Origin of the sequence: Bradyrhizobium sp. BR13661, assembly GCF_029892425.1 — a bacterium.
In the GTDB taxonomy this organism is placed as follows: Bacteria; Pseudomonadota; Alphaproteobacteria; order Rhizobiales; family Xanthobacteraceae; genus Bradyrhizobium.
In genome coordinates this window covers 227,744-282,286 of record NZ_JARXWB010000005.1, presented here as the reverse complement: position 1 = coordinate 282,286, position 54,543 = coordinate 227,744, and the positions used below count along the sequence as shown (strand labels likewise).

The following is a 54,543-nucleotide window of genomic DNA, read 5'->3' as shown; positions in this document are numbered from 1 at the left end:
AGCCAAGCGGCTGCGCGAAGCGCAGTTCGCACGGCGTAACCCACCTCTTTGCTTTCCACGCGGATAGAGACGTGGTGGGTTACGCTGCGCTAACCCACCCTACAATCTGGGCAACGACGAGAGCGTACTACTCCGCCGGCACGATGCTCGGTGCCAGGATCACTTCGAGATGCTCGGGGCGGTCGCGGTTGACGTCGGCGAGATAGTCGTCGGCGACCTTGCGCAGGCGGCGGCTGAGTTCGGCGGAGACGCTGATGCTGTCGAGCTTGGTGTTCTCGTGCACGATGGCGAGGATGGCGTTGATGTGGTGCGTGAACAGCTCGGCTGGCACTCTTTCCAGATCCGGCGCGTGTTCGATGACGCGGCAGAGGCTCTCGGCGACCCCGGCGGCGGCCGGAAAGCCGAACGTCGCGGCGTCGCCCTTGATGTCGTGCGCGGCATGAAACAGTTCGTCGCGCCGTTCCTTGCTGAAGCCGTCGTTGCGGATGGCAACATAAGCAGTTGACAGCCGGTTGACCTCGGTCGTCATCCAGCTCTTGAACTCGCCGGACAGGCCTGCCAGCGCCTGCTCGGCGCGGCCGACCGGATCGTCCATGTCCTTTTCCTCGACCCGGCGCAGGACTTTACGCAGCGGATTGGGCTGCGTGATGACGTGATGCGTGGCGAAGGCCTTGACCTCGATATCCTTTGCGCTGTTCTTCGCCATGATGCCTGCCTTGTCGGGTCTGACGTTGCGCTAGATAGAGGAGCGGGCCTTGTCGAGCAGCGAAGGCTGCTGGAGCACCTCGTGCTTTTCGCCGACACGGCGCTCCGGGCCCATATAGGCGGAGTTGGTGTTGCGGCGACGGTCCGGGCCGAAATAGGTCTTGGTCTTGATGAAGGGCCGGGGACTGGCGACCACGTTGAGAATGCGCTGGTAGAGACCCTTGGCCGAGATCGGCTTGGCCAGGAATTCGGTGACGCCGGCATCGCGCGCGACGGTGACGCGGCGTTTCTCGGAATGGCCGGTCAGCATGATGATCGGCGCGTAAGGATTGCCCTTGGATTCCGGCTGCCGGATCATCTGCGCGAGTTCGAGCCCGTCGAAGATCGGCATTGCCCAGTCGGTGATGACGATATCAGGCACGTAATGGCTGTACATTTCCAGCGCCGTGGCGCCGTCCTCGGCCTCGTATACCTCGCGCGCGCCGAACGAATGCAGCAGCGTCCGCAGGATGCGGCGCATGTGCGGATTATCGTCGCAGACGAGGAAGCGCAGCTTGTTGAAGTCGATGCGGAACATGGCGCCCGGGCCGAAGCGGTCAATCTTCGTTAACCATATCGTGCCGAGGGTTAACGAAGGGTTGCCGCCAGGCGCCCGGGCAGTGGCTTAATTCCCGAATTGCTCGCGCAAAATGCGCTCTTCCAGGCTGTGGCCGGGGTCGAACAGCATGCGCATCGAGATGGTCTTGTCGGACAGGATTTCGACGCGCCGGACCCTGCGCACCTCTTCATGGTCGGCGACCGCCGCCACGGGGCGCTTGTCGTCTTCGAGCACCTCGATCACGACATAGGCGGTGTTGGGGAGCAGGGCGCCGCGCCAGCGCCGCGGCCGGAAGGCACTGATCGGCGTCAGTGCCAGCAGCGCCGCGTTGATCGGCAGGATAGGGCCCTGCGCCGACAGATTGTAGGCGGTCGAGCCTGCCGGCGTCGCCACGATGATGCCGTCGGCGATCAACTCCGGCATCCGCTCGCGCTCGTCGATCAGGATGCGCAGGCGAGCCGCCTGGGAGGTCTGCCGGAACAAATAGACCTCGTTGATGGCGTGGTGCAGATGGACGCGATCGTTGACGTCGGTCGCGCGCATCAGAAGCGGGTTGATCTCGGATTCATGCGCCGCCTCGAGCCGCGCGCGCAGGTCGTGCGTCGAGTATTCGTTCATCAGGAAGCCGACGGTGCCGCGGTGCATGCCGTAGATCGGCTTGCCCGAGCGCATATGCTGGTGCAGCGTCTGGAGCATCAGCCCGTCGCCGCCGAGCGCGACCACGACGTCGGCTTCGTCAGGATTGCAATTGCCATATTGCGCCGTGAGCTGATGGAAGGCGGCCTCTGCCTCGCTGCTCGGGCTGGCGACGAAGGCGATCCGGTCGTATCGCGTTGGCTTGGTCATGGCTTCCGGGCACTGGCTCAAGAAAGTTCCGCCGAGGTCGTCTATACGACCTGGGCCTGTATTGTCGAGGATGACGGGCTGGCAAGGCAAACGCGGGGGGCCATGCATGGTGGTTCTGGGCAAAAATCGGCCCCAAAAGCCGGCCCCAACCGTCCGGTCCCCCAAACTGTCGCAATTGGCGGCTAGAGCTGTGACCAACGAGTTGCGCGCGCGAGCGGGGCAGGGAGAACGATCATGGTCATGAGCTTGCCGGTGCTGCGCCGTGCGGGGCTGGTGCTGGCGGTCTCGACGTTCGCGGTCGCAGGCCTGGCGCGCGCAGACGATCCACCGCAGCCGCGCAACGAGACTGCCGCGCCGGCGGGACAGAAGGGCGGACGGGGCGGCAACGCGCAGAATTCGGCGCAGGCCTCGCCATCCGCCGCCGATCAGCACCGTTTGCCCGCAGACTCGACCACGAAGCAGACGCTCGATCTGCCCGGCCGAACGCTCAGCTTTGCCGCGACCGCCGGCTCCATCCGCGTGTTCGACGACAAGGGCGAGTCGCTCGCCGACATCGCCACGACGTCCTATGAGCTCGACGGCGCCGACCGCGCCACGCGTCCGGTGACATTCCTGTTCAATGGCGGGCCCGGCGCGTCCTCGGCATGGCTCCAGTTCGGTGCGGCAGGGCCATGGCGGCTGCCGCTCGACGGCGAGGGACTATCGCCGTCAGCCTCGCCCGAGGTGAAGCCGAACGCGGAAACCTGGCTCGACTTCACCGATCTCGTCTTCATCGATCCCGTCGGCACTGGTTACAGCCGTCTCATTGCGAGCGGCGAGGATGCCCGCAAGCGGTTCTATTCGGTCGACGGCGACGTCAATTCGATCGCGCTCGTCATTCGGCGCTGGCTCGAGAAGCACAACAGGCTGACCTCGCCGAAATATGTCGCGGGCGAAAGCTATGGCGGTATCCGTGGGCCGAAGGTCGTGCGGCAATTGCAGATCCAGCACGGCGTCGGCGTCAGGGGCCTGGTGCTGGTGTCGCCGCTTCTCGATTTCCGCGAGTTCACCGGCACGAGCCTCTTGCAATATGTCGCGACCTTGCCGAGTTACGTGGCGGTCGCGCGCGAAGCCAAGGGGCCGGTCAAGCGCGCTGATCTCGCCGACGTTGAGGCCTACGCACGCGGGGAATTCTTAGCCGATCTCGTCAAGGGTGAGGCGGACACGGAAGCTTCCAATCGTGTTGCCGACAAGGTCGCGGAGCTCACGGGCATCGATCAGGGGGTAAGCCGCAGGCTCGACGGCCGCTTCGACATCAGCGAATTCCGCCGCGAACTCGATCGCAGGAACGGCATGGTGACCGGACGCTACGACGGATCGGTTCGTGGTCTCGATCCCTATCCGGATTCAAGCGGCTCGCGCTTTGGCGACCCCTCGGGCGATGTGCTGCAGGCGCCGCTGACGAGTGCTGCCGTCGATGTGCTCACGCGAAAACTCAACTGGCGGCCGGATGGCTCCTACGAAGTCCTCAACGGAGCTGTCGAGCGCAGCTGGGATTTCGGCGGCGGCATCAACCCGCCGCAATCCCTGTCGGAGCTGCGTCAGATCCTCGCGACCGATGCCAAGCTGAACGTGCTGGTCGCGCACGGCCTGTTTGATCTCGCCACGCCCTATTTCGGTACGAAGCGGGCCCTCGATCAGTTGCCCGCTTTCGTGACGTCGCGCGTCAAGTTCGTCGTCTATCCCGGCGGGCACATGTTCTATTCGCGCGACGGTTCGCGGCAGGCGCTTCGGGGCGAGGTCGAGACGCTTATCCGGGAGTAGGCCGGCGTTTACGCGGCGGGTAGTGCCGCGCGATCTCGCGCGCGACGACGGTTGCCGGTTTGACGTTGGCGCCAGCGATCCAGATGTCGCTGATCCTGCCGCGCTTGTCGCGGGTGCGGCGCACCGGCTCGCCGTGGCTCGAATAACCGGCAGCCCACACAAGTTTGCCGGCGTCGCGGCCAGTGACCTCGATTTCGCCGGAATCCATGAACGGGTTGTTGAACTGGGGATTGGCGATGAGCACGCGGTTGCCCGCAGGCACGAAATCCGTCGCGCCCCAGATCGTCCACCAGCGACCGGTCCAGTCGCGCACGCGCCGGTCGGGTGCGCCGCGCGTCTTGAAGACGCGCAGGATCTGCATCGCGCCGTCCATCCAGAGCGGCGCTACGCCGTCGATGGAGTTACTCAGGATGCTGATCGCCAGCTCGCATTCGGGAATCGAGCAGGTTCGGGAGATATAGCCCTGGAAGCCGCCGCCATGGCCGAACCAGTCCCAGCCGTCGGTCTTGCCGGCGTTGACGCCGAGGCCGTAATAGGCCTCGAAGCTCTGCGGGACACGCCATTGATGTCGCGTCATCTCGCGGCGGCTCGCGACCGACAGCACGCTCTTTCTGGCATTGGGCGCGAGTTGCGCGAAGAAGCGCGCGGTATCCGCGGCGGTGGCGACGAAGCCCGCGGCTGACGCCATTGCGTGGGCCGGATTGTCGCCTGGGATCACGCAGCGCTCGCCGAACGGCAGCTTTCGCGTATGGCCGCGCGCAAACAGCGCGCCTTTCGGAAGCGGTGCATTCGGCTCGGTCTCGCGAAGGCCTGCAGGCTCGATGATCTCGCGCTTGATCCAGGCGGAATAGGGCTCCTTCGTGATCGCCTCGATGACGAGGCCCATCAGGGCAAAGCCGTGGTTCGAATATTTGAAACGCGTGCCTGGCTCGATCGCGGTCGGCAGCTTCAACTCGGCAAGCAGCTCATTGGCGTTGAGATAGGGGCGGCTGTCGATGAACTGGCCGGAATCGGCGCCGTCGCGCGTCAGGCCGGCGCTGTGCGAGAGCACCTGCGCGATCGTGGTCTCGGCGACGCGCGGATGCAGGCCGCTGACATATTGGCCGACGGGATCGTCGAGCCTGAGCTTGCGCTGCTCGCGCAGCTTCATGAAGCCGGCCGACGTGAAGCTCTTCGAGTGCGAGGCGATGCGGAAACGGTGGCGAGGTGTGAGCTTCTCGCCGGTGTCGAGATTGGCGAGCCCGAAGGCATGCTCGGCGACGACCTCGCCGCGATGGACGAATGCAACCAGGACGCCGGGCTGCTGGAAGGTTGTCTGCTGGAATTCAATCCAGGAGCCGATGTAGTCGATCGCGGATCGCAGCCACGTGTCCATTGCGCTACCAATTGCGAGGGGATGGGTGCGCGAAAGCTAGCCGAGAAAGCGGAACGGGCACAACCCCAGGGGGTGTGCCCGTTCGCGTCGCAGGAAGATGCGGTGTCTTTAGTAGACGAGTGTCGCGCCGGTCGGCTTGTCGAGCGCTGCGGCCAGCGAGCGATATTCGGAGCTCTCGGTGCCGGCGAGCATGGCGATCTTGTTCAGGTGGTATTGCGCCTGTTCGCGGTTGCCCTGCTCGAGCTGCCAGAGGCCGTAATACTGCCAGGTGCGGACGTGGTTCGGATCGTCCTTGAGCGCGATCTCGTAATAGGCCTTCGACGACTGGTAGTCGCCGAGCTTGCGATAGGAGTAGCCGATCAGGTTCGCGACATCCGCGACGTCGTCACGCTTGAGCTGCTTCAACTGGCCGATCGCGTCCGTGTAGTCGTGCTTGTCGTAGATCGTGGTATAGGCGGTGCGATAGGCCGCGAGGAATTTGGGATCGCTGACGGAGGAGCTTTTCTTCTTGCCCTTCTTGGTCGAGGTATCCGACTTCGGTGGCGAGGAGGGCTCGTCACTGCCCGCGGCATAGGCGCTGGTCAGAGCCGGCCCGGCCGCCAAGGTCATGGCGACAAGTCCCGGCACAAGAAGCGTTGAGAGTTTGCGCATCTAAGTTCTCCCGAATGGAACGTGGCGATCCTACACGATTGCCCAAAGACCGGAACACCCGGCCGGCAAAAACATTCCCGGCCGTCCCGGGGCGATTGCGTTGCCTGGCCAAGATAACAAACTTGTCATCCAGATGAACGGAAGCTGGCCATGCGCTTCAGAACGGGTTCAGCGCGCGTCATCTAGGCTCTCCCCATGATCGAAGAGTTGGCGAGAGGGCGCCGCCTCAAGATCCTTCCAAGAGGAGACCACCATGTTGAAGACCATTTCCGCCGCCTTGCTCGCAGCTTCCGTCATCGCCGCCCCGGCCTTCGCCGCTGAAGCGGGCAAGACCACCACGACCGCGCCTGTGATCAAGGCGGACCAGACTCAGAGCAAGATCTCGACCACCGCTGCCAAGCCCGACGCCGGCGTCAAGACCGATGCCAAGACGACCGATGCCAAGACTGATGCCAAGACCGATGCCAAGACTGATGCCAAGACTGCCGACGTCAAGTCGGGCGCCAAGGTCGACAGCAAGGCGAAGGCGATGAACGCGAACGCTGCGGTCACGCCCGCCGAGCACAAGACCGTGCGGACGCATCGTCATCACTACAAGCATCTGTCGGCCAAGAAGTCGCTGAAGACCAACTCGGACCTCACCACCAAGCCGGTGACCACCGAGAAGCGCAGCTAACCACTGACCCCAGCGAGGCGGCATCCCTGGCATTGCCCCGCCGCCTCGCGCGGAGTTCAGGTCCGGCCCGTTCGTCATGCTTCGCGCGAAAGCGCGAGGCGTCGGCGGCGGGCCGGTGCGCCGTGTGCAAAAAGCGACAAGGACCTCGAAAACAACCCCATGCACAGTAGACGACGACAGATAAATCAATGGGTTGACGGATACTCATTTGCGGATTTTACGAATCCGGTTGACTCGTCGGGCAAAACATCTCTAGACATGCATCATTGCAACCTTGGGGCTGGAACACTCCAGGTCGAGTGAGCGGCGAGCGCGAACTGTGAGGGGATTGGCGAAACGCGCGGCGAGGCCGGCATTGATCCTGGCGCTGCCCCTGATGCTTGCGGCCTGCTTTGGCGGTGACGGTGATCGCCCATCGCTGATGGACGGCGGGCAAGCCGGTGGGCCTCAGCCATTCCCCGATAATTTTCGCAGCGACGCGCTGGCCCTGATCCATGCCTATCTCAACAATCCGGTCGGTGTGCGCGACGCCAGCATGGCGGATCCGGTGTTGCGGGAGGTTGGTGGGCGGCAGTTCTATATCAGCTGCCTGCGCTTCACGCCGCGTGAGAGCGACGGCAGCTACAAGGCGGTTCGCGAGCGCGCCGTCGTCTACGTCAACGGCCGTGGCGACCGCGTCGTCGACCGTGCCAACGAGCTCTGCGCCGGTGCGGTTTACGCACCCTTTCCAGAACTGGAAAAGATGGCGCGGTAGCGCAAAGCCGACCTTCATCGCGGGCTGCTAGAACCAGAGCCGCCGGAGCCGCTGCATCACATTTTGGCGAGCTTTGAACGGGGCGGTTTTGCCTCGCGACAAATCGTTACGGCTGGTCTTGCGGGGCGACGAAATCTGTCGGCGCAAGCCGACGTGGCGGAACAAAATCGCGATGTTGCCGCCCCGTCACAGTAACGAACGATCAACGTTCCGGCATCGCCGCGAAGCAACCAAATTCACGCCACGTTGTTTCCTGAGGGTCGATTTGAAAGAACGGGGACGATCATGAAGACGATTTTGCTCGGTGCCGCAGCTCTGCTGGCGCTGGCCGCACCGGCGGCCGCAGCCGACATGCAGCCGCGCACCTACACCAAGGCTCCGGCCTACACGCCGCCGCAGCTGATCTACAACTGGACCGGCTTCTACATCGGCGGCCATGTCGGCGGTGGCTTCGCCGGCGACACCACCTTCCAGTCCAGCAACGCCCGCTTCCTGGGTGGCGTGCAGGGCGGCTTCGACTACCAGTTCGCGCCCAACTGGGTCGTGGGTATCGAGGCCCAATATTCCTGGCTGCCGACCAACAACAACGGTGTCACGTTCCCGCTGGGCACGCAGGTGACGTCGAACACTGACCAGCTCGGGTCGGTGACCGGCCGCATCGGCTACACCTGGGGCCCGACGCTGCTCTACGCCAAGGGCGGTTACGCCTGGCGCAATGGCGGCCTCGGCGTCAACGTCGCCGGCGTGCCGCAAGCCTTCACGACCACCGGCAACAGCAAGGACGGCTACACCGTCGGCGCCGGCCTCGAATACATGTTCGCGCCGAACTGGTCGGCCAAGGCCGAGTACCAGTATTATAATTTCGGCAGCACCACGATCACCGGCGGTCCGGCCGACGTGGTCGGTGTCCGCGGCCGGGATGACGAGCATACCGTCAAGGTCGGTGTGAACTATCGTTTCGGCTGGGGCGGTCCGGCCGCCTCGCGCTACTGAGCCGGGAGCGGGCAAGGCCACGATCTGACCAAGACCGCGATCTGACAAAGGCCGGCTTCCCGCCGGCCTTTTCGTTTGGCCGGCGTGTTTGGATTGCGTGAACCATCTGGCGCGTCATTTGCAAGCAAACAGTCTGGCGCACGCGTTCTCACGCGTGTCACGGGGATCGGGTAAAGCAAAAATAATTTTTGCGACTTACGGAACTCGCGCTCCGGTACGCGTATTAGGGGATTACCGGGCTGGTGGGATGGCGAACATGCGTATCTTGGCGACGGTGGTGGTGGTCTCGTGCTTTGCCGCGCTGCCTTGCTCTGCCCAAACAATCCTCAAATCCGAGCCTCTGATGTTGGCACCTTACGAGGTCGCCTTCGTCAAGGACCTGTCCTGCCCGTATGGCAAGGTGCTGAAGGTCACCGGAGCGATCCGCGGGCTGCACCGCCGCAAGGCCTGCGTGGCGCTCGCCGGTGAGCAGGCTTCGCTGGCGACCGCGACGCCCTGAGCCCTCCGACCTTCGGGCGGGATCTTACGAGTTGAGCTGAAGCTCCATCCTGGATTCCCGGTCAGCGTCCGCCTTGTTCTTGGCGGGGTCTTCGCCTTGGGCAGCTTGGCAGGCTTTGATCTCATAGTCATTGTCGAGCACCCGGCGCGGACCGTGCCGCTCCTCGTCGGTGCTGATGTCCACGACCAGGCCGCTCCTTTGCGCAAGCTTCCAGACATCGGCTTCATCAGGATAGGCCTTGCTGATCTGGCTGTCGTTGCAGAACAGGGCGTAGGGCATGTCTGCCGCTCCCGGAAAGCGCATTAACGACTTCACGGAGAAGGGGTTCCGGCGCGATCACGGGGCCGTGATCGAAGCCGAAAGACCGCGGGCCTTGAGTCCTTAACGAGTCCTGAATCCGCGAAAAAAGATACTTTGGGACTCGTTTGGCGGAATCAGCGGATGTTTCCGGCCATGACGACCGACCTTAAAACCTGCTGCGGGCACATGCTGTTGCCACTGACGCTGGGATTGCTCGGCGCCTGTGCGGCCAATCTCTGGCTGGTCTGGTCGTGGCTATAAGTCCTGGTGGTGAGGCGGCGGCCGCCTTACCTGTCTACTTCCGGACGGATTGAGGGGTCGCGGATTGCCGCGCGGAGCTTGGTCAACGTCGACGCACAATATTCCTCACGCTCGCGCTCGAACCGCTCCTGATGCCTCCTGAAATTGGCGATGCGCGCCTGCATCTCGCTGCGGAAATCGCTGCCGATCCGTGGCGAAGGCGCAGGCAAGGGCTGCGGCGGCACGACCACCGGCGGCGGATCGGCCTGCGCCTGTTCAAAGGCCACGGTCAAGGCCCGGACGGAGACGATCTCCGCGGCCAGTACCGGAGGTGCTGCAGCGGTATCCGGCTGACGGAAATCGTCCTTCTTGCCGGTAACCGACTGCACGAAGGCCAGTGTCTGCGCGATCAGTGCATCGCGCTCCCTGATCCACTTCATGATCCACCACCCTGTTGGAGCCATTCCACCAAAGCTACGGCGCCGAATCAAGCAGGCTGCGTGCAGGGGATTGCATATTTTTCCCGGTCATCTGACATTGCTCAAATGGATTCCAAGGCCGACCCGTCGGACGAAGCGCAGGGCCTGCGGCTCGTGCGCGCCTTTCTGTCACTGCCGCCCGAGAAGCGGGGGCAGGTGATCGCATTCGTCGAGGATCTGGTGCGTGCTCATGTCGCGCGAGACGACGGCCAGGAGGCGGCTCCGACCTGATCGCGGGCGGGCGGGTTGCCCCCCAAGCGCCCAAAGCTTGCGTGAAGCTTACAGGCAACCGCTGGATGAGTATTTCTCCGTAAGGTTATACCAGTCATTTTGTATCAAATATTAATGTTACCGGGTTCCAATGCCGCCGCTGGGACTGGTTCGGTCAATGGTGACCGGAAGATGATTGGGCGGCTGCGATGAGTTTTTTGAACAATTTGAAGATCGTCTTGAAGGTTGCGCTGATCGTGACCGTGATGGGCATCGCCCTGGTCGCCGTCGCCGCTTTCGGCACGCGCGAACTCTCCGCGACCGTCGACGGCTTCAGCGAACTCACAGCGATGCAGTCAGCAGCCCTCAACCTGACGCGCGTCCTGCGCCGAATCGAGACCTATCACGCGGCTCTCTATGCGGTCATGACCGAGACGACCGAGGCCGGCAACGCCAATCGCCTCAAGATCGCGAACCAGAACCGCGATGAGGTCGGCCAGTACCTGACTGCAGCTGAGCAGGACGATCCTACGCGGGCGAACGAGATCAAGAGCATCAGCGACCAGCTGAAGACCGTGTTTGCAGGCTGTGACCCGGTGCTCCAGGCCGGCGCGGCTGCAAGCAGCCCCGCAGAAAATGCCAAGGCTGCCGAGCGTGCGCACAAGGAGTGCGACCCGCTGATCGACGCATCGCTCGCGCGCGTCGCGGCGTTTACGGCCGATGTCAGCAAGGCGGTGGTCCAGCGCAAGGAGGTCATCAATCGCGACGCCAGGTCTGCGACCTGGACCGTGATGAGCGTCAGCGGCGGCGGCCTGCTGCTGGGCATCGCGATTGCGCTCTTCATCGGCTTCAAGGCGATGTCGCAGCCGATCGCCCGGCTAAAGCTCGCCATGGAAGGCCTGGCGCGCAACGACCTCAAGACCGAAGTGCCCGAGAAGGACCGCAGCGACGAGATCGGCGAGATGGCCAAAACCGTCGAGGTGTTCAAGACCAACGCGATCGAGGTGGAGCGGCTCAAGGCTGCGCAGGTGGAAGCCGAGAAGCAGGCCGCCGAGCAGCGCAAGCGCGACATGTTCAATCTGGCCGACGGCTTCGAACGCGCGGTCGGCGAGATCATCGACACCGTCGGATCTGCCTCCACCGAGCTCGAAGCATCGTCCTCCACGCTCGCCACCACCGCGCAGCGCGCGCAGGAGTTGACTTCGGTCGTCGCGGTTGCCTCGGGCGAAGCCACCGGCAACGTCCAGTCGGTTGCGACTGCGACCGAGGAATTGTCGTCGTCGGTGAACGAGATCAGCCGGCAGGTGCAGGAATCCGCGCGGATGGCGAGCGAAGCCGTCAACCAGGCCCGCACCACCACTGAGCGCGTCAGCGAGCTCTCGGTCGCGGCCACGCGTATCGGCGACGTCGTCGAGCTGATCAACACCATTGCGGGCCAGACCAATCTGCTGGCGCTCAACGCCACCATCGAGGCGGCACGCGCCGGCGAGGCCGGCCGCGGCTTCGCCGTCGTCGCCTCCGAGGTGAAGACGCTGGCCGAGCAGACCGCGAAAGCCACCGGCGAGATCAGCCAGCAGATCTCCGGCATCCAGAACGCCACCCAGGAATCGGTGACGGCGATCCGCGACATCTCCGCGACCATCGAGCGGCTGTCGGAAGTGTCCTCGACCATAGCCGCAGCCGTCGAGGAGCAGGGCGCCGCGACCCAGGAGATCTCGCGCAACGTGCAGCAGGCCGCTCACGGCACCCAGCAGGTCTCGAGCAACATCACCGACGTGCAGCGTGGCGCGGCCGAGACCGGTTCGGCTTCCACGCAGGTGCTCTCCACCGCGAAGATGCTGGCAACCGACAGCAACCGCTTGAAGGACGAAGTCGGAAAATTCCTGCGGACCGTGCGCGCCGCCTGAGCCCGCGCGAAGTGAAAGATCCGGCGGCCTCGCGCCGCCGGCGCGCCGCAGAACCTATTGCGGCAGCAAGAACGCCATCGCGATCGCAAACAGGAAGAGCGTCGCCACGACAGCCGCGACGGCTCCGGCGATGATCTTGGCGCTTTCCCGGTTGGTGTAGGATGGCATGCGATGCGCATGCTACCTCATGTTGAACTCTGATCCAACCTGTGGTCAGTAGCCGTCCCCGCGCTTTTAGCGCGCCGAACACCAACTCTCGAAGGCGACACCATGAGCGATCAGGTCACTGACGGCTGGGCCGCGTCCGCGTCTGCATGGATCGTCGAGCAGGGTGACGATGGCGATTTTGGCCGCCGCTTCGTGCTGGATGCGCCGATGCGGGCGCGCGTCGAAGGCCGTGGTTTTCGCAATGCGCTCGATGTCGGCTGCGGGGAAGGGCGCTTCTGCCGCATCATGCAGCGCGCCGGCATCCGCACCACCGGTATCGACCCGACCGAAGCGTTGCTGGCGCGCGCAAGGGAATTGGATCCGCAGGGCGACTACCGGCTCGACCGTGCCGAAACGATGGAAGTCGATGCGTCACATGATCTCGTCGTCAGCTATCTCAGCCTGATCGACATGCCGGATCTCGCCGGGGCCATCGCGAAGATGGTGGCGGCGCTACGGCCGGGCGGAACGCTGCTGATCGCCAATCTGACCAGCTTCAACACCGCGGGGCAGCCCGATGGATGGACGCGCGACCGCGAGGGTATCCCGCGCTTCGCGATCGACCACTACATGGACGAGCGGCCGATCTGGGTCAGCTGGAGCGGCATCCGTGTCCAGAACTGGCACCGTCCGCTCAGCACATACATGACTCTGCTACTCGATCAAAAACTCCAGTTGCGCCTGTTCGTCGAACCGCAGCCCACAGCCGGTGATCCCGATAGAATTGCGCATCATCGCCGCGTGCCCTTCTTCCACATCATGGAGTGGCAGAAGCCCTAGTGAACTCAGGCCGCGAGCCTGGCCTGGAAAAACCGCGTGACCCGATCGATCGCATCCTGAGCCATTGGATCGCTCTCGGAGAAATCAAAGCCGTGGGCTCTCCCGGGATAGGGCACGAATTCGGTCTCGGCGCCGACCGATTTGCCGAGCGCGACCAGTTGCCGACCTTCCTCGATCGGGACGTTCTTGTCGGCCTCGCCATGCAGCCCGATCAGCGGCGGCAGGTGGTTAAGCTTGGTGGTCATGGCCTTGGGCATGCCGCCATAGAGTACCGCGAGAGCCGCGACGCGGCTGTCGCGCGCTGCGGCCTCGGCGGCGATGTAGCTGCCCAGCGAAAATCCGAGCAGGCCGATGCGTCCCGAACTGTCGGGTCGGTCGAGCACTGCCGTCACGGTGGCGGCGACCGTGTCGGCCCATCCGTCGAACCGCGTTGTCTCATAGGCCTCGCGGACCTCATGCGTGGTGGCCGTCAACGCAGCCATATCGGCCGACGTCATGTAGCGGAGGAAATAGGTGTCGATGCCGTGAGCCGCCAGCGCGTCGGCGTAGCGCTCATAGGCGCGGGGCTTGATCTCGATGCCGCGGGCGCCGTGCAGCGAGATCACGGCTGGGCGCTTCTGGGGTCCGGCCGCCGCATAGCGCAGCACCGAGAGGCTGTCCCCGCCGGAGACGACCTTGAACTCTTCGCCGGCAGCGCCACGCGCAGCGATAGGTGCCAGCAGGGTGACGAGGCCGGCCAGGGCGGTTCGTCGGGTGATCATCAGCGACTTTCCCCGCGGGACATTCCGGATTGAATGCCTTGTCCGTATAGTATGCTTGCGACGAAATCTTGGCGCGAGTTCCAGCCGATGATCTCCAAACGTCCCCCCGTGCTCGCCCATGAGCGCTTCGTTGCCGACCGCGAGAATTTTGCCGGCCTCGATCTCGCTGCGCGCTTCGAGCGGATCGAGCGGACCAATCTGTGGGGGGCTGCGACCTCGGTCTCGGGGCTTGGGTCGGAGGATCTTGCCGCTGCCGCGATCCGCGAAGCGCTGCCGGGCCTGTTGCAGCGGCTCGGTGTGCGCTCGCTGCTCGATGCGCCCTGCGGCGATGCGGGCTGGATCGGCAGCAAGCAACTCGATGTAGACTATACCGGCATCGACATCGTGCCGTCGCTGATCGCGGCCAGCAGCGCGCGCGTCGCCCAAGGCGAGTTGCGGGGCCGTTTTCTCGTCGCCGACATCACGCGCGATGAGTTGCCGGCATGCGACTTGATCCTGTGCCGCGACTGTCTCGTGCATCTGAGCTTCCAGAACATGGCGCGCGCCATGTCACGTTTTCGCGCGAGCGGCGCGCAATTTCTGCTGGTCACGACGTTTCCCGAGTGGGAAGATAACAGCGATTGCGAGGACGGCGACTGGCGCGCGCTCAACATGACGAAGCCGCCGTTCGACTGGCCCCCGCCGCGCGAACTGATCAACGAGCGCTGCGACGAGGGTGGAGGCGGCTGGCGCGACAAGAGCCTCGGCCTCTGGCGGCTCGATGATCTGCCGGAAGGCGTCGCTGAGCCTGCCTGACGGCCATCATCGCCGCGACCTGCCGCAACCCCGAAACAAATAGACGAAGGAGCATGGTCAATGATCGATGCCAGATGCAGTTGTGGCGCGCTTGCGCTGTCGCTGCCAGGGCCGGCCAATCTGGTCGCGGCCTGTCACTGTCTCGAATGCCAGCGGCGGACCGGCGCGCCGTTCGGCGTGGGTGCTTTCTATCCGGTCGATGCCGTCAGGATCTCCGGAGCGGCGAGGGAATATGTTCGCACCGGCGAGAGCGGCGGCAAGGTCCGCTGCTATTTTTGTCCCGATTGCGGCTCGACGGTCTATTGGAAGCCCGACAGATTTCCGGCGACGATCGGCGTCGCCGTCGGCGCAATCGCCGACCCGAATTTCCCGGCGCCGTCAAAATCGGTGTTCGAGCGGTCGAAGCATGGCTGGGTCAATATTGACGGCGCGGATATCCAGCATCTGCAACACGGCAGCATATCGAAGACGTCAAGCTGAGGAACGTGCATCGAGCGCTGGTGCCGGCTGAGGGGATTGAACCCCCGACCTTCGGTTTACAAAACCGCTGCTCTACCGCTGAGCTAAGCCGGCCACTTTGCGAGGAGCCCCCGCGCGGGTTCCGGCAGGCCGGCCCATCCGCTTGTGCGCGGTCGCAATACCAGACTTGTCTGCGAAGTGCCAGAACCTGCGGTGGCCTTCGGTGACAAGAAACAGGCGGCCCTTTCGGGGCCGCCTGAAGCATTTCGCGCGCTTTGTGGGCCTATTGGCAAAGGTGCTGCCGGCCGTCTTCGCCCTTGAACCAGGTGCCGGGCCTGCACACGATGCCGTTGCGGGCGGCATAGGCATTCCAATTGCCGTACCAGCCGGGACCCCCGCGGTCATAGCTCGCGTAGGAATTGCCCCAGCCCTGGAACGGCGCCGTGGCGACCGCTGCTGCGGTCCCGACGGCGGCGCCTGCCACCGCGTCAGCCGTGTCGAGCGGCCAGAAGCCCGATTGCGCCTGCTCATCCCCGGTCACGTGCCGATGGGCCATGTGCCGCCGGCGATAGGCACGATCGGTCGTGGCGGGGCTGAGGTTCTGGCAGTTGGGATCCTGGAATAGTCCCGCGCAGCGGGCCGCATTGTCGGCCGGAGTCTGCGCGAACGCCGATGTGGCCAGCGTGGACGCAACGATTGCGGCCAAGCCAAGAAGCTTTGGGCTCGTCATGGCATTTTCTCCATGTTGTTGAGACTGGGCTAAGCGCGACATCACGCTGGCGTTCCGCGGTTTCTCGCTTGCCGTGTCACATCGACGTGAACCCGCCCAGGATGTGCAATTTGTGCCACGCAACTCCGCGCGCGTGCGATGTGCTGGTGCCTCGTTAACACTTCGCTAGTGCGCGTTGCAGCATTTTCGCGGCGCGCGATCCTTACGCGTTAGGCTTACCGGAATTTGGTCAGTGGTCCTTAACCCTCTCTACGCTGCAATCCGGTAGGTTGTGGCCCGGATAACCGGGATCGTTCCATGCGCGCATCCGCGCTCGCAGCCTTTCTGATCGGACTGCCTGCCACGGCCTTTGCCGGCGGCGGTTTCGATATCGTCGTGCCCGTCCGTCCCGGCGTGCCCATCATCATCAACAATATCGATGCGTCCTACACCGTCGTCGAAAGTGCCTGGGGCCTTGGCAAGAACATCCAGGTGCAGCCCACGATCTATGGCGGGGTGTACGTTCCTGAGCGGCAGCCTACCGATGTCGGTCATTATTATCCGAGCATGGGCTTGCGACCCGGCTATGGCCGCCTCGAGGTCGAGCCGCCCGCGAACCGCAAATTGCCGAAGCCGGCGCAGAGCTATTACCAGAGCTGGGGCGCATCGTCCGCGCCGCTGCCGCCGCAAATGGATGTGCCGGTCAATCCGCCGCCGGTGATCCTCGCGCCTGAAATCAATGACCGACCGCGGCCTCCGCGACCACGGCCGCATGTAGAAATACCCGGCAAGCCGCCGGGTTGAGAAACGTCAGAATCCAAAAAGACGGAAATCAACAGGAGAGAGTAATGCGTCAGATGATTTCGGGACTGGTCGCGGCAGCTGCCGTGATGTTTGTGGGCGCTGCGCCCGCCATGGCCTGCGGCTTCAATCCGTGCCAGCCGGTTGCGCCGGTGTTCTCGGGCTGCAACACCGGCTGCGGCGGTTACGGCTACGGAGCCGGCTATGGTTATGGTGCCGGCTATGGCTATCAGCGCCTCGCCGAGCCGACCACGCAATACTACTACGTCAACCAGGGCCCGACCTACACCGGCCCGGGCGCCTTCGCGCCGACCCCGACCTACCAGGAAGATGCGGTCGTCGCGCCCGGCAATTATGGCTACGGCTACGGCTATCGCGCTGCGGCCGTCGAAGCGCCGGCCGCTTATCCCTATCGCCGCCCGTACTACCGTCCGTATCGCTACGGCTATGGCCCGCGCTACGGCTACCTGCCGCGCCCGCATTACGGCTACGGCCCGCGCTATGGCTACGCTCCTCGCTATCAGCCGTATTACGGCGGCCATCGCGTGCTGCGCCGCTATTACTGATCTCTGATCGGTTGAGTCAATCAAACGCCCGGCGTTACCGCCGGGCGTTTTGTTTTATTTTCGCTTCATCAGCCCAAGCCGGCTCGCGCCGACATAGAGCGAGAGCACGGCCGCGTTCGAGACGTTGAGGCTCTTGATCTCGCCGGGCATGTCGAGCCGCGCGACGATGCTGCAAGTCTCGCGCGTCAATTGCCGCAAGCCTTTGCCCTCGGCGCCGAGCACCAGCGCGAGCGGCTCGCGCAGTGTGACATCAGAGAGGTCTTCGGTGCCTTCGCTATCGAGGCCGACCGTCTGGAAGCCGCGGTCGTTCAATTCGTTCAGCGCACGCGCGAGGTTTTGCACTGTGATCATGGGCACCAGCTCCAGCGCGCCGGAGGCGGCCTTGGCAAGCACGCCTGTTGCTTCGGGGCTGTGACGTGCGGTGGTGACGATCGCCTTCACAGCAAAGGCCGCGGCCGAGCGCAGGATGGCGCCGACATTGTGCGGGTCCGTGATCTGGTCGAGCACCAGCACTATGCCTTCCTGGCTCAAGGTCTCGATGTCGGGCGAGGGCAGGGGATCAGCCTCGGCGAGCAGGCCCTGATGCACGGCGTCGGGCGAGAGCAGGCGGTCGATGTCATGCGGCCGGACGATCTCGGGCGCGATCCGGGTCTGGATGTTTTCGTCCGCCAGGCGCCGCGCGGCGTTCTCGGTCAGCGTCAGTTTGCGGATCCGGCGCTGCGGGTTGGCCAGCGCCATGGTGACGGTGTGCCAGCCATAGAGGATGACCGGCCCGTCGGGGTGCGAATCGCGCTCGCGCCAGGCCGGCCGGCCGGCCGATTTTCCCGGTCTGTTGAAAGGCTTAGACCCGCCGCGGGGGCCCTTGGGGACGAATTTTCGATCCTTCATGGGCTCGCTTGTGTCACGGGTCCCCGAATATGGCAATTTGGGTGGGTTCGGGGACGATTTTAGCTGTTCGCCTCGGTTGACTTTGCCCCACCCCTTCGCCCATAAACGCGCCCGGTCGCGCCCCCATCCGGGCTGTCGCGGCCTTCACGTTCCATGGCCGTCTTCGGTCCGCCGGCAAGGTCCGGCCCGATTGTGCTGCCGTCGAGCGGGGGAGTGTCCCGAGTGGCAAAGGGAGCTGACTGTAAATCAGCCGCCTTATGGCTTCGCAGGTTCGAGTCCTGCCTCCCCCACCAGCCTTCGCTCGCTTCGCGAGCTTCGGCTCGGCAAGCCAGCCAAGATCTCCATGGCGCGAAGTGAGCGAAGGCTGTCGCGCCGTAGCCCGCAGGGCGTAGGCGGACACGCCGCGTGACTGCCCTATGGCTTCCCGCCGCAAATCGGTATGACGGGAAACGGTTTCTTGGGCAGCAGATAGACCCGCTTCACCTCGCACGTCGAGATGAGGCTGGTGATGTGTCCCGTCGAAACCACGACCGAACCATGCGGCGGAAGCGGCTTGCCGAGCCTACAATAGCCGGTGGCCGGGCCCGGGAATCCGAATGACCATTGCCAGATCGAGTTGGCCGGAGCGGTTCCGGGACCCTCGTTGAGGAACTTCAAGGTCCCCTCGTACGGCGGAAGTACGAAACAGGACATCTTGACTTGACCTGCTTGCGCAAGCGGCGCGTGGGACGTCAGCAGAAACGCTGCCGCGCAGATGGACGTGATCAGACGGAGGTTGACCATGCGAACGCTCCTATGTGGGGCCGGCACGTGAGTTGTGAACGACATACCGACGGCTGAGTGGCCTCATCCGGGTTTTTGATTGCATCTGTCCAGAGAAACTGTACCTCAACGCTAACCGTCGTCAGGCAACGAGCATTGATACACATCAAGCCTTGGTGCGGCCGAGGCCAAGCAGAAACTCGAGCCGCCGCACGATCTTCCTTCTCTGCGCCGCGCATCACGATCCTGATCGCGTGTGCGAGGAAACAGTGAAGTAGATCACCTTCAATCGTCAAATATCGTTGCTACAAGCAGGCATTTGCAATGGGAGGCTCAACGATGAAAATGTCCCGCGGTTCGCTCGGATTGATGTTGTGTGTGATCTGCAGCACTGTGCCCGGCCTCGCCCAGGCGCAGACGCCTGCGCCAGCCCAGGCGCCTCCGCCGGCCGCAAGCCCGCCGCCGCCACCGACGCCGGTTCCCTTGGACGCCGCGCTGCTGAAGGCAGCCAACGATCTCTTCTCCAAGGCCAATCTCAATGGCGCCCCGGACAAGGTAACGCTGGTGATCGATCCCTTGATCGACGGTGTGACCGGTGCGCAATCCAAGGCGACGCATCTGGAAGAGAAGCGCATCACCGATCTCGTCAAGAGCAGCTATCCGCGCTTTGAAGTCGCGCGTTTCTCCTCGGACGTCGTCTCCAAGGCACCCGTCGTGCTGATCGGCACGTTCACCGCCGTCAACAATGCCGGCGTCGCGGGCGGAGCGAAGGATGCCTACCGCATCTGCCTCGCGCTCGCCGACATGAAGACCAAGACGATCATCTCCAAGGGCGTCGCGCGCGCACTGCCCGAAGGCATCGACCCGACGCCCGCCGCTTTCTTCAACGACAGTCCGGTTTTCGCCAAGGATGCATCGACCGACAGCTACATCAAGACCTGCCAGGGCACCAAGGTTGGCGACACCGTCGATCAGGCCTATGCCGACCGCATCGTGGTGGCCTCGCTGGTCAATGACGGCATCGAAGCTTACGACGCAGGACGTTATCGCGATGCGCTCGATGCGTATCAGAGCGCTGCGAAGACGCCGGGCGGCCAGCAGCTTCGCGTGTTCAACGGCATCTATCTCGCCAACGCCAAGCTCCGTCGCACCCGCGCCGCGATGGATGCCTTCGGCAAGGTGGTCGACTACGGTCTGTCGAGCGACAAACTTGCGGTGAAATTCCTGTTCAAGCCGGGCTCAACCCTGTTCGTCAGCGATCGCAATTTGCGTGCGCCTTACGACGCCTGGCTCGAGAAGATCGCGGAGCGCACCGCCGCCAAGCAGGGTTGCCTCGAAGTGGTCGGCCATACCAGCGCGACCGGCCTGCCGGCGGTGAACGACCGCCTGTCGGTGCTGCGTGCGGACTACATCAAGGACCGTCTCGAGGACAACGAGAAGTCGCTGCGGGGACGGCTTGTCGCGAGCGGCAAGGGTTCGCGCGAGATGATCGTGGGCACGGGCAGGGACGATGCCAGCGACGTGCTCGATCGCCGCGTCGAATTCAAGGTCTCGCCGTGTGGCGGCGCGCCCGGCGGCCGATCGACCTGATCTGAAACGGCTTCACATCTTTGATCCCGGCTCCAACGAATTGGAGCCGGGATTTTCGTTCGAAGCGTCAATGCGCGAGCGTGCGCGCCACCCGGAAGCCGATATCGTCGTGATGCGCATCAGGGCCGGCCTTGGCGCGTATGGCAGGTCGCAGCGACGCCGCTGCCGAGAACCAGTCGCCGCCACGCACCGTCCGCGCCTCGCAGCTCCCTTGTGAACGCGCTGCGCTGTCGGCGCCGGTATTGCGATAGTCGTCGGTGAAGCAGTCGGCGGTCCATTCCCAGACATTGCCGATCAGATCGGAGAGGCCGAAGGCGTTGGCCTTGAGCGCGCCGACCGGTGCGGTGAAGGGATAGCCATCGCTGCAGGGCATGTAGGGAGCATCCTCCGGCAGGCCCGCATTCCTCGCCGATTGATCGGCGCCGTTCACATAGCGGCACAGATCGGCGGGATTGTCGGTGAATGCATAGGGCTGGGTGCTGCCGGCGCGCGCCGCATATTCGAATTCGGCCTCCGACAGCAACCGGTACGGCTTGCCCGTCGTTCTCGACAGCCAGTCGACATAGGCCTGGGCGTCGTTCCAGCTGACGCAAACGGCGGGATGGTTGCCGTCCTGTGCGTAGCCGGGCACGAGATATGAGCGGCCTTCGCGCTCCCTGGGCAAATTCTGTTCGAACGTGAAGCACCGGCTGCCGGGCGTGTAGCCGCTGGCTGTGACGAAAGCGGCGAACTGATCGCGCGTCACCTCGAAGCGGCCGATGGCGATCGTCTCCTTGACCATCACCTTGTGTTGCGGCGCTTCATTGGCGGCCGCGAGGCCGTTGCTGATCTCGCTGGCGGGCGAGCCCATCATGAATTCACCTGATGGGATCACCACCATCTCCGGGCAATTCTGGCACTCCCTGAAACTCTGCTTCGGCTTCAGGCCGCATTCCTCCGGAAGCGACAGCGACCTCGCCGCGTCAAGCGGTAGCGAGACGGCCTGCGGCTCCGTCGTCGCGCAGCCGCCTTGTGGGCGCGGCGCAACGTTGCCGGCGCCTGGAGCGGCTCTGGGATCGCCGGGCAGGATCGCAGCCAGTTGCTGGCTCTGCGCAGCTTTTGCCCGCGCCGCTTCCGCAAGTCTGAAATCTTCCGCCGCTTTCGCAGCTTTGGCTTCTTCTGCGGCCTTGGCGGCCTTGGCCTGTTCCGCTCTAGCGGCTCTCGCTTCTTCAGCCGCCTTCGCGGCTCTCGATTCCTCAGCCGCTTTCGCGGCTCTTGCCTCTTCTGCGGCCTTGATCTTTGACGCCGCGATCCGTGCGTCCTCGGTCGCCTTGGCCTGGTCGAGGGCCTTTCTTTCCGCCGCAAGGCGCGCCTGCTCGGCATCGTTTGCCGCGATCAGCTTGTCGCGCTGCGCGCGAGCGAGGTCGCTGTAGAAGCCATTGGGATATTTGGCGAGGAAGGAATCCCAGGCTGCGACGACGTTGATCTGCGAGGTGAGCTGGTAGTCGTCACGCACGACTGCGGCCGGATCGATTTTCGGAGCGGCCGGCAGCGGCACAAGAGCCACGTCATCGCCGCCGAGCGAGCCGTAGATGAACGGCTCTTGCCTGTAGTTCGTCACCTTCAAGACGTCATCGCGGACGAAACCAAAGGCTTTCCGGACGTCGAGGCCGGGAACCGGCAGATGCTTGACCAGGGCCGTCGTGAACGGGCTGTTCGCGGTGTCGCCATCGTCGGCGGTCGACCCGGCCTTGGCCGCGAAGGCGACCAGCGTATTCGGACTGTTTGGCTCGACCATCACCAATCCACGCTGGAGCGAGCGTGAGGCCACGGGCCGCTTCATCCGTTTGGAGAACGGATTGTCACGGCAGGCATCGAGGATGACCATCCGCAGCCGCTTCGCGGGCTCGACCACCGCCAGCAGCCGATCGAGCGGAATCGCCTCGTCATAGGCATCGATATCGCGTTCGAGGATCGCGTCGACGGGGACGAGGTAGTTGTTGCCGTCGATTTCGAGGCCATGGCCGGCGTAATAGATGATGGCGAGATCGGCATCGCGCACGGCTTCGGAGAAATCGCGCAAGCTGCGGCGCATGTCGACCGCCTTGACGTCGAGCTTGAGCGCGACCGTATCGAAGCCGGCCTTCTTGAACATCTCCGCCATGGCGGTGGCGTCGTTTGCCGGATTGGGCAGCTGCGGCACCCGCTCGTAGGCGGAATTGCCAATCACCAGCGCAATCCGCCGGTCTGCAAAGGCGGGTTCGCAGAACAGGCAGACAGCACAAACGACCAGGAAGATTGCCGAGACGAAACGCATCATGCCTTCCAGCATAACCGCAAATGACGATAGAGAACACCGTTTCGGATCATGCTCTGTGATCCCGCTCACAGCCAGCGCCGGAATCTGTCGCTCCTGGATGATAGAAGAAGCAGCGCCACGTTACCGAAGCAGCTCCCGCACCATCGGCACCACCTTACGCCCGTAAAGCTCGATGCTGTTCATCAGCTTCTCGTGCGGCAACGGTCCCGCCGAATATTTCAGCTGAAACCGCGCGATGCCGAGCGTCTTCGCGGTCTTGGCGATCTTGCGCGCCACCGTCTCCGGCGAGCCGACATAGAGCGAGCCGTGCTCGGCCTCGCTGACGAATTCGTCGCGGCCCATCGGCGGCCAGCCGCGCTCGCGGCCGATGCGGTCGCGCATCGCCTTGTAGTCGAGCCAGAGCTCTTCGCGCGCCTGCTCATCCGTTTCGGCGACATAGCCAGGCGAATGCACCCCGATCGGCTGCGCAGGGCGGCCGAATTCCTTGAACGCGCGGTGATAGAGGTCGACGTAAGGCGCAAAGCGCTCGGGATCGCCGCCGATGATGGCGAGCATCAAGGGCAGATCGTAGTGCGCGGCCCGCACCACCGATTGCGGACTGCCGCCGACGCCGATCCAGGTTTTGAGCTGGCCGTTCTCGACCGGCGGATAGACCAGCTGCTCCTTCAGCGGCGGACGCAGCTTGCCCTGCCACGTCACCGGCTTCTGCGACAGCAGCGCGGCGAACAGATCGAGTTTTTCCTCGAACAGCTCCTCGTATTTGCGCAGGTCGAAGCCGAACAGCGGAAAGGATTCGGTGAACGAGCCGCGGCCGAGAATCACCTCGGCACGTCCGTTGGAGAGTGCATCCAGCGTCGCAAAGCGCTGGAACACGCGGATGGGATCGTCCGAGCTCAGCACCGTCACCGCCGAGCCGAGATGGATGCGCTTGGTGCGCGATGCGATCGCAGCCAGCACGGTTTCTGGCGAGGAGATCGCGAAATCAGACCGGTGGTGCTCGCCGAGCCCGATGAAGTCGAGCCCGAGCTCGTCGGCCAGCACCGCCTCGTCGACGACATTGCGGATCACCTGCGCATGCGGAAGCATGTTGCCGGCGGCGTCCTTGGTGACGTCGCCAAAGGTATCCAGTCCGAATTCGAGCGGTGCGGTCATCGATCAGGTCTCTGCGGGGAGGATCGGCCAGATTTAATGGACCGCAGCCTGCCCACAAGGTGGCATTCCGGAAATGCTCGGTTTCCGTTTTCAATCCGGGACGTGCGGCCCTAGGCGCGGCCGTTGATCGGATCACGGGCGTCGCAGGCTGGACGGCGTTCGCCCATAGCGGCGGCGGAAGCCCCGGTTGAATGTCGAGATGTCGCCAAACCCCGCGGCAAAGGCGATGTCGCCGATGCGAAGCTGCCGGCTGCCGGGCTCCACAAGCATGGTCATGGCGCGCTGGAGCCGTTCGTCCGTGACAAAGGCGGCGAAGCTCAGACCGTTGCGCTCGAACAGCAGATAGATCGATCGTTCCGACAGACCCAGCCGCTGCGCGACGTGTTTCGCCGACAGCGTCGGATCGGCGAGATGGGTGCGGATGTCGGCCTTCGCCGCGGCAAGTCGCGCCGCCGAGATTGCACCTGCCGCGGTGTGCTCGGAATCGTCGTCGCCCGGCCGCAAGGCAGCCGCGATCAGATCGACGAGATGGTCATTGATGACATGGGCAAGCAGCGGGTCGGCTGGAATGCCAGTTGCGAGGAGCGTATCGACATAGGCCTGCAGGAGGCGAAGCGCGACGCCGTCCGAAGGCAATCGATGCGACAGGCGCTCGTTGACATCGGGAATCTTGCTGCGAACCAGCGCGCCGTCCAGCCGGACATTGGTGAGCCGGATGCGGCCCTCGATCACACGCGAGCCGGGCGCGCCATGGACCAGGAAAATGCCGTCGCTCGCGTCGCGTGGAGACGCACCGCCTTTGCCAAGGCGATCGCCGGATGGCGTGATCCAGCTGAACGCGAAATCGCCGTTGCCGTTCTCGAGCGTTTCGCTTGGGCTGACGTCGCGGCGTGCGATCTCGAACCGCATATGGGAGTCGTCGAGGTCCTCGAGCCAGATGGCAAGCCTGTCCTCGGGCGGCAGATCGTCCGTGCTGAACAGGAAACGCGTCGCGCGTTCGGTCGTCAAACTGATTGTACCCCCGCCAAGATCCGAAGCTTGGTCGCGCGCCTCGCGAGCCCGGTTCGAACTGACACCCAGGATGTCAGGAGCCGCCGGCCCGTCGTTGTGACGCGTCCGCAACAGGGGCAACATTTGCGCGTGGTTGCGTGAATTGCGGTGTCGACTGCGCGGAGCGCCGAGACCTCCGTGCGGCATCTTCTAGGATTGCCTTCGAATCCACGGACGGGCCGCGCGCGCCAGCTCGCGGGCTGGTGCGACATTGACAGGACGCGATATGAAGAAGGCCCTTGCGGCGGCGCTATTGGTTCTCGGTGGATGTGTGTCCGCGGACGCCGGCGAGATCAACTGGACGGGATTCTACGCCGGCCTCAATGGAGGCTACGGCTGGGCGCGGGGCGGCGTCACGGCACTTCCGGGAGATGCGCTCACGCAGAGTCTGTCGTTCGGGCAGCCCGTCGTTCCACCGGTCTCGGCCTCTCTCAATGCTAATGGTGGGCTCGGCGGCGGGCAGGTCGGCTATGACTGGCAGTTTGCCGGCCGCGGCGTGGTCGGCGTCGAGGCCGATATCGCGGCCACCAGCTTGAAATCCAGCGCCTCGGTGCCGCTCAGCCTGTTTGGCACGCAGCCAGCGACGTTCAATGTCAGCCGGAACATCGACTGGGTCGGCACGGTGCGCGGACGCATCGGGTTTCTCGCCTCGCCGGATCTCCTGCTCTTCGCCACCGGCGGCTTCGCGTATGGACGCGTGGGTGAATCGGCCAGCGTGTCACTACCGGCCGGCGCGTCGAATTCGATCGGCAATTTCGGCTACGCCTTCGCGTGTGGTCCGTTCTATGGATTCACGTCGTGCTTCGCCGGAAGCTCGTCGCGCATCGCGACCGGTTGGGCGGCCGGCATCGGCGGTGAAAAGCGCTTTACGCAAAACCTCAGCCTGAAGGTCGAGTATCTGCACGTCGATCTCGGCAGCAGCAACTATCCGATGATCGGCAGCCTCTACGGCGGCACGCCATTCGCGCCAAGCTTTCTCAATGCGCGGTCGAGTACCACGATCGATCTGGTTCGGGCCGGGCTGAATTACAATTTCTGAACTCGGCTGCTGGCCTACCGCCACATCCCCCGCATCCGCGCGCCGATGTCGATTTTCGGGCCCTGCGATGCGGCGCGCGCGCCGGCCGCAGCGGCTTTTGGCCAGGCGGTGCGCTCGAACAAATAGACCAACTGCTCCGGGATGAAGCGGGTGCGCGAGGCGTAGACGTGGCGGTCGCCCTTGGCGGCCTGGCCGTGGACGAAGAAGCGCTGCGGCACCACGAGATGCAGATCGTCCTTGGCGCGGGTCATCGCGACATAGAGCAGGCGGCGCTCCTCTTCGAGCTCGGCAGAGGTGCCGGCGCCGAGATCGGAGGGCATGCAGCCGTCGACGACGTTGAGCACGAACACCGACTTCCACTCCTGGCCCTTGGCCGAGTGGATCGTGGAGAGGATCAGATAATCCTCGTCGCGCAATGGCGGTCCTGATTTGTCGCTGGTCGCATCAGGCGGATCGAGCGTGAGCTCGGTCAGGAATTTTTCGCGCGAGGAATAGCCGCTCGCGATCTGCTCGAGCTGCATCAGATCGGCGCGGCGCGTCTCGGAATCCTCGTGGATGCGATCGAGATGCGGCTCGTACCAGAGCCGGACGCGTTCGAGATCGGCGGGCCATTCCGAATAGCGCAAATTTTCGACGGTGCGGACGAAGGCGCTCCAGTCATCGCCTGTGCGCGGTGGCACCGGGAGCTGGGCGAGCGCGTGCAGCGGATTGGGGCTCTCCGCCATCTGGTCCAGCACGCGCTGCGCGGTGGCAGGCCCGATGCCCGGCAGCAGATGCAGGATGCGAAAACCCGCGACGCGGTCGCGCGGGTTCTCGGCGAAACGCAGCAGCGCCAGCACGTCCTTGACGTGGGCGGCATCGAGGAATTTGAGCCCGCCGAACTTCACGAACGGAATGTTGCGGCGGGTCAGTTCGATCTCCAGCGGGCCCGAATGCGACGACGTGCGGAACAGCACCGCCTGGTGCTTGAGCAGCGCGCCTTGCTCGCGATTGGCCAGCACCTGCTCGACGATGTAGCGCGCCTGGTCGGCCTCGTCATGGACTGTGACGAGCTGCGGTTTTTGCGTGGAGGTGCGGTCGGTCCAGAGATTCTTGGTGAAGCGCTCGCGCGCGAGGCCAATGACGCCGTTGGCTGCTGCCAACACGGGTTGCGTCGAGCGATAGTTGCGGTCGAGCGTGATCGTCTCGGCGCGCGGCGAAAAACTCTGCGGAAAGTCCAAGATGTTGCGCACGGTTGCAGCACGAAACGAATAGATCGACTGCGCGTCGTCGCCGACCACGGTGAGCCCGCGTCCGTCCGGCTTGAGCGCCAGGAGGATCGAGGATTGCAGGCGGTTGGTGTCCTGATATTCGTCGACCAGCACGTGATCGAAGCGGCCGCCGATCTCTTCGGCGATCAGCGCATCGCTCATCATCTGCGACCAGTAGAGCAGCAAATCGTCGTAATCGAGCACGTGCTGGCTCTGCTTGGCCTCGACGTAGGCTGCGAACAGAGCCTTCAGCTCTGCGGCCCAGCCCGCGCACCAGGGATAATGCTGGCCAAGCACCCTCTCGATCTCCATCTCGGCATTGACGCAGCGCGAATAGATGGAGAGGCAGGTGCCCTTGGCTGGAAAGCGGCTCTCGGTCTTCGACAGCCCGCGCTCGTGCCGGACCAGGTTCATCAGGTCGGCGGAATCCTCGCGGTCGTGGATGGTGAAGGCGGGATCGACGCCGATCCGCTCGGCATATTCGCGCAGGAGACGCGCGCCGATGCCGTGGAAGGTGCCGGCCCAGGTCAGCGCATCGCGCATGATCGCGGCATTGTTCTCGCCCAGCACTTTTCGGGCGATCCTTTCGACGCGGCCGGCCATCTCGGCGGCGGCGCGGCGGGAGAATGTCATCAACAGGATACGGCGCGGGTCGGCGCCTGCGACGATCAGATGGGCAACGCGGTGGGCGAGCGTATTGGTCTTGCCGGAACCGGCACCGGCAATGACGAGCAGGGGAGCCCCCACGGTCGCGCCGTCGGCCACGCCATGCTCTACGGCGCGGCGCTGCTCCGCATTGAGCGTGTCCAGATATGACGTCACGAATCGCCCCGATGAAGCCGGCAGAATCAACGATCCCCGGGCGAATCGCAATGCGGCTGGACGAAAGTCGCCTGAGGATTTAGGGGAGGGGGACAGCCCAGGTTCCAGCCCGGAAGGGTCCGCAGAGATGGCCGATCCCACGTCCGACCTTTTCGAGATGCGCCGGCTGGAATCGCTGAGCAACACCATTTTTGGTGTCGCCATGACGCTGCTCGCCTACGATCTGCCGAAGGCGGGATCGTTCGCCAGCGTTCCGACCTGGAGCGATCTCGGAGACGTCTATTCCGGCAAGCTTGTCGGCCTCGCGCTCAGCTTCATCATCGCCGGCGTGTTCTGGATCAGCCATCACCGCCGGCTGGTGCGGCAGCCCGAGGCGGGGCGTGGGGTCGTGCTGCTCAACCTGTTCTTCCTGCTGTCCATCATCATGCTCCCGGTCACGAACGGGCTGTACATCAATTATCGTGTCAGCAGTGCCGTCGCGGTGCTGTACGGGCTGCATCTGACCGCAATTTCAGGCTTCAATGCGTGGCTGTGGTGGCTGGCCGTGCCTGGCGCGCGGCGCCACGAGATCGCGGGCGCGATCTTCCCGATGCTGGTCTTGGCGTTGGGAACGGCTGTGGCTGCCGTGGCGCCCGAGAAGGCGCAGTTTGTCTGGTTTCTGGCCTTTGGAGGCTTCCTGATCCGCCGCGTCTTCAGGGCGGACCAGACGAAGGCATGACTGTCGTTATGCGCCCGTGCGTGTCGCGCCGAACCCATCGGCCGGCACGTAAAGCTTGACCGGGCGGATTTCGTAGACCGCACTCGGATTGACCTCGCGCAGCTTCCGTGCCGCCGCGATCGCCTCCTCGTCCGTGTCGTAGTTGACGAGGTGAAAGCCCAGCAACTGCTCCTTGGTCTCGGCAAATGGGCCGTCCAGAACGATGCCCGCGCCGGGGCCACGCAACGTGCGGGCCTTTTTCGTATCGTCCAGACGGGCCGCCGGCCCAAGGTGTCCGCTGGCCCGCAAAGGCGCCTGGACCTCGATGACCTTGGCGACCACAGCAGCGTCCTCCTGCGGTGTCCAACCCAAGAGCTCGTCTTCCACGTGGTAGGCCAGGATTGCGTAGAGCATTTCCACCTCAATTTTTTGGGGCGCACAGCCCGAAGGACGTATGGCCGCCGCCGGAACCGACAATGGCCGGGCCCACTATATTGCGTCGCGGCGATGCTGACGAAACCATTCTGAAACCCGATTGCCGCGGAGCGGCGTGAACGCCGGCCAGATTCGACGCGACTGATGGCCACCAAGAGCAATCAAGGACTATCGGAGGCGGCAATGTCGGGTCAGACCATCAAGATCATCTGCGACGCGCGGCGGGCGGGCAAGTCGGAGCCTGCGGATCTGCACGACCAGGCCGGCCATCACCGCTATTACGGTAGCTCTGACGAGAGCGGTGGCGAGCGCATGATCGAAACGCGCCGCGGCAAGCGTCCGTCTGTGCTCGCCATCTTCGGATTCTAAGCTTGCTGAGCCAAGCGGCGCACAACCATGGGCGGCCTGCAAATCACGATCGCTGCGCTGCCGTTCCTGCTCTCACTCGTGAGCCGGAACAGCAACGCCATCGGGCCCTGCGTGGTCTTTAGCATCTTCACGGTATTGCACGGCGACGAACCTCCTCGGGCTGCCGTAGCCTGGTGCATCGGCCTGCTGATCGCTGCGGTGGCGGTGCGCGAGCGCCTTCGCACGCTCTGAACGGGGGCCCGCTTCACCCCCTTAAGGCAAATCCCGAATGAGGCAAATCCGAAGAAAAGGCGCGGCGGGGAGACCCCGTCGCGCCCGATTTCTTGCTCGCTGGTCCAGGGCTGAGAGCGCCCCGATGCCAAGTCCTATTGAGAGCTTAGCGGGCGATCCCAGCGAGGTGACAGCGCTTGGTAAAAGACACTGGATCACCTCCTTTCGTTGATTGCGGGAGACCTGAATATAGGCCGGAAGGCCGCCGCTGTTAAGGGGCCGGCAAAAGCGGAGGGAACTGACCCTGTTCGCAACCGGGAAAACCTGCCCGATAGCCGCCCCCAGAGCAGTTGAGACCGCCGCCCGGCCGTGTTAGGGAGCCCCTGTCGCGGGTGTAGCTCAATGGTAGAGCAGCAGCCTTCCAAGCTGAATACGAGGGTTCGATTCCCTTCACCCGCTCCAATGGCTTTCGGCGGCGCTCTGCGATTTTTTGTATCGCCGCGGAGCGCGCCGCGATTTGGCGACCCGATCTCGTCTATCGCGACGTCAAGGACAAAACCGCGGATCGCAGGCAAAGATCGGACTTCGTTCATTTGAAGTTGGGCACGCCACTGCCCTCTCAGTCCATACCTCAAATTCCCGGCGACGACGGTCGGATTGGACTTTCAAGCAAGAATTTGAGGCCGCAATCGACTTCAAGAGAGCTCCCCAGGTCGGGCCGCCATGATTGCGACTATCCGGCTTCAGGCGAAGTGCATTGACTTCAGCCTCGGATTCGGATCGCACCCGCACGCTTTCTCCCAAGGCGCCGGGCAGACGTGGCTGATGGGCGTCGCTCTGAATGTGGTCGATCAGCTCGCCGAGAGGCTCACTTGGCGACCAGGTGCGGACTTTGTTGTCTTCGACGGCCTGAAGTGCATCGAAGATCGTCCGGCGCAACCACTGATGCCGATTGTCTTCAACGTCCACCGGTTTACTCAAATCAGTATGATTCTGGGTGATCGCCTCCTGCTCGAAGCATCCCGCCGTGTGGGTATAGATGCGCTCGACAACCGACAATTTAAGCGTCGGGATTTGCGGAACAGTTTCATACGCACATGAGACCAGAAGCGATTTTCCCTGACGCTTCTTGACCACGGTGCCCCAGTCAGTCTGCAGACCCTCCAAAAGGTGATTATGGCCATCGAGTGTTTTCAGGTCGGCAATCTGATGCCAGCCCGCGCCGTACCACTGAGCGACATACTCGCCCCAGCAAACCTTGCGCATGATGGCTGGAACCCAGCAACCCCAATCCGAGACCAGGTCGGCAAGAGGGGCGCCTTCAGAGGGCGAACCGAGAAGACCGACGCCAATGATCCGGTCGAGACGCGCCTGTTCTCCGTTCAACTGCAAACGTACGATCGCGCGCCGCAGAACAATACCGCCGAGACTATGAGCCACGAACAGGACGTTGTTGTATTCATCCAGGATACGAAGAAACTCGGGATTGTGTGCAAGCGACTCGCCGATTCCTGTTGCCGAAATCGTCGCCGGAGCCGCATCCATATAGCTAACCGTGTACAGGTCGACGTCCCCGAGCGTCCGACCGCCGGGCAGCGGATTTGCGCGATCGCGCTCGAAAATCGTGAACCAGCTGAGTGGCGGCTTTCCATTCAGCAGCCGCTTGCCGGGTTCATAGCGCGGGCATTCGAAGGTTCGATCGCCGTCATTGGCATTCGCCACGGCGCTTTCGAAAGTTGAGCAAGGACCGCCGCCAAGTCCGTGTACGAATATCAAGGCAACATCGGTGCCTTGCGGATGTTTGCGAATGGTCTCGACCCCGATCGCAGCGGCTTGGCCTATCGTTGCGAGGAGTAGGAAGATCAGGAATCCTATTCGCGGCATCGGCTTCTACCTGCTGCCCGGGGCGACTTGACCATCAAAGTGACCGGTCGAGAGCCGCTGATGACCAACTCAAGGCAGCCGCGTGCGCTCTCATCCCTGAACTCGAGTGAGCCGGTCCTGACTGAAACGATTTCAGGCCTTTCGGACTGCAATCGACCGAGAATGATCTTGGGCTCGTTCGCGAGATAATCGACCAGCGCCGCAGCGACTTCGTCGTTTGTGGCGGCGGACACCCCAGGTCCCAACAGGATCAACAGGGCGACGAGCAACGGTTCTGGTTCGAGCTCATTCGGATCGAGGGACAGATAGGCCGCGGCCGTCTCGGTCGGAGTAGATCCGGGCGGCAATTCAATTCCACGGCCCTTCACTTTTTCTTCGAGCAACTCGACGCGGAGAAACGATATGTCGCGCGCTTTCGTCGGCAGGTTGCCGCTGCGCACCCGATCCAGAAATTGACGATATGGCCCCGCAGCTGCATTCGGGTCGAGCACTTTTTCGTCCTTGGGGCGTGCGGCGTCGAACCAACGAAGCTGGCAGGCGCCTCCGCCCGGCTCGATGATCCGACACGTTCCGCGCGGCGCAAACGATACAACGGAGCGCACGTCCCGGCATGCACACTGGCACTGTGGCGTCGGGTTCGTGCGGCATTGCTCGTCTTGCGCATGAAGGGAGCCGACAAATATGCAAAATATCATCGGAAAAACGAGCGCGAAAATAAGCAGTCGTCTCATTTTCTGACCCTGCATCATACGGCGAAAACTCGCCGGTTGAGCTCACTCCGTATCTATCGCGGAAGTTATATAATCACATTCGCACTTTGTTGACTATCTGCATGTCGCATGCCCATGCGCGCAACTGGCGCCGCAGACTTGACGCGACCCAGCTGGTTGGATTGAGATCGGACCAGCCGACGCCGCGTCGTCCATCCAGACGTCAGCAATTTTTGAGCATCCATGTATCTCGGCATCGATCTCGGCACCTCCGCGGTCAAGACCGTTCTCGTCGACGGCGCCCAGCGCGTGATTGCGAGCGTGAGCCGGACGCTGACGATCGACTCGCCGCATCAAGGTTTTTACGAGCAGGACCCGGCGCAGTGGATTGAGGCGACCTTTGCCACGCTGGACGCCTTGAAGGCCTCGCATGGACGAGAGCTGGCGGCGGTCGAGGGCATCGGCCTGTCTGGCCAGATGCATGGTCCCACGCTGCTCGATGCGAACGACAAGCCATTGCGGCCTTGCATCCTCTGGAACGACGGGCGTTCCGCCGCGGAGTGCCGCATCCTGGAGCAGCGCTGGCCCGCCTTGCGCGCGGTAACAGGCAACAAGGCGATGCCAGGCTTTGCGGCGCCAAAGCTGCTCTGGATCGCAAAGCACGAGCCTGAGATCTTTGCGGCCACCAAACGCGTCCTGCTGCCCAAGGCCTATCTGCGCCTGGTGCTGTCGGGCGAGGCGATCGAGGACGTCTCGGACGCGTCGGGATCGCTCTGGCTCGACGCGGCGCGGCGAGACTGGTCGGATGCGGCATTGGCCGCGACCGGCCTGTCGCGCACGCACATGCCGCGCCTGGTCGAGGGATGCGCGCCCACCGCAAGGTTGCGCGCCGAGTTCGCGCAGCGTTGGGGCATGGCGAGGCACCCAATGATCGCGGGCGGCGCCGGCGACAATCCGGCGGGCGCCATCGGCATCGGCGCGATCGCGCCGGGAACCGCGTTCATCTCGCTGGGAACCTCAGGTGCCCTGCTGACGCCATCAGACCATATCGCCGCCAATCCGGACCGCGTGGTTCACACCTTCTGCCATGCCATTCCCGGCATGTGGATTCAGGCCGGCGCGATCCTCTCGGCAGCGTCGTGTCTGGCTTGGGCCGCGCGCCTGTTCGGTGTCACTGAAGCCGAGCTGCTGGCGCCGCTGGGGTCGCGGCCGCAGGCTCCTTCTCCCGTCAGTTTCCTGCCTTACCTCGCCGGCGAGCGGACGCCGCACGACGATCCCGTTGTGCGCGGCATGCTCGACGGTCTCAGTCACGGCACCGACCGCACGGCGATCGTGCAGGCCGTGCTCGAAGGCGTTGCCTTCGCGCTGGCCGATTGCCGCGACGCGCTCGGCGATGCCGGCATTGCGGTGAGGGAAGCCGATGTGATCGGCGGCGGTTCGCGATCCCGGTTCTGGTTGTCGGTACTGGCAAACATTCTCGATGTTCCCATTCATCGCTTCGCCGAGGGAGAGACTGGAGCGGCATTCGGTGCGGCAAGATTGGGGCGGCTTGCTGTCACCGGCGAGGCAATCGAAGCCGTCTGCACGCCACCGCAACGCGTCGAGACATTCCAGCCGGATCGCGCGCTGGTCGAATCCTATGCCGAACGGCTTCCCGCCTGGCGCGAACTGTATCGGCCGCGCCACTAGCATCGCCTTGGTTGCGCATTTCTCCCTGTTCGCTGTTGCCCTGGGCGATGGCCTTTTGTTTAATGGGCGAACCGCGCTCGAAACGAAACGCGGACAGGAAACGCATTGTGCGCCGGGAGGCACGATGAACGAGCCGATCCTCCAGATGCGGGGAGTCTCAAAATCTTTCTTCGGCATCAAGGCGCTGCGTGCGGTCGACCTGACGGTTTACGCCGGAGAAATCCATGCCTTGATGGGTGAGAACGGCGCCGGCAAATCGACCCTGATGAAAATCCTGTCGGGCGCCTACCGGCCCGATCCCGGTGGCGAGATCCGCATCGAGGGCAAGCCTGTCAGGATCGAAGGTCCGCTTGGCGGCCGCGCCGCGGGCATCTCGATTATCTATCAGGAACTGTCTTTGGCCCCCAATCTGACCGTTGCGGAGAATATTTATCTCGGCCGCGAGATGTCGCGTTCAGGTTTGCTGGCGCGCGGTGCCATGCGCGAGGGTGTTGGTCCGATCCTGCAGCGTCTGGGCGCGGACTTTCTGCCGTCGACATTGGTGGCGCATTTGTCGATGGGGCAGCGACAGCTCGTCGAGATCGCGCGTGCGCTGCACGCGCGCTCGAAGATCCTGATCATGGACGAGCCGACCACGGCGTTGTCCGCCGGCGAGAGCGAGCGGCTGTTTGCCCTGATCCGCCAGCTTCGCGCTGAGGGGCTTGCCATCATCTATATCTCGCACCGCATGGACGAGGTCTATGCGCTCGGCGATCGCGTCACCGTGCTGCGCGACGGCCGGCTGGTCGGCTCGCTCGACAAGCAGGATATCCGCGCCGACGCCATCGTCCGCATGATGGTCGGGCGCGATGTGTCGTCCTTCTATAAAAAGGATCATGATCCCGAGGCCGGGAAGGGGCATCCTGTGCTTAACGCCAGCGACATGGCCGACGGGCTGCGTGTCAAGGGCTGCTCGCTCACGGTGCATGCCGGCGAGGTGGTGGGGCTTGCGGGCCTGATCGGCGCGGGCCGCACCGAGCTTGCGCATCTCATTGTCGGCGCAGCCCCGAAGATCTCGGGCCATCTGGAGCTCGAAGGCCAGCCAATCGACATCCGCACACCCGGCGAGGCGCTCGAGGCCGGCATCGCCTATCTGACCGAGGACCGCAAGGCACTCGGCCTGTTCCTTGATATGTCCTGCCTGGACAATATCAATCTCGCCGTGCTCGGGCGTGATGCCAAGCTCGGCTGGTTCCTGGATCGCGACAAGGCGCGTGAGCGCGCCGACAGGGCTTTCGCAGGACTGAGCATCCGCGCCGCCAATGTTGGTGTGCCCGCCGGTGGCCTCTCCGGCGGCAACCAGCAAAAAGTGCTGTTGTCGCGGCTCCTCGCCATTGCGCCGAAGGTGCTGATCCTCGACGAGCCGACGCGCGGCGTCGACGTCGGCGCCAAGTCGGAAATCTATTCGATCATCGACAATCTCGCCAAGGCCGGCACCGCGATCCTCGTCATCTCGTCCGATCTGCCTGAAATCATCGGTATCTGCGACCGCGTCCTGGTGATGCGGTCGGGGCTGATCGCGGGCGAGGTCAGGCGAACCGAGACCACACCTTTGACTCAGGAAGACATCATGGCCCTCGCCACGGGGACGGAGCATCTCGATGCCTGACAACGGATCGACACAGGCGAAGGCCGTGACGGCAAACGGCCCCGCCGCTGCCGAGGCGACCAAGCGCCAACGCATCAGGCTGCTGATCCGTGCGGCCGGCATGCTGCCGGTGCTGCTGCTGCTTTGCCTCGGCTTTCACTATCTGTCGGAGGGCCGTTTCTTCACCGGACAGAATCTCGGCATCGTCTTGCAGCAGGCGGCCGTCAACACCGTGCTCGCCGCGGGCATGACCTTCGTCATCCTCACCGGCGGCATCGATCTCTCGGTCGGCTCGATCTTGGCGGCATCGGCGATGGCCGGATTGACGATGTCGAAATTGCCCGAGCTGAGCGCGCTGTGGCTGCCGGTCGCGGTCCTCACCGGCCTCGGTTTCGGCGTCGTCAATGGCGCGCTGATCGCGCTGTTGCGGCTGCCGCCCTTCATCGTCACGTTGGGCTCGCTCACCGCGGTGCGCGGCCTGGCGCGGCTGCTCGGCGCCGACACCACGGTGTTCAACCCGTCGATTCCCTATGCCTTCATCGGCAACGGCTCGCTGACGCTGATACCAGGCGTGGCGTCGATCCCGTGGCTCTCGGTGATCGCACTGCTCGTCATTCTGGTCTCGTGGCTGGTGCTGCGCCGAACCGTGCTGGGCGTGCACATCTATGCGGTCGGCGGCAATGAGAGCGCGGCACGGCTTGCCGGCATCAAGGTTTGGGCCGTCCTGATCTTCGTCTATGGCGTGTCGGGATTGCTGGCGGGGCTCGGGGGCGGCATGCAGGCGGCGCGGCTCTATGCGGCCAACGGCTTGCAACTCGGCCAAAGCTACGAGCTCGACGCCATCACGGCGGTGATCCTCGGCGGCACGTCTTTTGTCGGCGGCATCGGTTCGATCTGGGGAACGCTGGTCGGCGCATTGATCATCGCCGTGCTCTCGAACGGCCTGATCCTCACCGGCGTCTCCGACATCTGGCAATATGTGATCAAGGGCCTGGTGATCATCGGCGCCGTGGCGCTTGATCGCTATCGGCTGCAAGGCTCCGCCAGAACCTGAAATGCTCCGCGCGCATCTGATTGCACGCGGTACGAAATTCGGTTGCGGCAACTGGTCTGCCGTACCGGGGATGAAGACAGACCAGGGAGGAAGACAATGTTGAAGATGACCATGCTCGCCGGTGCCGCGATGGCGCTTGCCCTCACGACGGTACCGTCCTCTGCCAAGGAGCTCAAATCGATCGGCGTTTCGCTGGGCTCGATGGGCAATCCGTTCTTCGTCGCGCTGTCGAAGGGCGCCGAGTTCGAGGCCAAGAAGGCCAACCCCAATGTGAAGATCACCACCGTCGGGTTCGAATACGACCTCGGCAAGCAGGTGACCCAGATCGACAATTTCATCGCCGCCGGCGTCGACCTGATCCTGTTGAATCCCGGCGATCCCAAGGCGATCGGGCCGGCCATCAAGAAGGCGCAGGCGGCGGGCATCGTCGTCGTCGCAGTCGACACCGCCGCCGAAGGCGCCGATGCCACGGTGACCACCAACAACGTCCAGGCCGGCGAGATCTCGTGCCAGTACATCGTCGACAAGCTAGGCGGCAAAGGCGATGTCATCATCGAGAACGGGCCGCAGGTCTCGGCCGTGATCGACCGTGTCACCGGCTGCAAGAACGTCTTCGGCAAGAATGCCGGCATCAAGGTGCTGTCCAGCGACCAGGACGGGAAGGGCTCGCGCGAAGGCGGCCTGACCGTTGCGCAGGGCTATCTGACCCGCTTCTCCAAGATCGACGCCATCTTCGCCATCAACGACCCGCAGGCGATCGGCACCGATCTCGCAGCGAAACAGCAAAACCGCAGCGGCATCATCATCACCGCGGTCGACGGCGCGCCTGACATCGAGGCCTCGCTCAAGGATCCGGCGTCGCCGCAGATCCAGGCGTCAGCCTCGCAGGACCCGTTCTTTATGGCGCGTCGCGCCGTGCAGGTCGGCGTCGGCATTCTCAATGGCCAGAAGCCGGCCTCGACCGTTGAGCTCTTGCCCTCGAAGCTCGTGACCCGCGATAACATCAAGGACTATAAGGGCTGGACCTCGGACCGGTCGCAGTAACACCGCGATACTCTGCTGGCTGCGGCCCCGCATTTGAAACGAGCGACCCGGGAAACCCGCCCGGGCGCGCCTGCGAGGTTGACCCCAGCGTCCGATATGTCAAAGAGGAGGAGTTTTTCGACGGACGCGCCAGCCGTGCCGGTCGAGGTGATATCGGGAGCAAGTCTACATTATGAGCCAGCGCATCGCTCTCATCACCGGCGTGACCGGGCAAGACGGCGCCTATCTCGCCGAGCATCTGTTGTCGCTCGGCTATACCGTGCACGGCATCAAGCGGCGCTCGTCCTCGTTCAACACCGCGCGCGTCGATCATCTCTACCAGGATCCGCATCTCGGCGACGTGCCGTTCCTGATGCATTACGGCGACATGACGGATTCGACCAATCTGATCCGCCTGGTGCAGCAGATCCGGCCGACCGAGATCTACAATCTCGCCGCCCAGAGCCACGTCGCCGTCAGCTTCGAGAGCCCGGAATACACCGCCAATGCCGATGCCATCGGCGTGCTGCGCCTGCTGGAGGCGATCCGCATCCTCGGCATGGAGAAAGAGACCCGGTTCTACCAGGCCTCGACCTCGGAGCTCTATGGCCTGGTGCAGGAGATCCCGCAGAAGGAGACGACGCCGTTCTATCCGCGCTCGCCCTACGGCGTCGCCAAGCTCTACGGCTACTGGATCACGGTGAACTACCGCGAAGCCTACGGCATGTTTGCCTCGAACGGCATCCTGTTCAACCATGAGAGCCCGGTCCGCGGCGAGACCTTCGTCACCCGCAAGATCACCCGCGGCGTGGCGCGCATCGAGGTCGGCCTGGAGCAGACGCTCTATCTCGGCAATCTCGAAGCCAAGCGCGACTGGGGGCATGCCAAGGATTATGTCGAGGGCATGCACATGATCCTGCAGGCCGACAAGCCCGACGATTTCGTGCTCGCCACCGGCGAGACGCGTTCGGTGCGCGAGATGGTCGAGCTGTCCTTCGCCCAGGTCGGCCGCCGCATCGAATGGCGCGGGCACGGCGTCGAGGAGACCGGCATCGATGCGAGGAGCGGCAAGGTCGTGGTGAAGATCGATCCGACCTATTTCCGCCCGACCGAGGTCGATCTGCTGATCGGCGATGCCAGCAAGGCGCGGCAGGTGCTGGGCTGGAAGCCGAAGCGAAGCTTTGCGCAGCTCGTCGAAGAGATGGTGGCGAGCGATCTGGCGGAGGCCAAACGGGATGTCGCGAATGGCAAGCATACCGTTTGAGCTGAAGGGCAAGGTCGTCTACGTCGCCGGCCATCGCCGAGTTCGCGCTCATGGTAGCCGAGATCGTCGGCTATCGCGGTGAGATGATCTCGGACACCTCGCGCCCTGACGGCACGCCGCGCCAACTGCTCAATGTCGGCAGGCTCGACAAGCTCAGCTGGCGCGCGACGACCTCGCTTCGCGATGGCTTGAAGCGCGCGTATGAGGCGTATCAAGCGGCGGCGCAGGTGACGGCGCTATAGCGTAGCAACCTTTGTCTGCGCGCCCCGGGCGCAGATAACATCATGTTAGGTTTATCGCATAACTGGGTAATTGTGTTAGCCCGGCGAGAGCCTATTATCGCGCCAATCAAGCACGTATCGGCAGTGACGATCGCTTGCGGACAGTCCGCACGGCGCGCGGCGAATGCTGCCCATTTCTTTGAAGAAGCCCGCCCACGGGACGCCAGCAAAAACAAGTTTGGAGGACTCCCAGGATGACCGGAATCCATCAGGTGAGCCAGTCGAGGAAGGCCGCTGCGAGCGGCTGGATCGGGTCGGCTCTCGAATATTATGACTTCTTCATCTACGCGACTGCCGCCTCGCTGATCTTCCCGCAGATCTTCTTCCCGTCCGACAATCCGACGGTCGCCATCGTCGCGTCGCTTGCGACCTATGGCGTCGGCTATGTCGCCCGTCCGATCGGCGCCTTCGTGCTCGGACATTGGGGCGACACCCACGGCCGCAAGACGGTGCTCATCGTCTGCATGTTCCTGATGGGCATTTCGACGATGGCAGTTGGAATCCTGCCGACCTATCAGCAGGTCGGCATTCTCGCGCCAATTTTGTTGGTCATCCTGCGCCTGATCCAGGGGTTTGCCGTGGCCGGTGAAATCTCCGGCGCGAGCTCGATGATCCTGGAGCACGCGCCGTTCGGTCGCCGCGGCTTCTATGCAAGCTTCGCCCTCCAGGGCGTGCAGGCCGGACAGATTCTCGCAGCAGCCGTCTTCCTGCCGCTGGCGGCCTATATGCCGACCGACGCCTTCAACAGTTGGGGCTGGCGGATTCCGTTCCTGCTCAGCTTCTTCGTCATCGTCGCCGGCTACATCATTCGTCGCGAAGTCGACGAAACCCCGGCCTTTGCGCGAGAGGGCGAGCGGGGAGAAACGCCGCGGGCGCCGATCGTTCAGGCCATCAAGGTGAGCTGGCGCGACATGCTCAGGGTCATCTGCATGGCGCTGATGAACGTCATCCCGGTCGTTGCGACCATCTTCGGTGCGGCCTATGCGGTGCAGCCGGCCTATGGCATCGGCTTTGCCAAGGACGTCTATCTGTGGATCCCGGTGCTCGGAAACATGCTGGCCGTGTTTGTCATTCCCTTTGTCGGCAACCTTTCCGACAGGGTTGGCCGCAAGCCTCCGATCATCGTCGGTGCGCTGCTCTCCGGTCTGCTCGCCTTCGGCTATCTCTACGCCATCAGCATCAAGAACGTGCCGCTGGCGATCCTGCTGTCGCTGCTGATGTGGGGTGTGGTCTATCAGGGCTACAATGCGATCTTCCCGAGTTTCTATCCGGAGCTGTTTCCGACCCGCACCCGCGTGTCGGCGATGGCGATCTCGCAGAACATCGGAACCACCATCACGGCGTTGCTTCCAGCGCTGTTCGCGACCGTGGCGCCTCCCGGCTCGGCCAACATTCCCCTGACGGTCGGGGCGATCGCCTTCGGCATCACGGTCATCGCGGCGCTCGCGGCCATCACGGCGAGGGAAACCTACCGGATCAGAATCGACGATCTCGGCAATCCCAAGGCCGTTCCGATGGCACGGGCCGACTATGATCGGCGGCGTTCGGAGGCGGCGAGCGGTGCAGCCGCAATTCCGACCTGACGGGTGTAAGGCGCCAATGCCGCTGCGGTGAAGATTTGCAGCGGCATGACTCAACCGCTAGATAAAAGCCTATTCGAACTCTGTGCGCGTGAGCGCGATCATCATGAGGCTGCCAGATGAACCCCGTCGTCGTTGCTGTCGCAATCACCGGCTCCGTTCCGCGCAAGAAGGACAATCCCGCGGTACCGATTCTGCCGTCCGAGCAGATCGAGTCGACGCAGCAGGCCTTCGAAGCCGGAGCTACGCTGGCGCATATCCATGTTCGCAACGACGATGAGACGCCGTCATCCGATCCCGAGCGATTTGCGCTGGTGCAGCAAGGCATCCGGAAACATTGCCCTGATATGATCGTCCAGTTCTCGACCGGCGGGCGCGGCCGCGACCCTTCCGCGCGCGGGTCATCGCTCTATCTGAAGCCGGACATGGCCTCGCTCTCGACCGGCTCGGTGAACTTTCCGACCATTGTCTACGAGAACAGCGCGGCGCTGGTCGACATGCTCGCCACCGGCATGAAGACGAATGGCATCCGCCCGGAAATCGAGATCTTCGATCTGTCGCATCTGCACGGCGCCCGCCGGTTGATCGAGGCGGGGCTGATGGATGCGCGACCGCACGTGCAATTCGTCATGGGCGTGAAGAACGCGATGCCGGCCGATGAGCATGTGCTCGACATCCTGCTGGCAGAACTCAGGCGGTTGATCCCCAAGGCGACCTGGACCGCGGCCGGGATCGGACGCCATCAGGCCGAGGTCATGAGCTGGGCCCTGGCGCGCGGCGCCGATGCGGTTCGCACCGGGCTCGAGGACAATATCAGGGTCGACAAGACGCGCCTTGCCGCCAGCAATGCGGAGCTCGTGAGCATCGCCTGCGAGGCTGTCACGCGTCACGGCCGGCGCGTGGCGCGTGCGGCCGAGGCGCGATCCCTGCTCGGAATCGCGAGCTAGGGATCAGTCCCGCGCCCGACATGCTCCTGGCTGCCTTCTGCCATTCGGCGGTCGGCGTTCCCGCGTGCCGAGTCTCCGGGTAAGACAGGGCTCACAGGCGTGAATGGCGCCTGCCGGGCAGGCGACGACTGGAATGCGGTTCTTGAAATCTGACAGCAGGCTCATCGGAGTCCTGCTGGTGCTTGCAATCACCCAACTCATTGGATGGGGTACGATCGGTCTTCCGGCCGTGGTCGGTCGCGACCTCGGGGCCGATCTCGGCATGAGCCTGCCGGCGGTGTTCGCGGGCAGCTCGGTTCTCTATGTCACCATGGGCCTGTGCGCGCCCTGGCTCGCCAGGGCCTTTGCGCGGCACGGCGCGCGCAAGGTGATGATGGTAGGCACCGTCGTCTCCGCGCCGGGCTATGTCGTTCTGTTCTTCGCGCGCGATCCGGTGCTCTATTTTGTCGGCTGGGTCTTTCTCGGCATGGGCGGCAGCGCGACCTTGTCCACCGGCGCCTACATCATGCTGAACGAGGTCGCGGGGCGGGGCGCCAAGAATGCCATCGGCGGGCTGATGCTGGTGACGGGTCTCTCCAGCAGCATCTTCTGGCCGACCACGTCATTTCTCAGCGGCTGGCTTGGCTGGCGCGGGACCTGTCTCGTCTATGCGGCCATGTTGATCGCCATCAACCTTCCGCTCTACGCATTCGTCGCACCGCGCCGCAAAATCGTGACTGACGATCGCGGCGAGGCCGTGAAGGCCGCGCCGCTGCCTGCGATTCCGAGAAGCACGTTCGGTCTCGTCGTCTGCGTAATCACGATGAATGCCTTCGTCAATTTCGGCATCAGCGCCATCCTGATCGAGCTGTTGCGAGCCGAGGGCCTCGCGCCGTCGCAGGCGCTTGCCTTCGGCTCCATGCTGGGCGTGATCCAGGTCAGCGCGCGCGGCCTCGACTTCCTCGGTGGCGGCCGATGGGACGGCATCACCACCGGGCTCGTGGCCGGCACGGCGCTTCCCATCGCCATGGTGCTGCTGATGCTCAGCGAGGGCGCGACCTGGGCGGTCGCGATCTTCATCCTGCTCTACGGCGCTGGTAGCGGCGCGATGGCGGTGGCGCGGGCGACGATCCCGCTCGTCTTCTACGACCAGGCCGAGTTCGCCAAGGCGATGTCGATGATCGCACTGCCGCTCAACCTGGCCTCCGCGATCTCGCCGCCGCTTCTCGCCGGCCTGCTCACCCAATTCGGCAGCCGCGGTGCGCTCGGGCTCACGCTGGCGTTCTCCTGCGCGACGGTGCTGATCCTGGTGATGCTCGGACGGCGGCGGCCGCAATTGGCTGCGGCAGCCGCAACCTGAGGCGTTATTCGCAGCGCGGAATTCGTTGGGGCAGCGGATGGCCGTATGCCGCCAGTGCAGTGCTCAGGGCACCAAAATAGTGTATCCGCAGAGAGCGCAGTCACGGCCTCGGGCCACCGCGCCAAGATTCAGTTCCCCGGAGGAAATCGACATGTCGGCCCTGCCGCTCTCAGGCATCAAGATCCTTGACCTTACACGCGTGCTCGCCGGGCCCTTGTCGGCCCAGATGCTGGGCGATCTCGGCGCGGACGTGATCAAGATCGAGCGGCCGGGCACCGGCGACGACGCGCGCGCCTTCGGGCCGCCCTACCTGAACGATCCCGAAGGCAAGGCGAACAACAACAATTCCTTCTACCTCTGCGCCAATCGCAACAAGAAGTCGGTCACCGTCAACATCGCAAAGCCGGAGGGGCAGGCGATCATCCGCGAGCTCGCCAAGGATGCCGACGTCTTCATGGAGAACTACAAGGTCGGCGACCTCAAGCGCTACGGCCTCGACTATGAGACGATCAAGGCCATCAACCCCGGCATCGTCTATTGCTCGGTGACCGGCTTCGGCCAGACCGGCCCATACGCGCCGCGCGCCGGCTACGATGCGATCCTCCAGGCGATGGGCGGCCTGATGAGCGTCACCGGCCATATCGACGGCGAGCCCGGCGAGGGCCCGATGAAGGTTGGCCCGTCGATCGTCGACTACATGACCGGCATGAACACCTCGATCGGCATTCTCTCGGCGCTCTATCATCGCGACGCCAATGGCGGGCAGGGCCAGCACATCGACGTCTGCCTGTTCGACACCGTCATCGCCTCGTTGTCGCACTGGCTGCAGATCTATCTCGTCAACGGCAAGATCCCGCCGCGCCGCGGCACCTGGGGCAATGGCGGCATGCCGGCCGGCGTCTTCCGCTGCACCGACGGCGAGCTGATGGTGGTGGTCGGCAATGACGGCCAGTTCCGGAAGACCTGTGCCGTGCTCGGCGAGCCGGAGCTTGCGAGCGATCCTCGCTTCATCAAGAACAACGACCGCGTCGTGCACGGCAAGGAGATCATGGCGATCTTCGCCGGTCTGTTCCTGAAACAGCCCGTGGCCTACTGGCTGGAGAAGCTCGAGGAGGCCGGCGTGCCCTCGGGCCCGATCAACAATTTCGAGCAGGTGTTCTCCGACCCGCACGTGCAGTCGCGCGGCATGCGGGTGAAGGTCGACCATCCCTTCGAGCCTGAGCTGTCGCTGATCCGCAACGCGCTGACCCTCTCGGGAACCCCGATCGAGACCTACCGCGCCCCGCCGCTTCTGGGCGAGCACACCCAGGAGATCCTCGGCGGCAAGCTCGGTTATGATGCGGACAAGATCGAGGAGCTGAAGAAACAGGGGATCATTTAGCGCCTTTTCGCTCTCGCCTGCGTGCGGACCAGCCCGACAGCATGATGTCGGAAGCATGACGATCGCGCGGCCTTGCGCGAGGCTTGCGCGCAATCCCCAGATAAACCCGGTCCGTACTCGCACAGGCTTCCGCTGGGACCGCGACTCAGATTCGATCTGTTCCACTGAGTTCGGGGAGACAAATGCATGTCCTACACGATCGGGTTCCAGGCGAAGAACCAGAAGGCAATTCTGGCGACTGAGGCGGCGACGGCCAACCAGGCTGTCGCGATCATTGCCGCACTGCGGCAAAGTGCCGAAGAGATCAAGTTCATCCGCTCGCCGCAGGAAGGCGACATGGGCATCGAGATGCTGCTGCTGCTCGCCAAGGAAGAGGCCGAGGAGATGCAGCAGCGGGCGTAGCCCGCCATCGCGACCACCCTTCGATCAGAAGCGAAGCATGCCGGCTGCAGGATCATGTAGTCAGGCGCCAGTCTCGCTCGTACCAAAGGTGGCCGCCCATGAAACGCGAAGCGCTCCGCGTCGAACCGATCTCGTCCTTTCTCGACCGCGTGAAGGCGCCGACCTCGCCGGTCACGCGCGCCGGCAACATGATCTTCGTCGCCGGCCTGCCGCCATTCGACCCCGAGACCGGCGCGATCGGCGGGATGGGAATCGAGCGGCAGAGCGAGATCATCATGGAGCAGATGAAGCTGTGCCTTGAGACATCAGGCGCCTCGCTCGACAACGTGATGAAGTGCAACGTCTATTGCACCTCGACAAAACACTTCGCCACCTTCAACGCGATCTATGCCCGCTACTTTCCGGTCGACCCGCCGGCGCGGATCTTCGTCGTGACACCGGAATGGTTCGGTCCCTTCGATATCGAGATCGACTGCATCGCGATGATGTGAGGCTCAAAGCGTTTTCGAGCGAAGTGGACTGCCGGTTCGCGAAGAAAACGCGTCAAACAAGAGTCTAACGCGCCGCCACCTTCGACGGCGCTTTCGCCTCTGTCCGTCCCGCCGTCAGCGCCATCGTCGCGACGCTGACGACGCGCTCGACCACGTCCTCGACGTCGTCGAGGTTGCATTTTCCTTCCGACAGTTTGGTCAGGCGCTCGCTCTCGCGGATGGTGTGGTGTGCCATCGCCAGCGCGAAATTCAGGCCCCAATAGATATCGACATCGCTGCGGTCGGGCAGGGATCGGCGCATTGCGCCCGCGAATTTGCGCAAATGGTCGATCTCGCGGTTCTTGATGCGACGGATCGGCGGCACGGATTCGATCGAGGCGCGGATCATGAAGCGCGCCGCGGTGGAGCGCTGGTTCTCTGGGCCGAGGCAGCCGCGCAAGGTCGGGCCGACGAGCGCGCGCAAAATCACCTCGATCGGCGCGCGGCCACCGCCCGCTTCCTCGGCTGTCTTCAGTTCGCGCAGGCGCTCGCGATTGGTCGCGATCGAGCGGGTGACAAATAATTCCGCGATCAGCTCGTCCTTCGAGCCGAAATGATAATTCACCGCAGCGAGATTGACGTTGGCCTCGGCGACGATGTCGCGCAGCGTGACGTCGCCGAAGCCGCGATCGGCGTAGAGCCGTTCGGCGGCGGCGAGAATGGCAGACCTCGTGTGATCGCTGGGCATGGGCGGCTCTCCCCGAGGGAGTTGCAATTCAAACAGTTGTATGAAACTATCGTTTGAAGGTCGGGAAAAGTCAATCCGCATGATGGAATTGCGCCGCCAATCGAGCGGCGCCGGTTCCACAGCCCGCGATCCGCCTGATGGCGCTTGCGGGCCGCGAGTTGCGGGAGGACAGTCCGGCGCAAAACAGGCTTTCAAAGCGAAACCGAGGAGCGTCCCATGGACTTCGATATGTCGCCCAAGCAGAAGGAATGGCTCGACCGCGTGCAGTCCTTCATGAACAAGCACGTGCGTCCGGCGGTGCCGATCTATAACGAGCAGGACAAGAGCGGCGACCGCTGGAAGGTCATCCCGGTCCTGGAAGACCTCAAGAAGAAGGCGAAGGCCGAAGGCCTCTGGAACATGTTCATGCCTCCGAGCGAGCATGAGGATGATGAATTCCGCGGTGCGGGATTGACCAATCTGGAATACGCGCTGCTGTCGGAAGAGATGGGCCACATCTCCTGGGCCTCGGAAGTGTTCAACTGCTCCGCGCCCGACACCGGCAACATGGAAGTGTTCATCCGCTATGGCTCCAAGGAGCAGAAGCGCAAATGGCTGCGTCCGCTGATGGACGGCGAGATCCGCTCGGCGTTCCTGATGACGGAACCGGCGGTCGCCTCGTCCGACGCCACCAACATCGAGACCCGCATCGAGAAGGACGGCGATCACTACGTCATCAACGGCCGCAAATGGTGGTCGTCCGGCGTCGGCGATCCCCGCTGCAAGATCGCGATCCTGATGGGCAAGACCGATTTCAACGCCGCCAAGCACCAGCAGCAGTCGCAGATCCTGGTTCCGCTCGACACGCCAGGCATCAAGGTCGAGAAGATGCTCCCCGTGTTCGGCTTCGATGACGCGCCGCATGGTCACGCCCAGGTGCTGCTCGAGAACGTGCGCGTGCCGAAGGAGAACATCCTGTTAGGGGAGGGCCGCGGCTTCGAGATCGCGCAGGGCCGTCTGGGACCTGGCCGTATTCACCACTGCATGCGCACCATCGGCAAGGCCGAGGAAGCGCTGGAGAAGATGGTGAAGCGGCTGATGTCGCGCACCGCCTTCGGCAAGAAGATCGTCGAGCATAGCGTGTGGGAGCAGCGCATCGGCGAAGCCCGCACCAACATCGAGATGACGCGTCTCTTGTGCCTGAAGGCGGCCGACATGATGGACAAGGTCGGCAACAAGACCGCGCAGGCCGAGATCGCCATGATCAAGGTCGCAGCGCCCAACATGGCGCTGAAGATCATCGACGAGGCGATCCAGGCTTTTGGCGGCGCGGGCGTCTCGGATGAGGCAGGTCTTGCCAAGGATTATGCCGGCATCCGCACGCTGCGTCTCGCCGACGGTCCCGACGAGGTGCACAATCGCGCCATTGCAAGGTTGGAAGTTCGGAAGTATGCCAACTCTCCCAAGCATTAATTGGGAGAGCCGGGACGCGCTCCCGACTTGAAGAAGCGAGCCAGCATGATCCAATGGCGGTGACCGCTTGACGCAAGTGCGCCAGCGGTTACCGATTAGGATCATGTTCGGACCGAAGAGGGAGCGTCACCGTGGCTGACGGCGTCAGGAAAGACGAAGAATTCTCGGGCACCAAGCCGGTCGAGGAGCGTCATCGCTTCGACGAGCTCAGGCTTGAGGCCTGGATGCGCGAGCACGTCGAAGGCTTCGAAGGCCCGCTGGTCGTCCTCCAGTTCAAGGGCGGCCAGTCCAATCCGACCTACCGGCTCAACACACCGAAGCGCTCTTATGTGATGCGCCGTAAACCGTTCGGCAAATTGCTGCCGTCGGCGCACGCAGTTGATCGCGAATATCGCGTCATTGCAGCTCTCGGAAAGCAGGGTTTTCCGGTCGCGCACGCCTATGCGCTGTGCCAGGACGACAGCGTTATCGGCGCGGCCTTCTACATCATGTCGATGGAAGAGGGGCGGGTGTTCTGGGATCCGACGCTGCCGAGCCAGGATGGCGACGCGCGCCGAAAAATCTTCACCAGCAAGATCGAGACGCTGGCGAAACTTCATATGTACGATCCGGTTGCGATCGGTCTTGGCGACTTCGGCAAGCCCGGCAACTATTTCGCGCGCCAGATCGATCGCTGGACCAAGCAGTACCGCGCCTCCGAAACGCAGCACATTCCGGAGTTCGAGAAGGTCGCCGAATGGCTGCCGCGGACCGTGCCGGAGCAGGCGCGCGTCTCGATCGTCCACGGCGACTACCGTCTCGACAACATGATTTTCCATCCGACAGAACCACGCGTGCTGGCCGTGCTCGATTGGGAGCTGTCGACGCTCGGCGATCCCATGGCCGACTTCACCTATCTGCTGATGCAGTGGGTCATGCCGGGGCTCGAAGGCGCCGACCTCAAGGCGCTCAACATCCCGAGCGTGGAAGAGGCCGCGCAGATCTATTGCAACGTCACCAGCATGACGGTGCCTGATCTCAACTGGTACTTCGCCTACAACCTGTTCCGCCTTGCGGGCATCACGCAAGGAATCGCCGGCCGCGTCCGCGACGGCACTGCCGCCAACGCCAAGGCGCTGGAGTCAGCCAAGCGCACCGTGCCGCTGTCAAAGGCGTCATGGGAGTACGCGCAGAAGGCCGGCGCGGTGTAGGAGAGAGGGCGCGCCTTTCTTCTTTGGTGCGCCAGTCTTTTGCTGTCTCGCACGTTCTCGTGTCCCGGACGCGGTGCAGCACGAAGTGCTGCTCCGCAGAGCCGGGACCCAGTCACGTCGCCAGAGTATTCAGCTCGTTCGTAAGATCGCGCCAATCCGGATTGAGCCCCTCGATCAGCTTGAGCTTCCAAGCGCGACGCCAGCGCTTCAGCGAATGTTCACGAGAGCGTGCCTCGAGTATCGACTCGTAAGTCTCGAAATGGACTAGCAGAGTTACGTCGTATTGCTTGGTAAAGCCGGGGACGAGCTTGGCCTTGTGCGCGCTTATTCGACGGGGAAGATCGTTTGTCACTCCAATGTAGAGAGTGCCGTTTCGTTTGCTCGCCAGGATGTAAACGAAGAAGGGCATGCCTGTGCAATCAGCTGTTAGCAAAGTCTCGACTTAAGATTGCACAACCGAACGCCGTCGCCAAGCGTTCTGGGTCCCGGCTCAGCGGAGCGTCACTTCGTGCCGCACCGCGTCCGGGACACGCGACCGGATTTTGCGACGTCCCTATTCCCACCGTCGGTCGATTGACCCGCGCACTCGTGCCCCGGACGCGCTGCAACGCGTAGCGTTGCTGCGCAGAGCCCGGGCCCAGTCTACCCCTTCGCGCAATGCGCGATCAGCTTCTCCACAAACCCCGCGCATTTCTCCAGTTCGGCCATCTCGACGAACTCATCCGGCGTGTGCGCCTGCGCGATCGAGCCCGGTCCAATGACCACGGACGGGATGTCCGCCATGCTGGTGAACAGGCTCGCCTCTGTCCCGAAGGCGACCTTGGCGTGGTCGTTGCGGCCGGCGAGTTGCTTGGCCAGCGTGACGATGGCGGCGTCGGCCCTGGTGTCGAGGGCGGGGTAGTCGAGGATCTCCTCGAAATCGATGCCGCATTCCGGGCTCTTCGCCTTCATCGCGGGCTCGAGCTCGGCCTTGGCCCAGGCGACGACCGCATCCGTCACCTCGCGCGACTCGGTGATGCCGATGCCGCGGCATTCGAAGTCCACGGTGCACGTATCAGGCACGATGTTCAGTGCCGCGCCGCCGTGCACGATGCTGGTGAGCAGCGTCGAATGCGGCACGTCGTAGAGACTGTTGCGCTCGACCTCGGCCGCGAGCTTCACCGCGCGGCGGCGAATCTCGGTGATCATCTCGGCGGCGTATTCGATCGCATTGACACCGTCAGGCGCGATCGAGGAGTGGCGGGCGAGTCCGTGGAAGGTGGCGCGCACGCCGTGCTTGCCCTTGTGGCCGATGATGACCTTCATTTCGGTCGGTTCGCCGATGAAGGCGCCGAGCAGTCGCACTTTCTTCTTGGCGACCTCGGCAAGCATCGGCCGCACGCCGATGCAGCCGATCTCCTCGTCATAGGAGATGGCCAGATGAATCGGCGTCGTCAGCTTCGCCTCCAGCATCTCCGGCACCATGGCGAGGCATACCGCGACAAAACCCTTCATGTCGGTGGTGCCGCGGCCGTAGAGCTTGCCGTCGCGCTCAATCAGCTTGAACGGATCGTGGCTCCAGTCCTGGCCCACGACCGGCACCACGTCGGTGTGGCCCGACAGGACGTAGCCCGGCCGATCGTCAGGGCCGATCGTCACCCACAGCGAAGCTTTCTCGCCGGTCTCGTCGGTGATGCGTTCGCCCTTGACGCCGAGAGCGGCGAGAAAGCGCTCGATATGGGCGATCAGGGGCAGGTTGGTACGGTCGCTGATCGTGTCGAAGGCAACGAGCTCGGCAAGCATGTTGCGGATGCGATCGGGACGAGAGCTCGGGAAGATCTGATTTGGCATTGTCACTTCTTGTCGGGGATTGCAGAGGCTGGGTTGGTTGCATGAACCATACCAACCCGGTGGCCTGCCGGAAAGCTCGGGGACCACACCGGCGTTTGGTGTCATCTCAGCGCAGGGCGGAGAGATCCGACGGCAGCATGCGCTTGAACAGGTCGAGCATCCGGCGTGCATCCGCTGATGGCAGCGAGATGGCATGCCGGACCGCGGCGGCAATCTGGATCATCGCCAATTGCGAGAAGGCGGTGAGGGCAGGGGCGGACTGCTTCGGTGCGACGCGATGCAGCGCATCGCGCAACAGGCCGGCGAGAAAGGCGACGTCTTCCTCGTCGATGCTCTGAAGTGTCCGGTCGGCTTGCGTCGCCTGCCAGATGTGATGCATCACCGGGTGATCGCGGAACATCTGGTAGTAGCCGTCGGTGATGCGGCTGAGCGCCGCATGGAGGTCCGAGAGCTTCTTCATCTCGGCGAGGTCGCGTTGCACACACTCCCGGCCGATGGCGTTGCAGCGCTCGGCGAGCGTTCCGATCACCGCGCTCTTGTCCGGAAAATATTGATAGAGTGAACCGAAGGCGATCCCGGTGCTCTCGACGATGTCGCTCATCCGGAAGGCGTCGCTGCCTTTTTCCATCAAGATCTCGCTCGCAGCGCTCAGGATGCGATCGAAACGCTCCCGGCTGCGTTCCTGCGTCGGCACCAGCGGCGTGCGCCGTTCGGTCGCCCGCGTCGCTTTGCCCGCCCTGATCTTCCGTTCCGGCATCGTGGTCCCCGCCCTCTGCGCTTGACGCCAGAGATAAGAGAGTTTATCGCTTTTATCAAATACGAGATTTTATCGTATTTAACGGAGATGCGTCGTGCGGCAGCTTTTCACGACCGGATTGCTGTGGTTCTCAGCCCTGGGCTGCGGCGTCATGGCGGGCGTCTATTTCGCCTTCTCGACTTTCATCATGACCTCGCTCGGCCGGCTCGATCAGGCGGTCGGCATCGCGGCGATGAACGCGATCAATGTTGACATCGTGCGCTCGCTGTTCATGCCGTTATTCCTCGGCACGACGGTGGCGGGCGCGGCGCTGGTGGTGATGGGTGCGTTGCGCTTCAGCGAGCCGGGAGCGGTCAGCATGATCGCGGGCGGCGGTCTCTACGTGATCGGCATGTTCGTGGTGACTGTCGTGTTCAACGTGCCGCTGAACAATGCACTTGCCGCCGTGCAGCCGTCGGCGCCAGAGGCGAGTGCGGTGTGGGTGGCGTATCTAAAGGATTGGGTGTTCTGGAACCATGTGCGGACGGTGGCGTCGGTGGTGGCGAGTGCGCTGTTTATCGCCGCGCTCGCCGCGTAGCCGGTCTCGTAGGGCGGATTAGCGAAGCGTAATCCGCCTCTTCTGTTTCCACGGTGAGAGACATAGCGGATTACGCCTTCGGCTGATCCGCCCTACGCACGACGCCTCCACAACAACTTGCGTTGCCTGACGGGCAAAACACGCCACCCATCGGTCAATCCGGCGGCTCGAAAATATTCCGCTTTACCGAAATTCGGAAACGGCGTATGTGTTTCGGCAACCCGGCCCAAGGAAGAGGGGCGTATCGCGATCGTCACGAACGCGGGCCGGACGGCGGTGGACGCAGGCCACATCGGCGCGATCAGGTTTTGCAGGGCGGGCGACCGTGAGCGAGATCACCGCGCAAACGACCGGTGTGATCTGCGTACGGCAAAATCGTGTGGTCCTGGCGCCCGGAGCCTGTGCGCCAAGCCTTGTGGTGATGTGCAATGTCCAACCGGGCGTGCACATCAGCCATCCGCAAGGCGACGGGGGCAATAGTGCATCGCTCCCCGGGGAGATCACGACATAAGCCGTCAACCCACTGCGCAGGGAAGGCCGGATGTTTCGGCTACACCTGTATGCCGCTGTGCAGCCTCTTGTAGCGCAATCTTCGCACAGTGGACCGCGGGTGCCAGTCGGGCACCCGGTCTTCCCTGCACCCTCTTTCATTTGAGGGTAAGGCCACAGCAAAGCTCGGGCGAGATGCGCCGCGAGGATGACCAGCTATGTCTGTCGTTGAAAAAGGTCTCGTGCCCCGGACGCAGCGCAGCGCTCCTTCAGCGGTGCGCTGCAGAGCCGGGGCCCATGCATCAGCGCACCGCGCCGCCCACTGGGTCCCGGCTCTGCGCAGCAACGCTTGCGCGCTGCAGCGCGTCCGGGACACGAGCGTCTCGTTAAACCGGCTTGCCCGCATACGGCATCGATGCCGTGAGGCCGCCATCCACCGGGAATGCCTGGCCATTCACATACGACGCTTCGTCGCTGGCCAGGAACAATCCCATCGCGGCGAGCTCGTGCGGCTGGCCTGGACGCTTCAGCGGATTGAGCTGGCCGATCTTGTCCTGGGTGCCGCGCTCCTTGGCGCGGTCGAAGATCGGCTTGGTCATGCCTGTTTCGATCAGGCCCGGGCAGACCGCATTGATGCGCACGCCGGTGCCGGTGAGCGAATAGGCCGTGGTCTGCACCAGAGAGATCACGCCGGCCTTGCTCGCCGCGTAGGGATGTCCGCTCGCGCCGGCCTTGAGACCCGCAACCGATGCGGTCAGCACGATCGCACCGGATTGTTGCTTCACCATGTGCGGCATCGCGTGCTTCACCGCGAGGAACGGACCGATCAGATTGACGCGCAGCACTTCCTGCCAATGCTCCACGGTCTGCTCGCCGAGCGGGACGAGCCCGCCGGAGATGCCGGCATTGGCCCAGATCACGTCGAGCCTGCCATGCGTCTTCACCGCCTTGTCGATGACCGCCATGACGTCCTTCTCGGAGCCGGCGTCGGCGAGCATCGCTTCCGCGACGCCGCCCGCCTTCTTGATTTCCTCGACGGTTTCCTTCACCGCCTCGCTGCGATCGACCGCGATCAGCCTGGCGCCTTCCTTGGTGAAGAGATGTGCAGCCGCACGGCCGATGCCGCTGCCGGCGCCGGTGATGATGACGGATTTGCCTTGCAGACGGCCCATGCGTTTCTCCCTTTGGTATTCGCGCGACGCTTGCCGCGCGACGGAATTTCAAACAGAATTTGAAACAGTAAAGTGTCTTGAGACACGTTCGCTACTCACGTACAGCGACATCACACGGGATGGAAGGGTTTCGATGGCAGCCGCAGACAAGCCTGATGTGGTCACGACACGGTGGTGGTGGGTTCGTCACGCGCCGGTGCGAAATGACGGCGGCAACATCTACGGCCAGACCGATCTTCCCTGCGACACCAGTGACACCTATGTGTTCAACGCCGTTGCCAAGGTGCTGCCGCGAAATGCGGTCTGGTATTCGAGCAATCTCAAGCGCACGCATCAGACCGCCGAGGCGATCTGGGAGGCTGGCTATCCGCGTCCTGCGTCGATGCCATGGGAAGCGGATCTCGCCGAGCAGAATCTCGGCCGTTGGCAAGGGATGAACCGCGCCGCGTTCATCGCGAGCCGTCCGGTTGGCTCGAGCTGGTTCGCCGACATCAACGAGCCGGCGCCGGGCGGCGAAAGCTTCATGGACCTTTATAATCGCGCGCGCCGGGTCATCGAGCGGATTAATAACGACTCCGCCGGGCAGGACATCGTCGCGGTTGCGCATGGCGGCACCATTAGGGCTGCGATCGGCCTCGCGCTCGATGGCCAGGTCGAGAAGGCGTTGTCGTTCGACATCGACAACGTCTCGATCACGCGGCTCGACTATTTCGCAAGCCCCGATCGCTCGGTTTGGCGGTTGCCGATGGTGAACCAGCAGCCGTGGATCGCCGATGACGCGCATGCGGAGATGCATCAGCCGGCGGGACCGGAAGTCAAGAAGCTGGCCTGAGGCCATTGTCCGCTCGCAGGAGCGCGGCGTAAGCTTCAAGCCAAATCAAATCGTACTCTGGGAGAGAAACATGACCTTGTTCGACATGAAGGGCAAAGTAGCCGTCATCACCGGTTCGACGCGCGGGATCGGGCTCGCGATCGCAGAGCGCATGGCCGAGCACGGCGC

At 63.7% G+C, this 54,543-nt stretch carries 56 protein-coding genes, 3 tRNA genes and 1 pseudogene (1 of these 60 running past the window's edge); 36 read left to right on the top strand and 24 right to left on the bottom strand.

The window, feature by feature from the left end; genetic code table 11:
* Positions 1-127: 127 nt before the first annotated feature.
* The 3 genes from M2427_RS11060 to M2427_RS11050 form a co-directional block, all read right to left on the bottom strand.
* Positions 128-706, bottom strand: coding sequence for an Hpt domain-containing protein (locus tag M2427_RS11060; RefSeq protein ID WP_280706303.1), 579 nt, complete (start codon positions 704-706; stop codon positions 128-130).
* Positions 707-736: 30 nt separating this feature from the next.
* A complete protein-coding gene (locus M2427_RS11055) occupies positions 737-1,282 on the bottom strand; it encodes a response regulator (RefSeq protein ID WP_008133731.1) in 546 nt (181 codons plus the stop codon).
* A gap of 87 nt (positions 1,283-1,369) precedes the next feature.
* Entirely contained in the window at positions 1,370-2,149 is a 780-nt protein-coding gene (locus M2427_RS11050; RefSeq protein WP_280706302.1) for an NAD kinase, read from the bottom strand.
* A 234-nt stretch (positions 2,150-2,383) separates the two neighbouring features.
* On the opposite strand from M2427_RS11050, the gene M2427_RS11045 reads away from it, so the two are divergent.
* Positions 2,384-3,952: a peptidase S10 gene (locus M2427_RS11045; RefSeq protein ID WP_280706300.1), complete on the top strand. Its 1,569-nt coding sequence runs from the start codon at positions 2,384-2,386 to the stop codon at positions 3,950-3,952.
* On the opposite strand, the gene M2427_RS11040 is transcribed toward M2427_RS11045, so the two are convergent.
* Positions 3,939-5,327, bottom strand: coding sequence for a serine hydrolase domain-containing protein (locus M2427_RS11040; protein WP_280706299.1), 1,389 nt, complete (start codon positions 5,325-5,327; stop codon positions 3,939-3,941). The genes M2427_RS11045 and M2427_RS11040 overlap by 14 nt on opposite strands.
* A gap of 108 nt (positions 5,328-5,435) precedes the next feature.
* Positions 5,436-5,978, bottom strand: a complete 543-nt coding sequence (locus M2427_RS11035; protein ID WP_280706298.1) for a tetratricopeptide repeat protein — start codon at positions 5,976-5,978, stop codon at positions 5,436-5,438.
* A 253-nt stretch (positions 5,979-6,231) separates the two neighbouring features.
* Here M2427_RS11035 and M2427_RS11030 point away from each other — a divergent pair, with 253 nt between their 5' ends.
* From M2427_RS11030 to M2427_RS11015, 4 genes are all read left to right on the top strand, one after another.
* Positions 6,232-6,654: a hypothetical protein gene (locus M2427_RS11030; protein WP_280706297.1), complete on the top strand. Its 423-nt coding sequence runs from the start codon at positions 6,232-6,234 to the stop codon at positions 6,652-6,654.
* A 358-nt stretch (positions 6,655-7,012) separates the two neighbouring features.
* Positions 7,013-7,408, top strand: coding sequence for a hypothetical protein (locus M2427_RS11025; protein WP_280706427.1), 396 nt, complete (start codon positions 7,013-7,015; stop codon positions 7,406-7,408).
* 285 nt (positions 7,409-7,693) lie between these two features.
* Positions 7,694-8,401, top strand: a complete 708-nt coding sequence (locus M2427_RS11020) for an outer membrane beta-barrel protein (protein WP_280706296.1) — start codon at positions 7,694-7,696, stop codon at positions 8,399-8,401.
* 256 nt (positions 8,402-8,657) lie between these two features.
* Complete coding sequence (locus M2427_RS11015; protein ID WP_280706295.1) at positions 8,658-8,900, top strand: DUF6719 family protein; 243 nt, start codon at positions 8,658-8,660, stop codon at positions 8,898-8,900.
* 24 nt (positions 8,901-8,924) lie between these two features.
* Here the strand turns inward: M2427_RS11015 and M2427_RS11010 are convergent, their stop codons facing one another.
* Together M2427_RS11010 and M2427_RS11005 are read right to left on the bottom strand one after the other, a co-directional pair.
* The gene (locus M2427_RS11010; RefSeq protein WP_280706294.1) at positions 8,925-9,179 is read right to left on the bottom strand and encodes a hypothetical protein; all 255 of its coding nucleotides are present in this window, start codon (positions 9,177-9,179) and stop codon (positions 8,925-8,927) included.
* A 308-nt stretch (positions 9,180-9,487) separates the two neighbouring features.
* Positions 9,488-9,880, bottom strand: coding sequence for a hypothetical protein (locus tag M2427_RS11005; RefSeq protein ID WP_280706293.1), 393 nt, complete (start codon positions 9,878-9,880; stop codon positions 9,488-9,490).
* Between the two features lie 105 nt (positions 9,881-9,985).
* Between M2427_RS11005 and M2427_RS11000 the strand changes: the two genes are divergently transcribed.
* The 3 genes from M2427_RS11000 (at position 9,986) to M2427_RS10990 (ending at position 13,023) form a co-directional block, all read left to right on the top strand.
* Positions 9,986-10,150, top strand: coding sequence for a hypothetical protein (locus M2427_RS11000; protein ID WP_280706292.1), 165 nt, complete (start codon positions 9,986-9,988; stop codon positions 10,148-10,150).
* Positions 10,151-10,338: 188 nt separating this feature from the next.
* A complete protein-coding gene (locus tag M2427_RS10995; RefSeq protein WP_280706290.1) occupies positions 10,339-12,036 on the top strand; it encodes a HAMP domain-containing methyl-accepting chemotaxis protein in 1,698 nt (565 codons plus the stop codon).
* 270 nt (positions 12,037-12,306) lie between these two features.
* Complete coding sequence (locus tag M2427_RS10990) at positions 12,307-13,023, top strand: class I SAM-dependent methyltransferase (protein ID WP_280706289.1); 717 nt, start codon at positions 12,307-12,309, stop codon at positions 13,021-13,023.
* Positions 13,024-13,028: 5 nt separating this feature from the next.
* Here the strand turns inward: M2427_RS10990 and M2427_RS10985 are convergent, their stop codons facing one another.
* A complete protein-coding gene (locus M2427_RS10985) occupies positions 13,029-13,784 on the bottom strand; it encodes a dienelactone hydrolase family protein (RefSeq protein WP_280706288.1) in 756 nt (251 codons plus the stop codon).
* 87 nt (positions 13,785-13,871) lie between these two features.
* On the opposite strand from M2427_RS10985, the gene M2427_RS10980 reads away from it, so the two are divergent.
* Both M2427_RS10980 and M2427_RS10975 read left to right on the top strand, forming a co-directional pair.
* Entirely contained in the window at positions 13,872-14,579 is a 708-nt protein-coding gene (locus M2427_RS10980; protein WP_280706287.1) for a class I SAM-dependent methyltransferase, read from the top strand.
* Positions 14,580-14,639: 60 nt separating this feature from the next.
* A complete protein-coding gene (locus tag M2427_RS10975) occupies positions 14,640-15,059 on the top strand; it encodes a GFA family protein (RefSeq protein ID WP_280706286.1) in 420 nt (139 codons plus the stop codon).
* A gap of 18 nt (positions 15,060-15,077) precedes the next feature.
* Here M2427_RS10975 and M2427_RS10970 read toward each other — a convergent pair.
* A tRNA-Thr gene (locus tag M2427_RS10970) sits at positions 15,078-15,152 on the bottom strand.
* Positions 15,153-15,321: 169 nt separating this feature from the next.
* Positions 15,322-15,768: a hypothetical protein gene (locus tag M2427_RS10965; protein WP_280706285.1), complete on the bottom strand. Its 447-nt coding sequence runs from the start codon at positions 15,766-15,768 to the stop codon at positions 15,322-15,324.
* Positions 15,769-16,065: 297 nt separating this feature from the next.
* Here M2427_RS10965 and M2427_RS10960 point away from each other — a divergent pair, with 297 nt between their 5' ends.
* Both M2427_RS10960 and M2427_RS10955 read left to right on the top strand, forming a co-directional pair.
* The gene (locus tag M2427_RS10960; RefSeq protein ID WP_280706284.1) at positions 16,066-16,551 is read left to right on the top strand and encodes a hypothetical protein; all 486 of its coding nucleotides are present in this window, start codon (positions 16,066-16,068) and stop codon (positions 16,549-16,551) included.
* Positions 16,552-16,595: 44 nt separating this feature from the next.
* Positions 16,596-17,114: a hypothetical protein gene (locus tag M2427_RS10955; protein ID WP_280706283.1), complete on the top strand. Its 519-nt coding sequence runs from the start codon at positions 16,596-16,598 to the stop codon at positions 17,112-17,114.
* 54 nt (positions 17,115-17,168) lie between these two features.
* On the opposite strand, the gene rlmB is transcribed toward M2427_RS10955, so the two are convergent.
* A complete protein-coding gene (rlmB, locus tag M2427_RS10950; RefSeq protein ID WP_280706282.1) occupies positions 17,169-18,002 on the bottom strand; it encodes a 23S rRNA (guanosine(2251)-2'-O)-methyltransferase RlmB in 834 nt (277 codons plus the stop codon).
* A gap of 207 nt (positions 18,003-18,209) precedes the next feature.
* Between rlmB and M2427_RS10945 the strand changes: the two genes are divergently transcribed.
* Positions 18,210-18,295 (top strand) — tRNA-Tyr (locus tag M2427_RS10945).
* Between the two features lie 121 nt (positions 18,296-18,416).
* On the opposite strand, the gene M2427_RS10940 is transcribed toward M2427_RS10945, so the two are convergent.
* Complete coding sequence (locus M2427_RS10940) at positions 18,417-18,785, bottom strand: hypothetical protein (RefSeq protein WP_280706281.1); 369 nt, start codon at positions 18,783-18,785, stop codon at positions 18,417-18,419.
* A gap of 318 nt (positions 18,786-19,103) precedes the next feature.
* On the opposite strand from M2427_RS10940, the gene M2427_RS10935 reads away from it, so the two are divergent.
* Positions 19,104-20,354, top strand: a complete 1,251-nt coding sequence (locus M2427_RS10935; protein ID WP_280706280.1) for an OmpA family protein — start codon at positions 19,104-19,106, stop codon at positions 20,352-20,354.
* Positions 20,355-20,421: 67 nt separating this feature from the next.
* Here M2427_RS10935 and M2427_RS10930 read toward each other — a convergent pair whose 3' ends face one another.
* The 3 genes from M2427_RS10930 to M2427_RS10920 all read right to left on the bottom strand — a co-directional run bounded on the left by M2427_RS10930 (position 20,422) and on the right by M2427_RS10920 (position 24,813).
* A complete protein-coding gene (locus M2427_RS10930) occupies positions 20,422-22,650 on the bottom strand; it encodes an SUMF1/EgtB/PvdO family nonheme iron enzyme (RefSeq protein ID WP_280706279.1) in 2,229 nt (742 codons plus the stop codon).
* Positions 22,651-22,773: 123 nt separating this feature from the next.
* Positions 22,774-23,805 carry an LLM class flavin-dependent oxidoreductase gene (locus tag M2427_RS10925; RefSeq protein ID WP_280706278.1) on the bottom strand — a complete coding sequence of 344 codons (1,032 nt, stop codon included), beginning with the start codon at positions 23,803-23,805 and terminating at the stop codon, positions 22,774-22,776.
* A 132-nt stretch (positions 23,806-23,937) separates the two neighbouring features.
* Positions 23,938-24,813: a helix-turn-helix transcriptional regulator gene (locus tag M2427_RS10920; RefSeq protein ID WP_280706277.1), complete on the bottom strand. Its 876-nt coding sequence runs from the start codon at positions 24,811-24,813 to the stop codon at positions 23,938-23,940.
* A gap of 268 nt (positions 24,814-25,081) precedes the next feature.
* On the opposite strand from M2427_RS10920, the gene M2427_RS10915 reads away from it, so the two are divergent.
* Positions 25,082-25,894, top strand: coding sequence for an outer membrane beta-barrel protein (locus M2427_RS10915; RefSeq protein WP_280706276.1), 813 nt, complete (start codon positions 25,082-25,084; stop codon positions 25,892-25,894).
* A 14-nt stretch (positions 25,895-25,908) separates the two neighbouring features.
* Here M2427_RS10915 and M2427_RS10910 read toward each other — a convergent pair whose 3' ends face one another.
* The gene (locus tag M2427_RS10910; RefSeq protein ID WP_280706275.1) at positions 25,909-27,966 is read right to left on the bottom strand and encodes an ATP-dependent helicase; all 2,058 of its coding nucleotides are present in this window, start codon (positions 27,964-27,966) and stop codon (positions 25,909-25,911) included.
* A 127-nt stretch (positions 27,967-28,093) separates the two neighbouring features.
* Here M2427_RS10910 and M2427_RS10905 point away from each other — a divergent pair, with 127 nt between their 5' ends.
* Positions 28,094-28,684: a TMEM175 family protein gene (locus tag M2427_RS10905; protein ID WP_280706274.1), complete on the top strand. Its 591-nt coding sequence runs from the start codon at positions 28,094-28,096 to the stop codon at positions 28,682-28,684.
* Positions 28,685-28,690: 6 nt separating this feature from the next.
* Here the strand turns inward: M2427_RS10905 and M2427_RS10900 are convergent, their stop codons facing one another.
* On the bottom strand, positions 28,691-29,077 hold the full coding sequence (locus M2427_RS10900) for a YciI family protein (RefSeq protein WP_280706273.1): 387 nt from the start codon (positions 29,075-29,077) through the stop codon (positions 28,691-28,693).
* 204 nt (positions 29,078-29,281) lie between these two features.
* On the opposite strand from M2427_RS10900, the gene M2427_RS10895 reads away from it, so the two are divergent.
* The 3 genes from M2427_RS10895 to M2427_RS10885 all read left to right on the top strand — a co-directional run bounded on the left by M2427_RS10895 (position 29,282) and on the right by M2427_RS10885 (position 30,139).
* Positions 29,282-29,467, top strand: a complete 186-nt coding sequence (locus M2427_RS10895) for a hypothetical protein (protein ID WP_280706272.1) — start codon at positions 29,282-29,284, stop codon at positions 29,465-29,467.
* Between the two features lie 27 nt (positions 29,468-29,494).
* On the top strand, positions 29,495-29,698 hold the full coding sequence (locus M2427_RS10890; RefSeq protein WP_280706270.1) for a hypothetical protein: 204 nt from the start codon (positions 29,495-29,497) through the stop codon (positions 29,696-29,698).
* A gap of 367 nt (positions 29,699-30,065) precedes the next feature.
* Positions 30,066-30,139 (top strand) — tRNA-Gly (locus M2427_RS10885).
* An 84-nt stretch (positions 30,140-30,223) separates the two neighbouring features.
* Here the strand turns inward: M2427_RS10885 and M2427_RS10880 are convergent.
* The gene (locus M2427_RS10880) at positions 30,224-31,561 is read right to left on the bottom strand and encodes a hypothetical protein (protein ID WP_280706269.1); all 1,338 of its coding nucleotides are present in this window, start codon (positions 31,559-31,561) and stop codon (positions 30,224-30,226) included.
* Positions 31,549-32,310 carry a hypothetical protein gene (locus tag M2427_RS10875; RefSeq protein ID WP_280706268.1) on the bottom strand — a complete coding sequence of 254 codons (762 nt, stop codon included), beginning with the start codon at positions 32,308-32,310 and terminating at the stop codon, positions 31,549-31,551. The genes M2427_RS10880 and M2427_RS10875 overlap by 13 nt, the downstream gene beginning before the upstream one ends.
* A 204-nt stretch (positions 32,311-32,514) precedes the next feature.
* Here M2427_RS10875 and xylB point away from each other — a divergent pair, with 204 nt between their 5' ends.
* The 12 genes and pseudogenes from xylB (at position 32,515) to M2427_RS10815 (ending at position 45,349) form a co-directional block, all read left to right on the top strand.
* On the top strand, positions 32,515-33,960 hold the full coding sequence (gene xylB / locus M2427_RS10870) for a xylulokinase (RefSeq protein ID WP_280706267.1): 1,446 nt from the start codon (positions 32,515-32,517) through the stop codon (positions 33,958-33,960).
* 124 nt (positions 33,961-34,084) lie between these two features.
* A complete protein-coding gene (locus M2427_RS10865) occupies positions 34,085-35,608 on the top strand; it encodes a sugar ABC transporter ATP-binding protein (protein WP_280706266.1) in 1,524 nt (507 codons plus the stop codon).
* Positions 35,601-36,641 (top strand): ribose ABC transporter permease, encoded by a 1,041-nt coding sequence (locus M2427_RS10860; protein ID WP_280706265.1) that lies wholly within the window; start codon positions 35,601-35,603, stop codon positions 36,639-36,641. The genes M2427_RS10865 and M2427_RS10860 overlap by 8 nt, the downstream gene beginning before the upstream one ends.
* Positions 36,642-36,737: 96 nt before the next feature.
* Entirely contained in the window at positions 36,738-37,685 is a 948-nt protein-coding gene (locus tag M2427_RS10855; RefSeq protein ID WP_280706264.1) for an ABC transporter substrate-binding protein, read from the top strand.
* A 172-nt stretch (positions 37,686-37,857) separates the two neighbouring features.
* Positions 37,858-38,928 carry a GDP-mannose 4,6-dehydratase gene (gene gmd / locus M2427_RS10850; protein WP_280706263.1) on the top strand — a complete coding sequence of 357 codons (1,071 nt, stop codon included), beginning with the start codon at positions 37,858-37,860 and terminating at the stop codon, positions 38,926-38,928.
* A gap of 32 nt (positions 38,929-38,960) precedes the next feature.
* Positions 38,961-39,170: pseudogene (locus tag M2427_RS10845) on the top strand (GDP-L-fucose synthase); the annotation flags it as partial.
* Between the two features lie 233 nt (positions 39,171-39,403).
* Positions 39,404-40,792, top strand: coding sequence for an MFS transporter (locus tag M2427_RS10840; protein ID WP_280706262.1), 1,389 nt, complete (start codon positions 39,404-39,406; stop codon positions 40,790-40,792).
* A gap of 116 nt (positions 40,793-40,908) precedes the next feature.
* Positions 40,909-41,736, top strand: coding sequence for a 3-keto-5-aminohexanoate cleavage protein (locus tag M2427_RS10835; RefSeq protein ID WP_280706261.1), 828 nt, complete (start codon positions 40,909-40,911; stop codon positions 41,734-41,736).
* Between the two features lie 133 nt (positions 41,737-41,869).
* Positions 41,870-43,075 carry an MFS transporter gene (locus M2427_RS10830; RefSeq protein ID WP_280706260.1) on the top strand — a complete coding sequence of 402 codons (1,206 nt, stop codon included), beginning with the start codon at positions 41,870-41,872 and terminating at the stop codon, positions 43,073-43,075.
* A 151-nt stretch (positions 43,076-43,226) separates the two neighbouring features.
* A complete protein-coding gene (locus tag M2427_RS10825) occupies positions 43,227-44,456 on the top strand; it encodes a CaiB/BaiF CoA-transferase family protein (protein ID WP_280706259.1) in 1,230 nt (409 codons plus the stop codon).
* A 186-nt stretch (positions 44,457-44,642) separates the two neighbouring features.
* Positions 44,643-44,858, top strand: coding sequence for a hypothetical protein (locus M2427_RS10820; protein WP_280706257.1), 216 nt, complete (start codon positions 44,643-44,645; stop codon positions 44,856-44,858).
* 98 nt (positions 44,859-44,956) lie between these two features.
* Entirely contained in the window at positions 44,957-45,349 is a 393-nt protein-coding gene (locus M2427_RS10815) for a RidA family protein (protein ID WP_280706256.1), read from the top strand.
* 64 nt (positions 45,350-45,413) lie between these two features.
* Here M2427_RS10815 and M2427_RS10810 read toward each other — a convergent pair whose 3' ends face one another.
* Positions 45,414-46,076: a TetR/AcrR family transcriptional regulator gene (locus tag M2427_RS10810; protein ID WP_280706255.1), complete on the bottom strand. Its 663-nt coding sequence runs from the start codon at positions 46,074-46,076 to the stop codon at positions 45,414-45,416.
* Positions 46,077-46,292: 216 nt separating this feature from the next.
* On the opposite strand from M2427_RS10810, the gene M2427_RS10805 reads away from it, so the two are divergent.
* Both M2427_RS10805 and M2427_RS10800 read left to right on the top strand, forming a co-directional pair.
* Positions 46,293-47,528: an acyl-CoA dehydrogenase family protein gene (locus tag M2427_RS10805; protein ID WP_280706254.1), complete on the top strand. Its 1,236-nt coding sequence runs from the start codon at positions 46,293-46,295 to the stop codon at positions 47,526-47,528.
* Positions 47,529-47,659: 131 nt separating this feature from the next.
* Entirely contained in the window at positions 47,660-48,718 is a 1,059-nt protein-coding gene (locus tag M2427_RS10800) for a phosphotransferase family protein (RefSeq protein ID WP_280706252.1), read from the top strand.
* 112 nt (positions 48,719-48,830) lie between these two features.
* On the opposite strand, the gene M2427_RS10795 is transcribed toward M2427_RS10800, so the two are convergent.
* From M2427_RS10795 to M2427_RS10785, 3 genes are all read right to left on the bottom strand, one after another.
* Entirely contained in the window at positions 48,831-49,127 is a 297-nt protein-coding gene (locus M2427_RS10795) for a GIY-YIG nuclease family protein (protein ID WP_280706251.1), read from the bottom strand.
* Between the two features lie 233 nt (positions 49,128-49,360).
* Positions 49,361-50,548: an acetylornithine deacetylase gene (gene argE, locus M2427_RS10790; RefSeq protein WP_280706250.1), complete on the bottom strand. Its 1,188-nt coding sequence runs from the start codon at positions 50,546-50,548 to the stop codon at positions 49,361-49,363.
* 106 nt (positions 50,549-50,654) lie between these two features.
* The gene (locus tag M2427_RS10785; RefSeq protein WP_280706249.1) at positions 50,655-51,305 is read right to left on the bottom strand and encodes a TetR/AcrR family transcriptional regulator; all 651 of its coding nucleotides are present in this window, start codon (positions 51,303-51,305) and stop codon (positions 50,655-50,657) included.
* Between the two features lie 94 nt (positions 51,306-51,399).
* Between M2427_RS10785 and M2427_RS10780 the strand changes: the two genes are divergently transcribed.
* Positions 51,400-51,882, top strand: a complete 483-nt coding sequence (locus tag M2427_RS10780; RefSeq protein WP_280706248.1) for an anthrone oxygenase family protein — start codon at positions 51,400-51,402, stop codon at positions 51,880-51,882.
* Between the two features lie 875 nt (positions 51,883-52,757).
* Here M2427_RS10780 and M2427_RS10775 read toward each other — a convergent pair.
* Positions 52,758-53,543 (bottom strand): SDR family oxidoreductase, encoded by a 786-nt coding sequence (locus tag M2427_RS10775; protein ID WP_280706247.1) that lies wholly within the window; start codon positions 53,541-53,543, stop codon positions 52,758-52,760.
* 133 nt (positions 53,544-53,676) lie between these two features.
* Here M2427_RS10775 and M2427_RS10770 point away from each other — a divergent pair, with 133 nt between their 5' ends.
* Both M2427_RS10770 and M2427_RS10765 read left to right on the top strand, forming a co-directional pair.
* Complete coding sequence (locus M2427_RS10770) at positions 53,677-54,375, top strand: histidine phosphatase family protein (RefSeq protein ID WP_280706246.1); 699 nt, start codon at positions 53,677-53,679, stop codon at positions 54,373-54,375.
* Positions 54,376-54,445: 70 nt separating this feature from the next.
* Positions 54,446-54,543, top strand: partial view of an SDR family oxidoreductase gene (locus tag M2427_RS10765; RefSeq protein ID WP_200293268.1) — the start only. 670 nt of this gene lie beyond the right edge of the window; 98 of the gene's 768 nt are visible here — the first part of the coding sequence; its start codon is at positions 54,446-54,448; its stop codon lies off the right edge, out of view.

Excerpts from the sequence above, each read along its gene's own strand:
- M2427_RS11060 (WP_280706303.1), bottom strand. The coding sequence starts at position 706 with ATGGCGAAGAACAGCGCAAAGGATATCGAGGTCAAGGCCTTCGCCACG.
- M2427_RS11055 (WP_008133731.1), bottom strand. The coding sequence starts at position 1,282 with ATGTTCCGCATCGACTTCAACAAGCTGCGCTTCCTCGTCTGCGACGAT.
- M2427_RS11050 (WP_280706302.1), bottom strand. The coding sequence starts at position 2,149 with ATGACCAAGCCAACGCGATACGACCGGATCGCCTTCGTCGCCAGCCCG.
- M2427_RS11045 (WP_280706300.1), top strand. The coding sequence starts at position 2,384 with ATGGTCATGAGCTTGCCGGTGCTGCGCCGTGCGGGGCTGGTGCTGGCG.
- M2427_RS11040 (WP_280706299.1), bottom strand. The coding sequence starts at position 5,327 with ATGGACACGTGGCTGCGATCCGCGATCGACTACATCGGCTCCTGGATT.
- M2427_RS11035 (WP_280706298.1), bottom strand. The coding sequence starts at position 5,978 with ATGCGCAAACTCTCAACGCTTCTTGTGCCGGGACTTGTCGCCATGACC.
- M2427_RS11030 (WP_280706297.1), top strand. The coding sequence starts at position 6,232 with ATGTTGAAGACCATTTCCGCCGCCTTGCTCGCAGCTTCCGTCATCGCC.
- M2427_RS11020 (WP_280706296.1), top strand. The coding sequence starts at position 7,694 with ATGAAGACGATTTTGCTCGGTGCCGCAGCTCTGCTGGCGCTGGCCGCA.
- M2427_RS11015 (WP_280706295.1), top strand. The coding sequence starts at position 8,658 with ATGCGTATCTTGGCGACGGTGGTGGTGGTCTCGTGCTTTGCCGCGCTG.
- M2427_RS11010 (WP_280706294.1), bottom strand. The coding sequence starts at position 9,179 with ATGCCCTACGCCCTGTTCTGCAACGACAGCCAGATCAGCAAGGCCTAT.
- M2427_RS11005 (WP_280706293.1), bottom strand. The coding sequence starts at position 9,880 with ATGAAGTGGATCAGGGAGCGCGATGCACTGATCGCGCAGACACTGGCC.
- M2427_RS11000 (WP_280706292.1), top strand. The coding sequence starts at position 9,986 with ATGGATTCCAAGGCCGACCCGTCGGACGAAGCGCAGGGCCTGCGGCTC.
- M2427_RS10995 (WP_280706290.1), top strand. The coding sequence starts at position 10,339 with ATGAGTTTTTTGAACAATTTGAAGATCGTCTTGAAGGTTGCGCTGATC.
- M2427_RS10990 (WP_280706289.1), top strand. The coding sequence starts at position 12,307 with ATGAGCGATCAGGTCACTGACGGCTGGGCCGCGTCCGCGTCTGCATGG.
- M2427_RS10985 (WP_280706288.1), bottom strand. The coding sequence starts at position 13,784 with ATGATCACCCGACGAACCGCCCTGGCCGGCCTCGTCACCCTGCTGGCA.
- M2427_RS10980 (WP_280706287.1), top strand. The coding sequence starts at position 13,872 with ATGATCTCCAAACGTCCCCCCGTGCTCGCCCATGAGCGCTTCGTTGCC.
- M2427_RS10975 (WP_280706286.1), top strand. The coding sequence starts at position 14,640 with ATGATCGATGCCAGATGCAGTTGTGGCGCGCTTGCGCTGTCGCTGCCA.
- M2427_RS10965 (WP_280706285.1), bottom strand. The coding sequence starts at position 15,768 with ATGACGAGCCCAAAGCTTCTTGGCTTGGCCGCAATCGTTGCGTCCACG.
- M2427_RS10960 (WP_280706284.1), top strand. The coding sequence starts at position 16,066 with ATGCGCGCATCCGCGCTCGCAGCCTTTCTGATCGGACTGCCTGCCACG.
- M2427_RS10955 (WP_280706283.1), top strand. The coding sequence starts at position 16,596 with ATGCGTCAGATGATTTCGGGACTGGTCGCGGCAGCTGCCGTGATGTTT.
- rlmB (WP_280706282.1), bottom strand. The coding sequence starts at position 18,002 with ATGAAGGATCGAAAATTCGTCCCCAAGGGCCCCCGCGGCGGGTCTAAG.
- M2427_RS10940 (WP_280706281.1), bottom strand. The coding sequence starts at position 18,785 with ATGGTCAACCTCCGTCTGATCACGTCCATCTGCGCGGCAGCGTTTCTG.
- M2427_RS10935 (WP_280706280.1), top strand. The coding sequence starts at position 19,104 with ATGAAAATGTCCCGCGGTTCGCTCGGATTGATGTTGTGTGTGATCTGC.
- M2427_RS10930 (WP_280706279.1), bottom strand. The coding sequence starts at position 22,650 with ATGCGTTTCGTCTCGGCAATCTTCCTGGTCGTTTGTGCTGTCTGCCTG.
- M2427_RS10925 (WP_280706278.1), bottom strand. The coding sequence starts at position 23,805 with ATGACCGCACCGCTCGAATTCGGACTGGATACCTTTGGCGACGTCACC.
- M2427_RS10915 (WP_280706276.1), top strand. The coding sequence starts at position 25,082 with ATGAAGAAGGCCCTTGCGGCGGCGCTATTGGTTCTCGGTGGATGTGTG.
- M2427_RS10905 (WP_280706274.1), top strand. The coding sequence starts at position 28,094 with ATGGCCGATCCCACGTCCGACCTTTTCGAGATGCGCCGGCTGGAATCG.
- M2427_RS10900 (WP_280706273.1), bottom strand. The coding sequence starts at position 29,077 with ATGCTCTACGCAATCCTGGCCTACCACGTGGAAGACGAGCTCTTGGGT.
- M2427_RS10895 (WP_280706272.1), top strand. The coding sequence starts at position 29,282 with ATGTCGGGTCAGACCATCAAGATCATCTGCGACGCGCGGCGGGCGGGC.
- M2427_RS10890 (WP_280706270.1), top strand. The coding sequence starts at position 29,495 with ATGGGCGGCCTGCAAATCACGATCGCTGCGCTGCCGTTCCTGCTCTCA.
- M2427_RS10880 (WP_280706269.1), bottom strand. The coding sequence starts at position 31,561 with ATGCCGCGAATAGGATTCCTGATCTTCCTACTCCTCGCAACGATAGGC.
- M2427_RS10875 (WP_280706268.1), bottom strand. The coding sequence starts at position 32,310 with ATGATGCAGGGTCAGAAAATGAGACGACTGCTTATTTTCGCGCTCGTT.
- xylB (WP_280706267.1), top strand. The coding sequence starts at position 32,515 with ATGTATCTCGGCATCGATCTCGGCACCTCCGCGGTCAAGACCGTTCTC.
- M2427_RS10865 (WP_280706266.1), top strand. The coding sequence starts at position 34,085 with ATGAACGAGCCGATCCTCCAGATGCGGGGAGTCTCAAAATCTTTCTTC.
- M2427_RS10860 (WP_280706265.1), top strand. The coding sequence starts at position 35,601 with ATGCCTGACAACGGATCGACACAGGCGAAGGCCGTGACGGCAAACGGC.
- M2427_RS10855 (WP_280706264.1), top strand. The coding sequence starts at position 36,738 with ATGTTGAAGATGACCATGCTCGCCGGTGCCGCGATGGCGCTTGCCCTC.
- gmd (WP_280706263.1), top strand. The coding sequence starts at position 37,858 with ATGAGCCAGCGCATCGCTCTCATCACCGGCGTGACCGGGCAAGACGGC.
- M2427_RS10840 (WP_280706262.1), top strand. The coding sequence starts at position 39,404 with ATGACCGGAATCCATCAGGTGAGCCAGTCGAGGAAGGCCGCTGCGAGC.
- M2427_RS10835 (WP_280706261.1), top strand. The coding sequence starts at position 40,909 with ATGAACCCCGTCGTCGTTGCTGTCGCAATCACCGGCTCCGTTCCGCGC.
- M2427_RS10830 (WP_280706260.1), top strand. The coding sequence starts at position 41,870 with ATGCGGTTCTTGAAATCTGACAGCAGGCTCATCGGAGTCCTGCTGGTG.
- M2427_RS10825 (WP_280706259.1), top strand. The coding sequence starts at position 43,227 with ATGTCGGCCCTGCCGCTCTCAGGCATCAAGATCCTTGACCTTACACGC.
- M2427_RS10820 (WP_280706257.1), top strand. The coding sequence starts at position 44,643 with ATGTCCTACACGATCGGGTTCCAGGCGAAGAACCAGAAGGCAATTCTG.
- M2427_RS10815 (WP_280706256.1), top strand. The coding sequence starts at position 44,957 with ATGAAACGCGAAGCGCTCCGCGTCGAACCGATCTCGTCCTTTCTCGAC.
- M2427_RS10810 (WP_280706255.1), bottom strand. The coding sequence starts at position 46,076 with ATGCCCAGCGATCACACGAGGTCTGCCATTCTCGCCGCCGCCGAACGG.
- M2427_RS10805 (WP_280706254.1), top strand. The coding sequence starts at position 46,293 with ATGGACTTCGATATGTCGCCCAAGCAGAAGGAATGGCTCGACCGCGTG.
- M2427_RS10795 (WP_280706251.1), bottom strand. The coding sequence starts at position 49,127 with ATGCCCTTCTTCGTTTACATCCTGGCGAGCAAACGAAACGGCACTCTC.
- argE (WP_280706250.1), bottom strand. The coding sequence starts at position 50,548 with ATGCCAAATCAGATCTTCCCGAGCTCTCGTCCCGATCGCATCCGCAAC.
- M2427_RS10785 (WP_280706249.1), bottom strand. The coding sequence starts at position 51,305 with ATGCCGGAACGGAAGATCAGGGCGGGCAAAGCGACGCGGGCGACCGAA.
- M2427_RS10775 (WP_280706247.1), bottom strand. The coding sequence starts at position 53,543 with ATGGGCCGTCTGCAAGGCAAATCCGTCATCATCACCGGCGCCGGCAGC.
- M2427_RS10770 (WP_280706246.1), top strand. The coding sequence starts at position 53,677 with ATGGCAGCCGCAGACAAGCCTGATGTGGTCACGACACGGTGGTGGTGG.